This is a genomic window from Nostoc sp. CALU 1950, assembly GCF_051172895.1.
Lineage (GTDB): Bacteria > Cyanobacteriota > Cyanobacteriia > Cyanobacteriales > Nostocaceae > Nostoc > Nostoc edaphicum_A.
The window spans coordinates 1-40,432 of sequence record NZ_JBDNJQ010000069.1; the positions used below are offsets into that span (position 1 = coordinate 1).

The following is a 40,432-nucleotide window of genomic DNA, read 5'->3' on the forward strand; positions in this document are numbered from 1 at the left end:
GAAAATGCGCGATGTCCAGATCCCCGACTTCTCGAAGAAGTCGGGGATCTAATTTGTCACGAATGATTTAGGATTGCTATATGCAGATTTAGTTGTCTTGATTCTGACTTCTGAATTCTGAATTCTTTTTCAACAGATATTTGTACAAACAAAGTTAATTACATCTGCAAGTCCAGACTGAGTTTTTAAATTAGTAAAAATAAAAGGTTTATCACCGCGCATTTTTTTAGCATCTCGTTCCATCACACTTAAATCTGCACCAACATAAGGTGCTAGGTCAATTTTGTTAATCACCAACAAGTCAGACTTGGTAATACCGGGGCCACCTTTGCGGGGAATTTTATCACCAGCCGCAACATCAATGACATAAATTGTTAAATCCACCAATTCTGGACTAAAAGTAGCAGCCAAATTATCACCGCCACTTTCCAAAAAGACCAAATCCAAATCGAGAAAACGTTCTTCTAACTGTTCAATTGCTGCCAAATTCATCGAAGCATCTTCGCGGATAGCAGTATGAGGACAACCACCAGTCTCTACACCCAAAATGCGATCGCTAGCCAACGCCTGAGAACGCACTAAAAACTGAGCATCCTCCTGAGTATAAATATCATTCGTCACCACCGCAATTTGATACTGCTCACTCAATCCCTTACACAAAGCATCCACCAAAGCCGTCTTCCCCGAACCCACCGGGCCAGCAACTCCCACTCTAAATGTATTCATTCTTATTTGTCCTTTGTCATTTGTCATTTGTCCTTTGTCATTTGTCATTTGTTATTTGTCATTTGTCATTTGTCATTTGTTATTTGTCATTTGTCATTTGTTATTTGTCATTTGTTATTTGTTATTTGTTATTTGTTATTTGTCACTTTCGCTTGGTAGATGGTTATTAGTTATTAGTTTTTGACTAATGACCAATGACTAATGACCAATGACCAATGACTAACTCCTAAACAACCTTGTATACTGCGTTTCATGCTGCATACTTGCCAGCGATAAACCCCAACTACAACAGGCAAGTTGATCATCCTCCAACGTTAGAATTTCCAACGCCGCAGCACTGAGTAATGGTTGCAAATCTAGCAATAACTGCTGTCCTGCTGTTTGTCCAAGGGGAATAAGTTTCACGCCAGCAGTAATCAAATTACTTGCCCAACTGTGCAGATATCCAAGTAATGCAGCTTTGATATTAATTTGCCAATGGGCAATGGCAATACCAAAAGCGATCGCATAATTGCAAGGATTACCCACAGCATTGGCAATAGGTACAATCTGAGGTTCTAGTTTACCAAGTAATTGGATGAGCGATCGCCCCATCTGCCAACTAGAGGCGCGTAATTCTTCTGTTTCCCTAGCGGCGGATAACCAGAGATTCCAACGGCATAGCGACTCTACATCATTCATTTTTGCGGATTGCTGCGATCGTACCATCACCGCCGCCTCTAACCGAATTGCCCCGCAGAGCAACTCCGCTTTTAACCAAAGTTTGAGATGTAAGGCGTTGGCGATAATACCATTTTCTACGAGCGTTTCCAAGCCTTCAGAATAACTATATGCTCCCACAGGCAACGCGGGGCTAGCCAGTTGTAAAATACTCAAAAATTGACTATCAGTGAGCATGATGGTGTTGTCCATAAGCTCCTAATTCTGGCTGAAATGGTAGAATTTCCTCTTTAACTTCTAACCCCAATTGTTCCAACATTGTGCGTAAAACCGAGTCTGAAGACAAGCGTAAATAAGTTGGAGTAATTTCTACAGGTACATGACGATTTCCTAGATGGTATGCCGCCCGTAAAAATAAAAGTGGTGTTTGGGCAAAGGCAGTCAACACTAGTTCTGGTTTAGCAGTAATTCTGATTAAACTCCTATGGGTTTCTTCTTGCAGAATATCGCCATCGTGTAAAACAGTTCCTCTGGGTAAATGTAAAAATATAACTTTACCATCTTCAGTTTCAAAGCGATGACGACTGCGGGTCCGTTCTTCTGCTGTCAGCGCCAGAGTAAAAGTAACTGCGGCATCGTGATTAGGTGGTTTAAGTTGATTAAATGTCAGCATACAAAGTTTTGCTTGATCTTTCGCTTTTCATTATGGTTCTAATTTAAATACCATAACTGCCTTGCCCAAAGGAAAGATAAAATTAAGCAAAGAAGGCAGTAAGTCAAACGGGAACAATCATGAACCAAGCCATTGAGGGAGTACGCTGGACAATTCACGATTTAGAGGTTCTACCCGAAAATGAGTGGACACATTATGAAATTATTAATGGAGAACTCTTTGTGACTCGCACTCCTCACCGCCGTCATCAACAAGTTTGTGTTAAAATCGCTCGACAACTCGATGTTTGGTCAGATTCGAGTGGTTTAGGAGAAACAATTGTCGCTCCAGGTGTGATTTTTTCGCAAGCAGATAGCGTTATACCGGATATAGTTTGGGTAAGTCGAGAACGACTAGCGCAAATTGAAGATGAAGCAGGACATTTGACAGGCGCACCGGAGTTAGTAGTAGAGGTTTTATCCCCTGGTAAACAAAACGAACTTCGAGACAAGGAAGCAAAACTGAAACTTTATTCAATTCAAGGCGTGCGTGAGTATTGGATTGTCGATCGCTTTACGAAACAAGTCGAAGTTTATCGCCGAGAAAAAGCACAGTTAGTTTTAGTTGCTACTTTGTTAGGCGATGATGAAATCACATCGCCACTTTTACCAGGATTTTGTTGTTCTATCGGTTTATTTTTTCCTGAATAATCGCAAAATCGAGAATATTTCTGTAAACTTAACCATTAAAAATTAGGAAACCACAGCAAGAATAAAGCCAATATTGCGGGTATTGATTGGATTAAAAATGCTGTTGGACGTTTCAAGGTAATGCTACCAAAAATACCTGCGATCGCTACACAAATTAAAAAGAAAATCACAATCGATGAAGGCTCAACTTGTGGAACCTTTTGTGAGATAAATAATCCCCAGATTAAGCCAGCAGCAAGAAATCCGTTGTATAAGCCTTGATTTTGAGCAAGAATTTCAGAAATTTGCTCTGGAGTGAAATCTCCGACTATTCTTTCCTGAACAAATTTTGTCTTCCAGAAAAACATCTGCACAACTAGAAAAAGGATATGTATGAATGCAATAATGCCTATGAGTACCTTGACAAATACTTCCACGGTTACTGGTCTCCTAGAATTTAATTATTAACAGACTATACTAGTAAATCAAACCTCGTTATCTTGAAAATATAATTTAGGACTTACGCAAAAATAATTGAAAAGCCTATTATTCCGTAGCGGTAATTCATGAATTACCGCTACTTACGACGTATTTTGCATAAGTCCTATAATTATTGAATTTCAACTTTTGCAGATTCAATATTCAGATGACTATACTGAGATGAGAGATTTTTTAATTCTTCCATATTTTCTACATATTGAGCATCTATCAGTAAATTACTAGCTTGGGCTTGTAGTAGGCGATAACTCCCAGCTTTTTGTTTGACTGGAAAGGCATTACCAATGGCTTGAATAGTTATGATTACTGCCCCTAAAACACTAGTGGCAACTTTTTTATTTTGCTCATCTATTTGGTTTAAAGAAGCCAAAATAGTAATCATTAAAGTGAGAATGATAGTGGTAATTGTTAAACTTGCATCCCAACTTCCATTGATTCGTCTGAGTCTGCTAGTATGGTGAGTTAGTTTCTCAATGTCATCCTGTAATTTTTTTCTTTGATCTTGAAAATCTTGCACTTCAGCCTTCTCCTATATATGAAAACACTTTGGTTAGTTCGATGATTTGAGATTCTATTGAGAATAGAGTTTTATGAATTACAAAGACAATATTTACCCCATATCATCTAAAATATGGGATAAAAATAATTAAAACATTACAAGGATTCTTGCAATTATGCCAGTAACATTGGAGTTCCTTTCCAATAGTATTCAGATTCGCCACAACTCCAGTGATTTCTCCTTGGGAACGTGTGGGGGCATCAGAACCAGCAAGTTCGTTAAGCAGTTGAAAATAAACACTTTGATAAGGGATAACTCTGAACAGATTTGAGCAACTTTTATTTTGCCTTAATTAAATTGATACCCCGAACTAGATCGCTCTGTCAGTAAGAAAAAGTGTGCTAGTTTATGTAAAAAATTGTAAACTTTGCCATAATCTTCCCAGCAAGACCAGACAAGTTAAATACTTAAACGATACGTGGATCTTGTTGAGCGATGACAGGGGAAGAGGCACTCAAATTAGTCGATGCTGTTTTACGCTCTACGATCTTGGAGCAAGGACTAAATGATATTCAGTCTGTAGTCTTTCTCGAAAGTTGGATTGGACACACTTATGCGGAGATTGCGGTTAAACTAGGTTATGATTGTGACTATGTTAAACAGGTAGGTTCGCAATTGTGGCGATCGCTCTCCCAAGTAATTGGCGAAGAAGTCTCTAAAAAAAATATCCAAACTATTCTGCATCGCTATCAGCAATCCCAAACCAGTACACAAGATTGGGGAGAAGCCGTTGATGTCTCCCGATTTTACGGTCGCCAAGCTGAACTGCAAACTTTATCAACATGGATTGGCAAGGAGCATTGTCGTTTTGTCGGGATTTTTGGACTCGGTGGAATTGGCAAAACTACTCTCTCGGTGAAACTTGCCGAGCAAATTCAGTCCCAGTTTGAATATGTAATTTGGCGTAGTTTACAGCAAGCATTGCCACTAAATACCTTACTGGGCGAGATTTTGCCGATTTTAATGGGTTCAGAGGCAACAATCGATAGTTCAATTAATCTTTTGATGAAACAGTTGCAGCAAAAGCGTTGTTTGTTAGTTCTTGATAATGTCGAGTCAATTTTACAAAGTGGAAACCGGGGGGGAGAGTACCAACAAGGGTTTGAAGCATACGAACAGCTATTTGAGCGGATCTGCGATGAACTCCACCAAAGTTGTCTGATTGTCACTGGACGAGAAAAACCAGGTAAAATTGCAATCCGATCAGGAGAAAACTTACCAGTGCGATCGCTCTGTTTGTCGGGACTATCAGTAATAGAAGGTGAGCAAATACTGATCGCTAAAGGGTTAGATAAAGCACCTCAACATCAAAACTTGGTCAATTACTTTGGTGGTAATCCACTCGCTCTCAAAATTGCTGCAACCGCTATTCAAGATATATTTTGTGGTGATACACAAGCATTCTTGGCACAAGGTAATACTCTTTTTAGCGATTTATGGGACTTACTCAAGCAACAGTTTGAGCGTTTACCGCCTCTGCAACAGCAGATTATGTACTGGCTAGCGATTAACCGAGAAGGGGTAACGCCAGCGAAGTTACAAACTGAAATATTGCCGCAAGTATCTTGGCGAGAACTCTTGGAAGCCTTGGAATCACTCAAGGGACGCTCTCTCGTGGAAACAAGAACCACAGGGTTAACGCAACAACCCGTAATTATGGAATATGTTACAGAACAATTTATCCAAACTATTGAGTGGGAACTTACTACAGGCGAACTCAATTTATTCAGAACTCATGCCTTAATTAAAGCCCAAACTCAAGACTACGTGCGCGAAGCACAAATTCAATTTCTTTTGCACCCCTTAGTGGAGCGACTTTTAACCCACTTCCACACACAAGCCCAACTTGAGGCGCACCTTTGCCAAATTTTAGCTAAATTGCGATACCAAGCAGCAGTGCAAACAGGCTATGCAGGGGGCAATCTACTGAATCTATTTTCTCACTTGCAAACCGATCTGAGTGGCTTTGACTTTTCTTATCTGGCTATTCGCCAAGCTTACTTAGCCAATGCTACATTGCACAACACTAATTTTACTGGCGTTAATATTAGCGAAACCGTCTTCGCCGAAACTTTTGGTGGTGTACTCAGTGCTGCTTTTAGTCCAGATGGAGAGTATTTAGCTACCGGTGATACCAAAGGTGAAATTCAAATTTGGGATAGTGGCACTGGCAAACAACTAATTCGTTGTCGGGGACACCAACATTGGACATGGGCTGTAACTTTTAGTCCAGACGGGCGGTATCTGGCTAGCGCTGCTGATGATTATTTAGTGAAGTTATGGGATGTGGAAACTGGGCAATGTCTGCACACATACAAAGGACATACATATTCAGTTAATGCCGTTGCTTTTAGTCCTGATGGTAATATCCTTGCAAGTTGCGGTCAAGATTTAACTATTCGTTTGTGGCAGATTGGATCAGAAAAGCTTAAGCGAGAAGTTCAGACTTTAGTTGGTCATGAAGGTCGAGTGTGGGCGATCGCTTTTCACCCTGATGGTCAAATTCTTGCCAGTTGTGGAGAAGATTGTACAATTCGCCTGTGGGATATAACTACTGGTACGAACCTTGGTGTTTGGCAAGCACATGATCGCTGGGTGCGATCGCTGGCATTTAGCCCAGATGGTCAGTTACTCGCAAGCAGCAGCTATGATAATACGATCAAACTTTGGGATGTAAAAACCCAAGAATGTCTTCAAACCTTACGCGGACATCGACAGACAGTAACAGCGATCGCATTTAGTCGAAAGGGTCAACAGTTGGCTAGCAGCAGTTTTGACCGCACTGTAAAATTATGGGATGTCGTCACCGGAAATTGTCTGAAAACCTTTCTCGGTCATACCAGCCGAGTTTGGACGGTTGCTTATCATCCCAATGAGCAACAATTGGTCAGTGGTGGCGATGACCACGCCACCAAACTATGGAATATTCAAATAGGACGCTGCACAAAAACATTCAAAGGACATACCAATAGTGTATTATCCCTGGCTCTAACTCCAGATGGCGACTATCTAGCAAGTGGACACGAAGACCAAACAATTAAGTTATGGAATATCAAAAACGGTATCCTAATGCAAACATTACGGGAACATACCAACCGCGTATGGTCGGTGGCGTTTCAACCTAATAGCCAGCATCCTTTACTCGTCAGTGGTAGTGCAGACCATAGCATCAAATTATGGGACTGGAAGTTAGGAACCTGTCTACAAACCTTACACGGCCATACTAGCTGGGTTTGGACAGTTGTTTATAGTCCAGATGGCAAACAGTTAGCCAGTAGCAGCTATGACCAAACCGTGAAACTTTGGGATATTAGCACAGGTGAATGCTTGAAAACTTTCAAAGGACATACTAGTTCAGTTGTTTCAGTCGTCTTTAGTCCAGATGGTCAACTGCTGGCAAGTAGTGAGTTTGACGGGATGATTAAGCTGTGGGACGTTAAAACTGGAGAATGCTGGCAAACTTTAAAAGGACACACCAACAGCGTGTGGTCAGTTACCTTTAGCCCTAACGGAAAGTGGTTACTAAGTACGAGTTTTGACCAAACCCTCAAACTGTGGTTAGTTTCCACAGGAGAATGTCTTCAAACTTTTACAGGACATGAAGGCCCCGTTATGGTGGCGCGATTTAGTCCAGATGCTCAGTTTATTGTTAGTGGTAGTTTAGATCGCAATCTGAAACTCTGGGATATTTCTACAGGAGAATGCTATCAAACTTTGGTGGGTCACTCAGAGCTTATTTATAGTTTGGTGGTAGCTTCTGTCCCAATTGGAGATGCAACTTCTGCCAGACTGACTGCTTTCAGTGGTAGCTTAGACGAAACTCTCAAAGTCTGGGATTTGCAAACTGGTAAATGTGAGCAAACTTGGAGAGCGCCTCGCCCCTACGAAGGTATGAAGCTTGAACAAATTCAAGGGTTAACAGAAGCTCAATTGGCAACTTTGCAGGCTTTAGGTGCTGCTGCTTAGTAGTTTGTCAAGCCAACTTCAATACGATTCAAAGAGCAAATACTCAACTTACAGCCAAGGCAATTCCATTGCCTGCGGCACACTGCGTGAACGCGGCTACACAAACATAGACGCTTTGCGGCTACTCTTACGAGAACGCTTTCAGCGTTAGCCACCCACAGCGTAGTCCGCGGAGGTGGACTAAGGAAAAATTGAGGGTTTGAAACCCAGGAAGGTGGGTAAAGCCTCGTGTAGCTGCGGTTTCTAACCGCCCTTTTATAAATTTAAAGGGACGACTCCAACAGGTGAAATCGTCCCTTTAAACTTATAAAAGTGAGATATTCTATCTGCTTACCCTGGAAGGTTCAACCCACTCATCCCAAGAGCTATCGTAGCCATCATAAGTAATTTTATAAAGTTCGTTACTAACTTCTAAAACCTGCCCTTGATACCATTTCCCCTTCCACAAAATTCTCACTGCATCTCCAGCTTCAAATGATGCGCGGAAGCGTCCAGTGCCAACCCATTCATTCCAGGAGCTATCGTAACCTTCGTATGTAATATAGCAATTATCATTATTAACCTTAAGTACCGTTGCCGGATACCATGCTTCCTTCCAAAGAACCTCAGCCTTTTGCCCTACAGAACAAGGTGAAGCAGCAAAAGCGCTAGGAATTAATGTTCCTACCCAAGTTGCCATGAATATAGCGCCAAACAATACTTTGTTTTTCATGATTATTTCTATCCTCAAATAGTAAAACTGAATTTTGATGATGATTTATGAAAATCTACTTCAAAATTTGCAACTAACTGTTACTATTTTCGTGGGATTTATTTAGCGATCGCCTCAGCAAAAATTATGAATTTTCACCGCCATTTGTGAAGATATTGCATCTAAAATTAATAGTATCTATCGATTTTATTTACTTGAAATTCTTAGAGCCTTTGAATCACTTCTACAATTTCAAGGGACTGCACGCTTACAAAGACAAGTTCCACCCCCATCGGGAAGCGCGTTATTTGGTTTACCCAAGTTTAGCTGCCTTACCCGATGTAGTTGTAGCATTGATTCGCGCAGATTCAGGCGATCGCCTCTTTGATTATCTCAAACCCGGAGTGTGAACTAAATAATTAATAGAGCAGGCTTTTCGGCCTACCTCACAAGACTTAACTCCTAGTTTCAATATCGTATAGATTGCAGAGGGTAAGGAGTTTTTGTTTGAAGCGATCGCGCACATTTTCAGGTAATATCACAACACAATCTGGCGCATACTGCATCACTTCGCGGCTAAACCAAAATGTACTAGATACTCGCCTAACAACTCGCCGGACTCGCGGTTTATCTGGTAGCCACTCATTGATATTGTCTTCTGGTTTAGCTTGATAGGCAAAAGCCAAGCCAGCAAATAAATGCATTTCTACTTCTATCTCAGCCAAACTTCGCCAATCACCAGAAATTGGCATGACAGCAGCTTCAGTAATCCTGTCTAATCGCAAACTCCAGTTGTGAACCAGTTCTGGGATATCAAAGTTTCCTTCTGTCTCTTCGCACCAGCAATCAAGATATACCCGCTTTTCGTGGGGTGTAACTTTGGCATGGCGAACGGTAAAATTAAACACACGCTCTGCTGCATCCTGATAGGAAAGCTGAAAAGGCTGTTCGCGCAAGATGTAACGGTCTATTTCTAAGCGCCAAGGTGGGGGCAAATTCTCTAGGAAACGTTCGATTTCGCCTCGCAACGGTAATGATAGTTCGCTGCGTTCCAGAAGTAAGTTTGCAATGATTTGGGCTTGTTCAATTTGCCCGATGTCTGTCAACGCATTGATACATCTATGTAATGCCCTGATGCGTGGTTCTTTCCAATCGTTATTGTTACCGATGAGTAACTTACGTTGAGCGATCGCTTTAATTAACTTAGAAATGTTAGGCTCTTCTCCCCACATCATACCGAATTCACGAGCGATCGCTTCTAGCTCGGCTTTATCATGTTCTGATATCGACAGTGTAATAGATTGACCTTTTCGACTCATTAAAATTGTCCGTATACTTTGTACATATTTTCTCTTGTCAACTTCTATTTTGCGTGCCAATATAGTTTTTAACAACCAGTTACGGACACTATTTAAGTGTATATCCGAATATAGAATTAGGAGAAGAGGATTCATTGAGAAGAATTACGACAAATTTGGAGAAGTATCAATGACTAAGAACGATTTACTATCTCGAATTTCCATTGATCCCAATATTTGTTTCGGTAAACCTTGTATTAAAGGTCATCGTATTTGGGTTAGTTTAATTCTCGACCTTCTTGCAAGTGGAGAAAAAATAGAGACAATTTTAGAAGAATATCCTGGTTTAGAACGACAAGATATCCTAGCCTGTATTGCATACGCTGCGGAGATGACAAGAGATAGCTATGTAGAAATTCCTTTAGGGTTGCAAAAGGAATCAAAAAAGTGAATATTAAACTTGATGAAAATCTTGGTAGTTTGCGAGTAGCTACATTATTGCGTCTTGCAGGACATGATGTTGCCACTGTCCGAGAACAAGGTTTAATTTCAACTCATGATGAGGAATTAATTGATATTTGCCGTAGCGAGAATAGATGTTTAGTAACGATAGATAGAGGATTTGGAAATCGTCTTAAATATAATCCTTCTCACTATACAGGAATTATAGTCATTCGTTTACCATCCCGTCCTAGTTTTGAAGATTATCGTACAGTTACAGAAACTCTAATTGCTGGGCTTGAAGCAGCAGATGTGACTGGTAAATTATGGATAATTCGACAAGGAAGTATTCAAGAATATCAGGATATTGAGGTGGAAGGAAAAGACAAATGACGGAAGCATACAAAATTACTCTCAAGCCTGTTTACTCGCAAACCGTCCCGACACCTGACGGAGTGAAATTACCTAAAGATTGGTTGCTTTCTTGGCATCAAGCCGCAACTTTAGAAGCGTTGCGCGATCCAAATATTGATGTCGTGTTCAACACTGCGATGACTGGCGATGGTAAAAGTCTAGCGGCTTACCTAGAAGTGCTTCAGGGTGAATTTTCTGCGATCGGACTTTACCCAACCAATGAACTCGCCCGCGATCAAGAAACGCAGATTAGAGGATATGTTGAGAAATTCCAGCCAGAGAATCAGCCGCGTGTAGTGCGACTGAGTGGGGCTGATTTAGAGATTTATGCCGAAAATGAAGGATTGAAAAAAGGGGCTGCACTACTAACTCTTGCTGGACAATCCGAAATATTTTTAACAAATCCTGATATTCTCCACTACCTTCATCAAGGAGCTAATCTAACTGAGAATGATAGCCCTGATAAACTATGGAATAGAATTAATAAAGATTTTGACTTGTTTATTTTTGATGAATTTCACGTTTTCGCAGCTCCACAAATTGCTAGCGTGATTAACACTATGTTGTTAATTCGCTGTACAAATCGCCGCAAAAAATTTCTGTTTCTCTCAGCTACACCAGATATAAACTTAATTGTACGGTTAGAAAAAGCAGGATTTCGTTGTAAAGAAATTGATCCTTTAAAAGAAATTAAATATCAATTTCCCGATACACCAGAAGAAGGTCAGCAACTGCAAACACAGGGCTGGCGACAAGTAGCACGGACAATTGCGCTGAATTTTATTCCTTTGGAACCATCGTTTAAAGCTTCGGAAACCTGGCTAAAAGAAAATAGTGAGTTAATTTTGGCTCAGTTTCAGCAGTATCCAGGAAGTAAAGGCGCAATCATTCTTAACTCAATTGCAGCAGTCAAACGCCTTACTCAATTTTTTCGGGAAATATTACAGCCTTACGGATTGAAAGTTGGAGAGAATACAGGGCTATCAGGAAAAGGAGAAAAAGAGCGAAGTCTTGCTGCTGACTTGGTTATTGGTACTAGCACAATTGATGTAGGGGTTGATTTCAAAATCAATTTTCTAATTTTTGAATCATCCGATGCAGGTAACTTTATCCAGCGTTTAGGACGCTTAGGAAGGCATGACGAATATGAGAAAGATGGACAGATAGTTAAGTTTGAGAATTTTACAGCTTTTTCTCTAGTTCCTAACTTTTTGGTAGAGCGATTGTTTAAGGGTGATACTCCACCATTAGAAGTGAATAGTATTTACGATCGCCCCTTTTTTCACAATACAATTACTGAGAATTATCGACAAATCAACGATTTTCGTGGTTATTATCGTCGTTGGGGGGCTGTGCAATCATTTTGGCTGTTTTATCAGTTGAGCGATCGCACAATTAAACAACAGTATGCACAAAGCCGAGACAAGTTTCAAGAAGCCTGTGAACAATTATTTGAAACTAGTCTAAAGTCACAAGCTGGACGTATTCAAGGATGGGCGAAAGATTGGCAAGCACTTTCTGGTAAATCAGGAAATCCTATTGCTGAGGATGCTGCTAGTTTTCGAGGTTCAAGTCCTTTGCAATGTGGTTTATACGACTTAACAGAAGAAAACGAGGCAGATAGGTTTAAAACCTACGATTTACCGGGTATTTTGGGCAATTTAGAAATTGAAATGTGGACGGAAGCGGCATTTATACGGACCCTCAAAGAAACCGTAGAACGCACCGGACAATCCATTGCCAAAGGCAGATTTGCTCATTGTCTAGCATTTATGAAGTTGCGTTCTTACCGAGAGGAACGGCTGAACTGGAAATTTACCTATTCTGGAAACTTGCAGCCAATTGCTGACGCTTGGAAAGTTCAGGTTTTGACTGGTGTGGAAATTTGGCAACCTGACAACTATTGGGTTGGGGAAATTAACAAACGCCTAAAAAAGGAAGGTTTGGTTTGTTACGTGATTCGCCGTCCTCTTGCTGAAGTGCGGATGCGGCTAAGACTACCGATGAATTTTCAGATTTATGGCATCAGCGATCAGTATAGCTTTCATGATGCTACTGCGCCCTATGCGATCGCTTTTGGCCACTCTGCGCTGCTGCTGGATACGCTTGCTTACACGTTTAAAAGCAAAGGAGATGAGATATGGATTGCTTGAGGTTCAATCCCTGATAGGGATTACTTACGGGCTACATAACAGGCTATCTGCGAGGACTGATTGTGTATTTCAATCCCTGATAGGGATTTTTTTACCTCGTTTGCACAAATTAGCACAAATTTAAAAAATAGTAAATTTAAAAGTTCTCTAGTCACACAATCATAACTCGCTGATTAGACTGTTACTTGTATAAACACGATGACAGTATATTCAATGGTCTAAGGAATATAAAAGAGATATACTCAGAGCAACAAGCTTAAAAGGAAAAGCTCAAATGCTCGACCCGAATACCGACTCCCACTTATTGAGCTGGGTAATGAATGCTGACATCAACCAGATTCAGCAGATCCATCAAGCCCTTACACTTCGTCTATCTGGCAAAGTATGTGAGCATGACCGCCGTATCAGTGCTTTAGAAAACAGGATTGACAAGCTAGAAACAACTTCATCCTTAAACGAAGCTCAACTTCAGGAGTGTCAGGATTCAGTGAGCCTTTTAAAGACAGAAATGAGATACACAGTTTCTCGAAATGAAGACTTGCAAAACCTTGTAGATTTCCATTGTCCACCGGAATAAGGTGTTTTGTTTTTTACAATTCAAAGACCCGCAGAAAGTCTACTGTCAACAGATAGCTAACCTATGAACGAACAAAAACTTTTGGAAAGAATCACAGTCAACCCTCAAATATTTGGTGGTAAACCAATTATTCGAGGTCGCCGCCTAGCTGTTGAACATATTTTAGGGATGCTTGCAGCAGGGGATACTATCGAAACCTTGCTAGAAGCTTATCCCTGGTTAGAACGAGAAGATGTGCAAGCCTGTTTAGTTTATGCACCTCGGCTAGTTGGTCATGAATAACTTGAATGTTTTCCGCTATGAGTAACCCAATTTCAGACAATTACAGACATTTGCTAATGGAAATACAACAGCGTATTCGTTCAGCCCAGTATGAAGCACTAAAAGCAGTTAATCGGGAAATGATTAACCTCTACTGGGACATTGGACAGATAATTGTTACTCAACAGCAGGGCGCTAGCTGGGGAAAATCCGTAGTAGAACAGTTAGCAAAAGACTTACAAGCAGAGTTTCCAGGAATTAGCGGATTTTCTGCTGCTAACCTCTGGCGGATGAGGCTTTTTTATGAATCCTATGTCAACAATGAAAAACTCGCACCAATGGTGCGAGAAATTGGATGGAGTCACAATCTGGTCATTGTAGAGAAGTGCAAAGATGACCTAGAACGGGAATTTTATATCAGAATGACTCGTAAATTTGGCTGGACAAAGAATGTTTTGATTCACCAAATTGAAAATCAAACCTATGAAAAGACTCTGTTGAATCAGACTAACTTTGATAAAACTGTTCCAGCAGAGATCCGTAATCAATTAAAACTAGCTGTAAAAGATGAATATACTTTTGATTTTTTAGAACTAGCAGATGAACACAGTGAACGACAGCTAGAACAGGCGATTTTAACAAGAGTTGAACCATTCTTGCAAGAAATGGGTGGGATATTTGCTTTTATCGGTAGTCAATATCGGCTAGAAATTGATGAAGAAGAATATTTTATAGATATTTTATTATATCATCGCCGCTTAAAGTGTTTGGTAGCGATAGAACTGAAAATTGGTAACTTTTTACCTGAATATGTAGGCAAGATGCAGTTTTATTTAGCTGTTTTAGATGACACGGTAAAGCTACCTGATGAAAATCCTTCTATTGGAATTATTCTTTGCAAGTCTAAGCAAAGAACGATTGTTGAATATGCGTTGAGGGAATCTAATAAACCAATTGGTGTAGGAACTTATCAAGTGGTTTCAACATTGCCTCAAGAATTAAAAAATCAGCTTCCGGCTCCAGAGCAAGTTGCCAAGTTGCTAGAAGGCGTGGAGTAAAAAAATGGAGTTTGAAAATGTCTAATGATGATTGGTTATCAGGTGATTTTGGTTTTGATGGTGATTCTTCAGACCGTACCATTGAAACCGAAGGTGAGTTACTAACACTCAAGCTATTACGAGAAGCAATTCAATCTCAAAATCCAGATGATAAAGTAATGGCAGACTTTGGTGAGTATGTTTTACCAAATCTATTGCGGATAGCCATTGGTGTAACTGCGAAAGGCGGTAAGTTTTTTGATGAAATTGACCAACAGCGAGAAGCTGAAGGAAAAACTAAAGTCAGACGAGATAACGCAGCTGACCAATCACTGAATACTCACTTACTCAATGGATTATTCCCAGCTAATTTAATTGAGAAACGTTTAGAAAAACTAAATACCACAGTGCAGCGAGTGGTGAAAGAGCGAGAACGTAGATTAGTAATTGCTGGATTTATTTTACATGATTTTGAAAAGTTTCCTGATGTACCTGAAAACTGCCGCAAGTTGCCGTTAGCAGAACATCGTGAAATTATTGATAAAAAAGTTCATCAGTTAGGACTAGATAACTTTATAAATCCAGAAAAACCTGAAGCTTATCGAGAATATCTAGATGATCTGTTGTGCATGGCTTACAATGCTCAACGTCGCTGGGATACTAACTGGAATTTTTCTGAATTTGGCTTGAATCCTCTTCTCAAAGACCGTACCCTTCGCAGTTTATCTGATTTAACTTGTTTAGCTGATTCTCTCGCCTCAATTGTTAAACATCCCCAGGACGCAGAACATCCTAGACTCAAAGAAATCATCCACAGCCTCAGTGATGGACAATTGAAATTTACCTATCACAGCATTGCTGAGAATCGTGGTGTTTTAACTAATGTGGTGAATAATGCTTTAATTCAGGCTCATACAAGTCTAAATACTTATGAGCATACCTATTATGAACCTTTGTTATATCTGCCAACAGGCGTGATTTATTTGGCTTCGCGCAATGCTCCAGCTATCTCGCCGGAAGATTTACCAGACCGTGTAGTTAACAGTATTAAATCGCTTTGTGCAGGTCAATTACGCCTCAGACAAACAGGATTTGGTAGAGATGGCAAAGGCATGAAATATGCCGAATATTACAACTTATTTTTTGACGATATAGGCTTGATGAAAGTAGCCTTAGATGCTACATTACGCATCTTAAACCCTAATAAAGCCTCTGTCGCTAAAAGCCGCAGCGAAAATCTGAACAAGTTTCAGCAACAAAATGTTTTATCTGCTGATTATGATTTCAAATTTGAAGACGATATCCGCATTGACCAAATAGCAGAATTTGGTGATTTAGTTAGCCGGAAGATTTGGGAAGAGACAGTTAATCGCGTTGATTCTGCTCGTAAGAAAGATAAAAAGCTGCCAGCAGTTCCCGATTTTGATTTAACTCACAAAGTTGCAGAATTTTGGAATTTAGCAGAATGTTTACCCCAAATTAGAGAAATTCAACGCATTAATGAAAGTCTCAAAGAAAACAAATTAAAGGGGAATACTGGAGGAGTACCTTATGAATGGTATTATCTGGCGGCTAAATATTTAGAACATCATCCAGGGATTGAAGATGTACGCGAAGCTTGCCAGCAAGTCATTGACTATTTGACAACCTTAATTTCTCCAATAATTTCTCAGTATGAATTGCCTGATGGTTGGGATGATTTAAGGCTTTGGGTAAAACGAGTTGTGATGTTACCAGGCACTAATCAAGAGCCATCTGTTAAAACTCAAGTTGAAACGTTTTTAAATGAGTTAGATAATTATAATGCTGCGAAAAAATCAGGGCGAGGGAAACAATTAATCTGCTCAATATCTCATTCTGCTTACACGGTTACTGAGCAAATGGAATCAGCAGTTTTATTTACGCCTCAAGTTTATACAAACAAGCAAATGTTAGGAGGTTCTAACGCTAAACGCAATATCTCCAGTATTGCAGGTGTGGAGATGATGCTGAGGCAAATCTTGATGAATCAAACTCAAGCTGTAGGTAAGCGATTTGAAGATGGGAAATATCGCTATCTCTACTTTTATCCTACTTATTACTTTACTCCAGAGACTAACAAGTTTTTGCAGAAAGCATACAATGGTATTGCTCAAACTCGCTTTGATACCAGCGTTCGCAATCATTTTATCAGTAAGGATTTACAGGCGGATTTGGGGCGCGATCGCTACCAAAGCGTAGATAGTTTCTTAATTGATGAAAACCTCCAACGTGACAAGGATCGCACCTTTAAGCTTTCCTATCCTGAAGACCAGCCTTTAACATTTTACTTCATGGCGCTCCCGCCTGGAAGAGACAGCACCGATACAGAATCTTGGGTAATGCCAACTTGGTTAGCGTTTGCTTTCCCGATGATTTTAGATCTTAAAACTGTGGTTTCTGAGTCACCAATTCCACCTTTTAATGATGGGGCTGAGTTTGAGGAAAGCGTTTTCCTTGATAGTGCGCCTCATGCTTTTCGTGCTTTAGTAAGGCGCGATCGCTTCCGTCTTGACTACATCCTCGAAGGCTGGAATGAAAACGGTATTCAATACCCAGCACCTTTAAATGTGCTTACCGCCGCTTACGCCATTCATTTAGATGTGAATGCAAGGCAAGGTAAGTCTGGTTACGATGCCAACTGGGGGAGATTTACAGAACTGGCTAAAGATTTTGAAACCAGTCCGTTGTACGTCTTTTCTTATCTCAATCGCTGGGTGCGTAACCAGGGATCGGAAACAGCACGAATCGAGAAAATTAGGCTTTATGCCTATCATTTTTATCCTTGTTTTGACCCTTATGTGAAATATGACACTAATATGGAGCAATTAATTGTGGGAGAAGCATCAAGTCTGAATCATCCTAAGAAATTAACAGATTTATACCGCAGATTTTACCGAGCTAATAAGCGTTATAATCCTAAGTCTAATGCTGTGTTGAAACCAGTTGATATTGCGGCTGAAACTATACTCAAAGCTGAGTCAAGTGTGTTTCAGGGAGAAACATTAGTTGTGGCTGTTGCAGCAGAAGTTTTTAAACTCATGGATCGCGTTCATTCTTCTACTGCTGAAGGACGTTGGATCATGAGCAAACGAGAAGAAGAACGGCAAGCTGTTCTAGATTTTGCCAAGTATTTTGTAGTGGAGGTATTTGATAACGCATTTGCAGGCGATCGCGCTCGTTTGGCAGGCCGTCAACTCAACTTAATTAGGGATACTTGCGAATTTCTTTATCGTCTTGAAGATGATAAAGAAAATGCAGGGAGAAATGAAAATATTCCTGTAATAGATGATGTTAATGAACCGGAATAAATTTTTCTTCTAGAAGTAAACAAGTAGTAAACAATTTTTTGGAGATAAATCATGGCAATTTTAAAAACTGTTGAATCCAAATTCTTTCAAACAGAGATTCCTTACAAACCAATGGGGAAATATGTTCATTTCTTGACTATTCGTATTACTGAATCTTATCCTCTATTTCAAACAGATGCAGAACTGAATAAAGCACGGGTAAGAGCAGGAGTTAAAGACAAAACCACAATTAGCCGTTTGTCAATGTTCAAGCGCAAACAGTCTACTCCAGAGCGTTTAGTTGGTCGGGAATTGCTGCGTAATTATGGATTAATGACTGCTGAAGAATGCGAATACAACGTGAATTTTGCAATGGATAATCCTGATTGCATCATTTACGGATTTGCTATTGGTGACTCTGGCTCTGAAAAATCAAAAGTTGTGGTAGACACGGCATTTTCAATTACAGCTTTTGATGAATCACACGAAACATTCACCCTCAACGCTCCTTATGAAAATGGTACGATGGCTTCTAAGGGTGAAAATGGTTCTAAACCTGGTGAAGTTACCAGTCGAATTAATCAGCAAGACCATATTAAACCGCAAGTCTTCTTTCCTAGTATTGTCACCTTGAAAGATCCCACTGAAGCTAGCTTCCTTTACGTTTTTAATAATATTTTACGAACTCGTCACTATGGAGCGCAAACAACCCGTACAGGTCGCGTCAGAAATGAGTTAATTGGTGTTGTATTTGCGGATGGAGAAATCACAAGTAACCTGCGTTGGACTCAAGCAATCTATGACCAAATGAAATCTAACAATACTTTAAATGCTCCTGATCCACTAGATGAAGATGATGTAATCACTGCTGCAAAAAATGCTATTGAGGCGTTAATGGCTGATGAGTTTATTGTTCACACAGATTTCATTGGTGATGCTTTTGTATCCCTAATTAATGAAGTCAAAATTTTAACAGGAAGTGAGAAAGGTATTCAGGCAATTTTGCAGAAGGCTGATGCAGAAGCTAAGGATTATGCCAAGAAGCATATTAGTAAGAAGAAAACGGCTGCTAAAGCGGGGAAAGAGTAATGGTGTTTATTTCGCGTTGTCAAATAGAACTACATGACAGCCTTTATTACGCAACTCGTGAAATCGGGCGATTGTATGAAACAGAGCCAATAATTCACAATTATGCTCTCTGTTATGCACTGGGTTTAGTTGATAGCAAAATCTACTCTACTACCGTTGCTGAAGAACATTCTTATCGCTATTTTTGCCCCGAACAAGTGCCAAAATATGAGGAGCATTTAACGCCACTCAATCAACAGCAAATTTACGTAACTCCGGCGCGATCGCTCAATCATTCTTCTATCCTCAATACCTGGAAGTATGCTAACAACAACTACCACGTTGAAATGGAGAAAACACAGAAAAATATCCCTAGTTTTGGCAGAGCAAAAGAAATAGCACCAGAAAGTCTATTTGAGTTTTTTGTCATATCTCAAAAAGAACTCAAAGTACCAAAGTGGATTCGCTTGGGTAAATGGATGAGTAAGGCTGAAGTGACGGTTGAAAAATTACCGAAACATAAAATTTCTGAAGGTATATTCACTTGTACACATCCATTAAATCCGTTAGATGTCATGTTCACGAATCAAGTGATTAGCTATGATGTTGTGAATATGCCTCCAGTCAGTCTAATTCAGAATGTCCAAATGCGAGGTCAATACTATCAATTTGACGGCATTCAAAACTTAAAAATTCCAGTTCAGATACAATATCGTTTTCGGAGTTAATTACTTCCCAAAACCTTTACCACGGTTTTTATTTTTTCGAGGCTCTATCGTCATTAACTCGGCTTTAAAACCTCTGGAATCTTGCAACATTAACTTACGTATTCGCTGGCGTTGGTAAGTCTGCACTTCAGCAGCTAGAGGATGATTAGGATCAATTTTTAGATGAGTAATAGAAGAAACATATTTTTCTTTACTTTCGGGATTATTTGGCTCTTTTAGTCCGCACATAATCCCGCCTTCATCTCCTGAATAGCCAACGAAATCAATCTCAAATTCTCTGTCTGGATCGGCGTTTACTCCTTTTTGCTTTAATGTCTTCAAAAACTCCTTCCCGGCTCGTGCTTTAATGGGTAAGTTCTCTTTCATTTTTTCAGTTAGCGCCTTTGCTGCATTGTAATCATCAATTCTCATTGGTCTTTCTCGCTATGTAGTTTTTCTCACTTAAAAGAATACTACTATCATCACTCGACAGTCTTTAAAATTTTAGATAACACATTCAGCGATCGCTCCTCTATCCCCAGTGAAACACTATCAACAACAAACCAACGCCTTCCCCAGCGATTACCTAAACAACTTGTGGGGAGAAATCCAAGCTTGTCCTTACTTTGCTATCAACAACCTCAACCGCGATTTTGTCGCCACTAAAGGATTTTCTGTAGTATTTCAGCGTTCTGGATTAGCAAAAGTAGAACAGCAGTTTCCCTACTTCAAACCTTACCTCGATTTGGCTCTCCAGCCTAATTGTAATGCTTTTTACCTCAATCCTTTACAACTCAAAGAAGGCTCCCGCGTCGATCCGCATATTGATCGCTCCCTGCGTTCCTACTCCAAAACCATTGAACCGCCTGCGGTTGTCAGTGTGCTTTATGTGCGCGTACCAGCAGATATGGAAGGGGGAGAACTGGTATTGCGATCGCACAAGCGCCAACTTGGGCAAATTAAGCCCCAATTCAATACTTTAGTTTATTTTCAAGGTGATTTAACTCATTCGGTTAACGCTGTCAAAACCCCAGGAAATCGTCTAAGTCTCGTTTGTGAACAGTATAGTTTGAGTGATGCTGAACTCCAGGAAATCCCTGAGTTTACTGTAGAGTCAAGAATCACTCAGTCTACAACCAAAAAGAGAAAGTATGCCTCATAGTTTAGTGTTGAATTTGCTACCTCAATCGCCCATTCCACCGCAGTATCTCACAGGTAGACATCTCCACGCCTTATTTTTAACCCTCGTTAGTTCTGTAGATACCACATTGGGCGATCGCTTGCACGATTCCACCGCAGATAAAGCTTTCACCCTCTCTCCCTTACAAATTAATTCCCCCCTTTTGAAGGGTGGTAAGGGGGGATCTAAATTGCAATACTCACATCAACAACCCATTCCCGCCGGAACTCCTTGTTGGTGGCGTATCTCCTTATTAGATGACACTCTATTTAGCAAACTTACCCAACTCTGGCTAAATCTGAATCCCAATCGCCCTTGGCATCTTGGCCCGGCTGACTTGTATATTACCAGCATTCAGGGTACACCCCAATCTATTCAACCTTGGGCAAATGCCACTACTTACGCTCAATTATACGAAGAAGCTAGCGATCGCAATTCTTCCATAAATCTTACCTTTTCCACGCCTACTGCCTTTCGTCAAGGACAGTATGATACTACCCTTCCTACCAGAGAATCTGTTTTCAATTCCCTACTTTCGCGCTGGAATAAATACAGTGGCATAGAATTATCTCAGATTGCGATCGAGTCAATATTTCCTTCATTTGTCAATATTCACACAGAGATATTAGCTGATTCTCGCAGCAAATTTATTGGCATTATTGGCGAAGTTAACTACAAGATTTTAGGGGCAGTTGAAGCAATACAAATTAAGCAGATTAACGCTTTAGCTGACTTTGCTTTATATACTGGTGTCGGAAGAAAAACAACAATGGGTATGGGAATGACGCGGCGGCTGTATTCTCCCTAATTTCAATAATCATTTAAAAACCACCTAAGTTATGAATCAAACCGAATATATTTCCATTGCGGCATTGAATCAATATGCCTATTGTCCGCATCGCTGTTGGCGGATGTTTTGTGCAGGAGAGTTTACCGATAATCAATACACAATTGAAGGCACAACTTTACACGATCGCGTCCACACCACAAGCGATATACAGCGAGGAGAAACTTGGCAAGTTCGAGCAATTTGGCTGAAGTCGGAGCAATATAAACTCATTGGCAAATCCGATTTAATTGAAGCCGAATCAGGTCAAGTTTATCCAGTGGAATACAAACGAGGACGCAAAGGCGAATGGGATAACGATGAGTTGCAAGTTTGTGCCCAAGCCTTATGTTTAGAAGAGATGACAGGAGAAACTGTTACTACTGGATATATCTATTATGCCCACTCCCATCAACGGCAATTAGTAGAGATTAATGCAGAGTTACGGCAAAGTGCGATCGCAACTATTCAATCTGTCACAAATCTCCTAGAAACAGGAGCAATGCCAAAACCAGTTTACAGCAAACGCTGCCAAGGATGCAGTCTTTATTCGCAATGTTTGCCCAAAGCAACCGATAAAGTCAAAAGTTACCAAGAATTAAATTAAATCATACCCCAAAACCATCATGTAGAGACGCGATTCATCGCGTCTTAAAAGACCAATCATCTACACAAACAATCCTTGTTAGCCCGTATTGAATTATACCTAAAAATCTATTTACCCAAGCCCCAATTATTACTAGGAAGAATCAAAAATGGGAACAGTTTACGTAACACAAGCTGATGCTTTTATCGGCAAAGTTGACGAACGTCTCACCGTCAAAGCCGAACAAAAAACAATATTGGATATCCCTTTAATTAAAATAGAGGGAATTGTAGTACTAGGTCGGGCTACTATTTCTCCCGCCGTCGTTAGTGAACTTTTAGAACGTCACATTTGTTTAACATTTCTCACACAAAACGGACGATATTTAGGGCGTTTAGAACCAGAAGCTACTAAAAATATCTTTGTTCGTAAAGCCCAATGGCAAGCTGTGGGAGAATCACAACCAGCAATTCATTTAGTCAGAGGATTTGTGCGGGGTAAATTGAAAAATTACCGCCACACTTTACTTCGCACTCAACGAGAACATCTTGATACTGACCTGAATAATAACATCACTCGATTGGAAAATGCGATCGCACCAATTGAAAAAACTAGCAGCATTGATTCCCTCAGAGGCTTAGAAGGTGCTGGTAGTGCAGCCTATTTTGGTTGTTTTCAACAGTTAATCAAAACCTCAGAATTCCGCTTTGAAGCCAGAAATCGCCGCCCACCAACCGATCCGGTTAATGCCCTGCTGAGTTTTGGGTATTCATTACTACGTCATGATGTGCAAAGTGCTTTAAATATTGTCGGTTTCGATCCCTATCTAGGATACTTACACGTTGAGCGTTATGGTAGACCTTCCCTAGCCTTGGATTTGATGGAAGAATTTCGTCCTTTAATAGTGGATGCTGTAGTGTTGTCGCTGATTAACAAGCGATCGCTAACCCTAACTGACTTTACCACCGAACCGCTCAGTGGTGCTGTGTCTTTAACCAAAGAAGGACTGCATACATTCCTTCGCGCCTACCAACAAAAGAAACTATCGAGTTTCAAACATCCAGTGATGGGAAACAAATGCACCTATCAAGAATCGTTTGAAATTCAAGCGAGATTATTAAGCAAATACCTAATGAACGAAATCGATAAATATCCCCCCCTAGTTCTCAAATAACTTGTAATTTCTCCCCATTCCCTATTCCCTATTCCCTACTCCCTTCATGTATATTGTTGTCAGCTACGACATTCCAGAAGATAAGCGTCGGACAAAAATCCATTCGGTTTTGAAGTCTTACGGACAATGGATGCAACTGAGTGTGTTTGAGTGCGATATCACTCTCACTCAGTATGCTAAACTGCGATCGCGTTTAGCTAAATTGATTAAACCCGACACTGACAGCGTTCGTTTTTATTTTCTCTGTGGCTGTTGTCAGCGAAAAGTCGAACGTATTGGCGGAGAACAGCCACGGGACGAAACAATTTTCTTTGCTGAGTCCACTTCTAGCTAGATTTCTGTATTTCAAATGCGCGGAGGGGTAGGTGTACAAATTCGACAGTCCCAAAAAAGTGCCTCTATTCCAACTACAGTAAGGCTTTCAACCCATTGTTCTCTTACTCGTCATCCGCGCAATCTCTGAAATGCTTATCAAAACACGATTTCAGCCTTGAAATTTTCCTGACGCTCTTTCCAAACGAATTCTCTAATGCTATGATTGCCCTTGAATCGCGCAACCGCACCTTGAAAACTAAATACAGCTTGGGTTTGAGGCTCCCGCCATTGCAATTCATCAAAATCCCTATTAGGGATTGAAACTTCCCACCTCCTGTTGGAGCATAGACTAAGACTGATTGCAATTCATCAAAATCCCTATTAGGGATTGAAACGCAAGCGCAAGTATCGGCACAGGATACCGGGAATTGCAATTCATCAAAATCCCTATTAGGGATTGAAACAAAATACTTGGAACTGGAAAGATAAAGACCTCGAATATTGCAATTCATCAAAATCCCTATTAGGGATTGAAACAGGGCGATCGCACCTCATTCCTAATTCGCCCTGATTGCAATTCATCAAAATCCCTATTAGGGATTGAAACCATGTCATGCCTATTCAGGAATTGAAAAAGCTTATTGCAATTCATCAAAATCCCTATTAGGGATTGAAACTTAAGTATTGGCTAACGCCTAGAAATGTGTATAACATTGCAATTCATCAAAATCCCTATTAGGGATTGAAACTGCAACCTTGATAGCTGCTGGCAAGATGTCTTTTTCTAATTGCAATTCATCAAAATCCCTATTAGGGATTGAAACAACAATTGGCTTGGTGTTTGCATCTCCTGCAAATTGCAATTCATCAAAATCCCTATTAGGGATTGAAACCTATAAATAACCGACTAATTTCTGAAGGATTCAGATTGCAATTCATCAAAATCCCTATTAGGGATTGAAACGTCTGCGACCATGTGTTGAACCGTGTATGCCAATATTGCAATTCATCAAAATCCCTATTAGGGATTGAAACAGAGGTTCATCCATAAAAGCTTGCAGTAATTCCCATTGCAATTCATCAAAATCCCTATTAGGGATTGAAACGTACCCAATCAGCTCTACTTGGATCTACCTTTTTGATTGCAATTCATCAAAATCCCTATTAGGGATTGAAACGCTACCCCACTGGCAAGGGCCAAGTATTCTGCACTGGAACATTGCAATTCATCAAAATCCCTATTAGGGATTAAAACTAGTGTAGAAAAAGGAGTAAACCTCAAAGTCTCTCTCCTTTTAGGCTACGGTGTACACACATCTTTCTAGAAAAGCAAAATTGTCGTAGATCCCCCTAAATCCCCCTTAAAAAGGGGGACTTTAAGAGCTTTTTGCCCCCCTTTTTAAGGGGGGTTGGGGGGATCAAAAGCCTGTGGTGCAACTCTAGAAGACTTGTGTGTACACCGTAGCTCCTTTTAGGAGAGAGGTTTGGAGAGAGGTCAAAATCAATACAGTTCGGAAAAGTTTTTTAATGACACGCCGCCAATTGTAGAGACGGCGATTTATCGCGTCTCTTGCCTTAACCGAAACGTATTGAGGTCAAAGTGTATTGCATACAAACGAGCGATCGCGGTATATTCCTTTCAAACAAAACAATGCAAAAATGAAAGGGTGGGCTGCTGCCCACCCTAAACCATTATTTACTTAGCAATAGTTTAAACAGGTGCTTCAGTAGCAGACTTACCAACAAGCATTGCGGTATTTTCGTCGCTTTCCAGGATACCGAATTCAATCAACAACTCTTCTAACTCTTCCATCTCAATCGGGGTAGGGACAGTGAGGTTTTTGTTGTCGATAATCTTGGTAGCCAATGTCCGATATTCGTTACTTTGATTGCTGTCAGGAGCGTACTCGTTAACAGTCATCCGACGCAATTCTGCGTGTTGAACAATATTGTCACGAGGTACGTAGTGAATCATTTGGGTGTTCAAACGTTTTGCCAAGGTTTCGATTAAATCGATTTCCCGGTCAACGTTACGGCTGTTACAAATCAGACCACCCAAACGCACACCGCCAGTGTGAGCATATTTGAGAACACCACGAGCAATGTTGTTAGCTGCATACATCGCCATCATTTCACCAGAGGTAACGATGTAGATTTCTTGTGCCTTACCTTCACGGATAGGCATAGCGAAACCACCGCACACAACGTCACCCAAAACGTCGTAACTTACAAAATCAACATCTTTGTAAGCACCGTTTTCTTCTAAGAAGTTGATAGCGGTGATAATACCACGACCAGCGCAACCCACACCAGGTTCAGGACCACCAGACTCCACACAACGTACATCGCGGAAACCGGTTAGCATTACTTCTTCGAGTTCAATATCTTCTACAGCGCCACGTTCAGCAGCTAATTGAAGAACACTTGTTTGAGCTTTACTGTGTAGCATCAAACGAGTAGAGTCAGCTTTAGGGTCGCAACCGACAATCAGAATGCGTTGACCCATTTCAGCCATTGCTGCTAGGGTGTTTTGAGAAGTGGTAGATTTACCAATACCGCCTTTACCATAGAAAGCTATTTGTCTAATCTTTTGCTCAGTCATGGTTGTGTTTCCTACAATGATTTAGTTGATGGGTCGTAAGCTTGATGTGAAATCTTCACCCTTGGCGTCGTAGGGAAGTAGAGCCTGTTGGCGTATATGCATAGCAACTTGTCGCTAGACATCGCATCCTGGCAAAAACAGTTAAAATCAGAACATATTTACCCACGAAGCGATGGCTTAAGGGATAGAGAAATCTCTATTTCCTAATAACAAAGCCTTTAAAACTTTGACTTCAGCATTGTTAGTTGTTGTAACAGAATCCCAAATGGTTGCTCAAGCCTCAAGAGTGGTTGCAGCAGGAATTCAAACGAACGCAGATTTGTTCCCTGAACCACACAACCAACCAAATTGCAATCCACTCTTAAATGGTCGCTACAACTTTTCTGATTTTGCTGATGTCAAGTCGCCAAGAACATCCATAACGCTTCTCGTTTCGTGATTAATGCAGCAGGCAGGATAAATTCCAACCCAAAAGTAGCAGTTACAGGTGCAGTAATATAATGCCTGCACAGGCAACCCCTAACACTCTGGCTTAGACAATATCTTGATGACTTTTAACAGTATGGTTAAATTCCTGAAAATTGTGGAACGACACCATTCTGCTTGGAGTTTTCGTTCCAAAAGTCAGCAACTGCTTCAACTTAATATTGCGGGAATAAACATTTTCAACCGCGAATTAAGTTAGTAAATATTCCGTATTCCTATGGATTTGTCAGGCTGTACTAAGAGTCTTTCTTCCCAGACTCCAAGAGTAATTGCCTTTTGTGGGTAATGCTCTAGCTAGGTTAGCCAACTCTTATTGGCTCATACCCAGATAAATTTCGATTGACTTCAAGTTGTTACAAAGGCTACTATCCTACTCAATCTAGTTTTAGATTTTCGTCAAAAAAAGATGTAGCTAATTGAAGTGGACTTACCAGAGCAAAAAAACTTTCTTGAGCTTGCCTCAAACTTGTCTTGAAGTCTTTTTGTGCTTTTAACTTGTTTGATTCCTATAAAAACCATAACATACATCTCACTAATTTATTTGGCGAATCTCAAAATATTTATCTATTTAATAGAACATTATTCTTGTAACCTTTAATAGTCATAACTTACGCGTTTATAGATTGCTAGATAATGAAATGATTTATCATAGCCAATATGTGCAGTTAGATACTTTTGGGTATTTAATAAAAGTATTTAAAACTAATGTTTTACAACGAAAATAGAATTGAATATTTTTGTGGTCAAAAATTTCGGCGCAAAAATAGATTAAATAACTTACAAATTTTCACGCGGTAATAAGTTAAGTACAATGGCTTAATTAATAGGACTTACGCAAAACTACTCGGCTAGTTGCGCCCTTTGGTCTTGTTTGCGGGTAAGGTAGTCGAGTTCTTTTTGCAACTTTTGGTAGCTGAGAAACCTAGAATAATCAAGTTCTCCCTCAGCCAAAGCCTGCTGCACTACACAACCGAGTTCGTTATGATGCTGACAATTGCGGAAATGATACTCCTGCGCCAAGGTTTTGATGTCTGCAAAAGTTTCTTGCAAACCTTCATCACCTGCCCAAATTTAGATTTCCCGCATTTTTAAAGTATCAATAATTACAAAAAATACGCAAAAATAATTGAAAAGCCTATTATTCCGTAGCGGTAATTCATGAATTACCGCTACTTACGACGTATTTTGCGTAAGTCTTGTATAAGAGTGATTCAGGAATAAAATCGGATTGCTATCTATATATAGTTTTCTCAATGATAGACCTAATGGTAGAAGTAAATTCTATCTTGCAAGAGAGGTGAAACTCTAGCACATAGTTAAAGATTAGATAAGAAGTAAAAAACAAAAAACCATTTAGTGATTAGGTCAGAAACATGTTGACACCATTATTAACCGCCCTAGCTACAGCTTTGAGCCTGTTGATTGTTGATTTAGTTGTTCCAGGCGTTAATATTGCTAATTTTCCCGCAGCTTTGATTGCCGCTTTAGTAATTGGTCTAATTAACGGTTCAGTTAAGCCAGTTCTGTCTGCTCTCTCCCTACCGCTTAATTTCCTATCATTTGGAGCATTTTCGCTCATTGTCAACGGTTTATGTTTTTGGTTAGCAGCAGTCTTAGTTCCTGGGTTCTCAGTTCGTGGACTTATTGGTTTCCTTCTTGGGCCAGTGATTCTATCTTTCGCTAATACCTTTATTAACAACTACTTTGTCGAAAGAAACCTTTTAACTAGTAGTGGTGATGTAAAAAGCCAAAATGAATTACCTTCAAGATAAGTATTCCAGGCAGTAGAGACGCCAGTTAAATTACGTTTCTAACCTACATAAAATCTCCGAAGGTGGATTTCCTAATTCGGTATCTTCAAAAGAATGTAATTAAACAAAATCACAAAGTTGTAAAATCATGAAATTAGTTCGCTTTCTTCTAGGTTTATTAGTGCCTCCTTTAGGCGTTTTCCTGACAGTCGGAGTTGGGCCTACCCTGTTTATTAACATCTTGCTCACAGTTCTAGGTTGGCTTCCCGGTAGTATTCATGCAATTTGGGTTATCGCCAAGCATGAAGAACAAATTAATCGAGAAGGGCGTATTTACTAATACGCAAGATGAATTTTAGGAAATTCTAAGTATGGTGCGTTAAGGCTTTAGCCTTAACGCACCATTTTAATTTCTAGCAGAAATATAGCTGATGAGCTATTCCACATTTAACTTGATTCAGTTGCATAATTAGGGCGTGCAAGACTGAGATTGGTGTCAACTTAATCTGAAACTCATTCTTTTCGACCAGTGTTTGTGTAAATCCTGTATTTGTTGGAAGTCCCTTGGCATCTCTGCGAAAAGAAGCGATCGCAGTTAAACTAAAGCTAATATCATCTCAGTATAATTGCTTATAGTTTGCAGCTATTCCCAGGTAAATAGACCATACCTTACTGATACAGCAATGCTCATTTGTATGCCCCTACAACAAATTACCAGGCAATACCAACAATCTCTCACCTACGGAAAACATTGGTTTATGTTTAAATGAGGGGTTTGACCCTCTATTCATCTATCTGTATCCGCCAGTGGGAAAGGGTTCTAGTTAAGCCATGCTTGTTGGTAATCAACTTGGGCCTTGATTCACAGGATGACGCTGGCTGAACAAGGGATTAAACTATGGATAATGTTCAGCAATTGTTGCTTTTAACACCACTTACATAAGTTTAATCTCATTGTTAAATCTAAAATCTCATCCTGCTATATAAAACCAGTTATGTCAGCGTATCAAGGAAGTTGTGGGGAGACCACTGATGTGATTATTAGTGTTCACAACCAAGAAAACCTCGAATTACAAGCAAATTCTGCTCCTGTGGGTGCTCTTGCCACAAGACAAGGAACTTTTTCTACGTTTCTTGCTCCCCTGACTCAGGATACTTTTAAACAGGTCGTTCAGGATGTTGAGCAAAAATTACAGATTGTCCATCAAACCCTGTCAATGCTGGATTCTCAGGGGTTTGAAACCATTCTGCAAGAAATGTTGCATTCCATTACCTTAAAAACCGGGGAATTACTGGGAGCAGACCGGACAACGATATTTTTATTGGATGAAGAAAAACAAGAACTCTGGTCAATTGTGGCTGAAGGAGAAGGCGGTCGCTCTTTAGAAATTCGCATCCCCGCTAATAAAGGTATTGGTGGTGAAGTCGCTACTTTCAAGCAAGTTATCAATATTCCCTTTGATTTTTATAGTGATCCGCGATCGCATTTTGCCCAAGAACAAGAAAAAAGAACTGGCTACCGCACTTACACTATGCTGGCTTTGCCACTCTTAAATGAACATGGGCAATTAGTTGCAGTAGTACAATTACTGAATAAATTAAAATCTGGTCATAATCATGATGCTCCACTTGCAGAGCGAATTGATACCAAAGGTTTTAGCTGTGCTGACGAACAATTATTTCAAGAATTTGCCCCTTCAATTCGCCTAATTTTAGAGTCCTCGCGCTCTTTTTATGTCGCCACCCAAAAACAAAGAGCAGTGGCGGCGCTAATGAAGGCGATTAAGTCTCTTTCTCAAAGCAGTCTGGACTTAGAAGACACCCTGAAGCGGGTGATGGATGAAGCCAAGGAACTGATGAATGCCGATCGCAGTACACTATGGTTAATAGACCGCGATCGCCATGAATTATGGACGAAAATCACTCAGGATGATGGTTCAACCAAAGAGTTGCGAGTCCCCGTAGGTAAAGGCTTTGCTGGTATAGTAGCGGCTTCTGGCAAGAAACTAAATATTGCCTTTGATTTGTACGATGATCCTGACTCGGATACCGCCAAACAACTCGACCAGCAAAATGGCTATCGCACTTGTAGCTTACTTTGTATGCCAGTGTTTAATGCCGATCAACAACTGATTGGTGTTACCCAACTTGTAAATAAAAAGAAAACTGGTGATTTTCCACCTTATAATCCAACCGCCTGGCCGAAAGCTCCCGAATGTTTCCAAGCTAGCTTTGACCGCAACGATGAAGAGTTCATGGAAGCTTTTAATATTCAAGCAGGAGTAGCGCTGCAAAATGCTCAGTTGTTTGCCACAGTCAAGCAACAAGAACAAATGCAACGGGACATTCTGCGTAGTCTTTCTAATGGAGTGGTTTCCACTGATAAAACTGGGTTAATTATCGCCGCCAATGAAAGCGCCCAACGTTTGCTAGGACTGGGAGTTGATGATCGTTTAGAAGGTAAATTAGTTAATGATGTCATCGGCATCAAAGAAGGTGACTTTAGCAAGTGGTATCAAGATGCTTTACATGCAGTTGACTTAAAAGGCCGCCAACAATATTATCCTGATCGCACACTCTTAACTACTGGTACAGAACAGCACAGTATTAATTTATCGATTAACACAATTGCCGATGCTAGCGACCAAGAGCAAGTCCGTGGGGCGCTGGTGGTGATGGAAGATATCAGTGATGAGAAGCGGCTTAAGAGTACGATGTACCGCTACATGACCCAGGAGTTAGCCGAAGAATTGCTAAAATTGGATGACGCTAAACTAGGAGGCGATCGCAAAGAAGTTTCAATATTATTTTCAGATATTCGTGGCTACACCACTTTGACAGAAAACTTAGAAGCAGAAGAAGTGGTGAGTATGCTCAATGAATATTTTGAATCAATGGTGGAAGCAGTCTTTAAACATAAAGGCACCCTTGACAAATACATCGGCGACGCCATTATGGCTGTCTTTGGTTCTCCTCTACCATTAGAAGAACACGCTTGGATGGCAGTGCAAACATCCTTAGAAATGCGGGTTCGCCTGCACGAATTTAATCAACGTCGCTATGTAGATAATAAGCCCAGAATTAAAATCGGTATTGGCATCAACTCTGATACCGTAATTAGTGGGAATATTGGTTCTAGTAAGCGGATGGAATTTACCGCTATTGGCGATGGTGTTAATCTTGGCTCTCGATTAGAAAGTGTCAGTAAACAGTATGGTTGCGACATTATTATTAGCCATAACACTTTTAAACCATGCGAAGATTATATTTGGGCTAGGGAACTAGATTACATTCGTGTCAAAGGCAGAAATGAGCCAGTAGCTATATATGAATTACTGGGTTTGCGTTCCAATCCAATTGAAAGCGAAAAATTGCAAGTGATTGAGCACTATCATAAAGGGCGCGAGTATTACCTCAAACGCGATTTTAATCGTGCTAGAGCTGAATTTGCCCTAGTTTTGGCAGCTGATAACCAAGACAAAGCTGCTATGTTGCATCTGTTGCGTTGTCAACATTGGTTACAATCACCTCTAACAGAATCAGATTGGGATGAAGGAGTCTGGACGTTCCAAGAGAAATAAACATTCAGGCATCAAGTTAACCTAGAGATTTTTCTCAATTAAATATCTAATACCAATTTGAAAAAAGAATGCGACAAATAGACCATCTGTAGAGACGCGATGAATCGCGTCTTTACCCAAGGATGTGTTGCAATCATTAATTGAATTGTTATAACAAGCAAAGTCCACCTCCGTGGACTAATACAAAATCAAGAGTTTTTAACCCAATACAGTTCAGATAATACCAAAACACTTGTAGAGACGGCGATTTATCGCGTCTCAAAAACCCACGATTTTGTACGAGTAGCGCTTAACCCAAGCGTATTGGTTTTTAACCCACGGAGGTGGGTAAAGCCTCGTATAGCCGCGACTTATAGTCGCCCGGTGAGTAATAAATTAGACTTTTAAAACAACCTCTTAGCGTGACAAAGACTGTTTCTCCAAAAGTGACAAACTTAAAAGTCTACTCACCCGTTGTAAGCATATCCTCGCAAAATACGTAAACCAAGTAGTAATTCCTACTAATTTAAACGTATCTTCTATGGCAACAGGGATATTGGGGAATATATTATCACAAACAATTGATAATCCAAAAAATATAAACGCAGATAATAAAATCAGAAATTCAGTCTTCTTCAGTATTGTTTTAAACTTGAGAAAAAACATCAACATAAGTGCAATATAACCAGCGTAAACTATCTTCTCACTAATATGTAAGTAATCAGGAAATACACTCTCATGAATTAAAAAAAAGTCATCAAAAAGCAACAAAGATGTCAGAAGCCCAGAAAACAAAAAAAACGATGAATATTCTTTAGCTCTAATATCTTTTTTGAGTAGCATATAACTAAAAAGACAGATAATTGCAGAAGAACACCAAAATAATATACCAATATTTGAGAAGAATCCTAGATAAAAAGGTGCGCTCATTATGGAAGATGGATCTCTCGTCAAATAGTCTGTAGTGACATTAGTTTTTAATTTGAGGAATATTAAAATTAAAGAAAATGGAATAATTGTTATCAAAAACGTTAATAATAAAACTTTTATTTGAGCAATATAGCTTGATTTTTGAAAACCTAAATTTGTCATCAGTTTCTACCTTAATTATCTTGGTCACTCTTCACAGATTTTTTTCAGCTTTTCAAGTATTTAGGATTGAGAATTGAATATCTGCTGTGGAAGTATAATTTTTCTGGTCGTGTAAGATTACTCTTGGGTAAATATCAGGTGAGCTACTGATAGGCATAGGTTTATCCATCAGCCCAGATATTTACCAAATATATTTCAGTAACATTTGGGCATAGAAAAGTAATATTTTTAACTTATATGATTGTTTGATTAGGGCATTAAATGTGAAACAGTTGATTTACAAGGGTCTAAAATTAAGCGAAGGTTAACAAAACAAAAGTAATAACTTTGCATTCTTTCATACAGCAAAAAAATATTCAAGTTCTTTTTGTGTTATTTTTTTTAAGTTTTGATGAAGCTTGCCATTTTCCTGGTAGATTTCATTCTTGTTTCCAGCCAGAGGCTAGAAATGATCCTATTTGCTGCTCTGATGCAAATTTAGGAGGTGGAGCATCACTACTGCTTTTTCAGGCTTTTTTGTTTGGTATAAGCCGCAATTAAATAATTGAAGGCTGCCTATGCTGACTAAATATTTTTTAGTCAGCATAGGGAAGTTTTGTTTTGTAACGGCTCTATAATCGCTTAATAGCTATTAAGCTATTTAAAAATGTAACAATAATTTTACAATTAGTGAGTGAACACTTTTATATAAAGTCAACAATTACAAAGAAATATTTCGTTTTTTATATCGATTTGTGTCATATAGGCGATAAAATGCCTACTGGGCAAGCGTTTTCTGATAAAAAACAGATATTGCCTAAAGATCACAAGTTACCTGTGGCTGATGATGCCGCTAGGAACTTCCTTCAGAGAACACGCATCAAAGGAGCCGAAGAAGCATGTTCACACACGTCAAGTCCACCATTAGACACATTGCGCCTGATAACTTACGCGGACGTAGTTTAATCAAGGTGGTCTATGTCGTGCTTGAGTCCCAGTACCAGAGCGCATTGTCGCAAGCGGTTCGCACGATTAACGCGAACAATCCCAACTTGGCGATTGAAATTAGCGGGTACTTGATTGAGGAACTCCGCGACCCCGAAAATTACGAGGAGTTCAAACGAGAAATTGAGAATGCGAATATCTTCATCGCTTCCCTCATTTTCATCGAAGACTTAGCACAGAAAGTAGTAGCAGCAGTAGAACCACACCGCGATCATCTGGACGTTTCCGTTGTCTTTCCCTCGATGCCAGAGGTAATGCGCCTAAGTAAAATGGGCAGCTTTTCTCTAGCACAATTGGGTCAGTCAAAAAGTGCGATCGCACAATTCATGCGGAAACGCAAAGAAAAATCCGGTGCGGGATTCCAAGATGGAATGCTGAAGCTTTTGCGAACCCTCCCGCAAGTGCTGAAGTTTTTACCGATGGACAAGGCACAGGATGCCCGAAATTTCATGCTCAGTTTTCAGTATTGGCTAGGTGGTTCTCCAGAAAACCTGGAAAACTTCTTGCTGATGCTAGCTGATAAATATGTATTTAAAGGTTTAGAAAAACAGAATTTTGCACCTTCTACATACGAACAGCCGGTGGTTTATCCCGATTTAGGGATTTGGCATCCTTTGGCTCCCAGTATGTTTGAAGATGTCAGAGAATACCTCAATTGGTATACAGCTCGTAAGGATATTTCTAGCGATCTAAAAGATCCCCTAGCTCCTTGTGTCGGGTTAGTATTGCAACGCACTCACCTAGTTACAGGGGATGATGCCCATTATGTGGCAATGGTGCAGGAGTTGGAAGCATTAGGCGCACGGGTATTACCTGTGTTTGCTGGTGGTTTGGATTTCTCCAAGCCTGTGGATGCCTACTTCTACGAACCAAATACCAACACACAGTTGGTAGATGCAGTGATATCGCTGACTGGTTTTGCTTTAGTGGGTGGCCCAGCCAGACAAGATCATCCCAAGGCAATTGAATCACTCAAACGCTTAAACCGTCCTTACATGGTGGCGTTACCCTTAGTTTTCCAAACCACAGAAGAGTGGATGGATAGCGATTTAGGGTTACATCCAATTCAAGTAGCTTTGCAAATTGCAATTCCGGAATTGGATGGAGCAATTGAGCCGATTATATTATCGGGTAGAGATGGAACTACCGGGAAAGCGATCGCACTGCGCGATCGCGTTGAAGCTGTAGCCGAACGCGCCTTAAAATGGGCAAATCTGCGCCGCAAGCCGAAGCTGGATAAAAAAGTCGCCATCACCGTTTTTAGTTTCCCGCCAGATAAAGGCAACGTGGGAACCGCTGCTTACTTGGATGTATTCGGCTCAATCTACGAGGTAATGAAAGCCCTCAAAAATAACGGCTACGACTTACCAGAATTGCCAGAATCCGCCGAAGCGCTGCTGCAAGAAGTCATCCATGACGCTCAAGCGCAGTACAACAGCCCAGAACTGAACGTTGCTTACAAAATGTCGGTTCCTGAGTATGAGGCACTTACCCCTTACTCTCACCGCTTAGAGGAAAACTGGGGCCCACCTCCCGGACATCTCAACAGCGACGGGCAAAACTTGCTGATTTATGGTAAGCAATTCGGTAACGTCTTCATCGGTGTGCAACCCACATTTGGTTACGAAGGCGACCCAATGCGGCTGTTATTCTCGCGTTCAGCTAGTCCTCACCACGGTTTTGCTGCCTACTACACATACTTAGAGCAAGTTTGGAAAGCTGATGCTGTACTGCACTTTGGTACACACGGTTCCTTGGAATTCATGCCAGGTAAACAGATGGGGATGTCTGGTGACTGTTATCCAGATAACTTAATTGGCTCAATTCCTAACCTGTATTACTACGCAGCGAATAATCCGAGTGAAGCGACAATTGCCAAACGCCGGAGTTATGCCGAAACAATTTCTTACTTGACACCGCCGGCAGAAAATGCTGGTTTGTATAAAGGTTTGAAGGAACTCAGCGAGTTAATTGCTTCCTACCAAACCTTGAAAGATAGTGGACGCGGTGTTTCCATTGTCAACAGCATCATGGATAAATGCCGGATCGTGAATCTGGATAAGGATATTCACCTGCCAGAAACCGATGCCAGAGACATGAGTGCTGATGAGCGGGATAATATTGTTGGCAACGTCTACCGCAAGTTGATGGAAATCGAGTCTCGCTTGTTGCCTTGTGGTTTGCACGTCATTGGTAAACCCCCAAGTGCAGAAGAAGCGATCGCAACTCTCGTCAATATTGCTAGTCTAGATCGTCAAGAAGAAGGACTTCAAGGCTTACCAGGAATTATCGCTAATAGCATTGGGCGTAACATTGATGATATTTACCAAAATAATGACAGAGGCATTTTAGAAGATGTCCAGTTATTGCAAGATATCACTTTAGCAACTCGTGCAGCAGTTACCGCCCTTGTCCAAGAGCAAATCGACGCGGAAGGACGAGTTTCTCTGGTTTCCCGGTTGAATTTCTTCAACATGGGTAAAAAAGAACCTTGGGTAGAAGCATTGCATAAAGCAGGTTATCCCAAAGTCGATGGCGCAGCCCTCAAACCCCTGTTTGAGTATTTGGAATTCTGTCTGCAACAAGTTTGTGCCGACAATGAACTAGGGGCATTACTCAGAGGCTTGGAAGGCGAGTACATCCTACCCGGCCCTGGTGGCGATCCCATCCGCAACCCGGATGTATTGCCCACAGGTAAGAATATCCATGCACTCGATCCGCAATCCATCCCAACAACAGCAGCAGTCCAATCAGCCAAAATCGTCGTAGATCGGCTTTTAGTACGTAACAAGGCTGAAAATGATGGAAAATGGCCAGAAACCATCGCCTGCGTCCTCTGGGGAACCGATAACATCAAAACTTACGGTGAATCCCTAGCGCAAATTATGTGGATGGTGGGTGTCCGTCCAGTTCCCGATGCCTTGGGACGGGTGAACAAGTTGGAATTGATATCTCTAGAAGAGTTGGGACGACCCAGAATAGATGTAGTAATCAACTGTTCTGGTGTATTCCGCGACTTGTTCATCAACCAAATGAACCTGCTAGACCAAGGCGTGAAGATGGCGGCTGAGGCAGATGAACCCTTAGAAATGAACTTTGTTCGCAAACACGCTTTGCAACAAGCTGAGGAAATGGGGATTAATCTGCGTCAAGCAGCGACGCGCGTTTTCTCCAATGCTTCTGGTTCCTACTCGTCAAATATCAACTTGGCGGTAGAAAACAGCACTTGGGATAGCGAAGCCGAGTTGCAGGAAATGTATCTCAACCGGAAATCATTCTCCTTCAATTCCGATAACCCCGGAATCATGGACGAATCGCGGCAGATTTTTGAAAGTACATTGAAAACTGCTGATGCAACTTTCCAAAATTTGGATTCTTCCGAGATTAGCTTAACGGACGTTTCCCACTACTTTGATTCAGATCCCACTAAGCTGGTGGCAAGTCTGCGGGGTGATGGTAAAAAACCAGCATCTTATATTGCAGATACAACCACAGCTAACGCCCAAGTGCGGACATTATCAGAAACCGTGCGTTTGGATGCACGTACCAAATTATTAAATCCCAAATGGTACGAGGGGATGCTGTCTCACGGTTACGAAGGTGTGCGCGAACTATCCAAGCGGTTGGTGAATACAACAGGTTGGAGTGCGACAGCCGGCGCTGTGGATAACTGGATTTATGAGGATACTAACGAAACCTTCATCAAAGATGAAGAAATGCAGAAACGTTTGCTGAACCTTAATCCCCATTCTTTCCGCAAGATTGTATCAACTTTGTTGGAAGTGAATGGACGCGGTTATTGGGAGACTAGCGAGGAGAATTTAGATCGTCTTCGCGAGTTGTACCAAGAAGTTGAAGACCGAATTGAAGGGATTGAATAATCCCTAATCATAAATGTAGGGACGTTTTATGAACGTCTCTACATAAAAAATCGTTTTGACAAATTGTATAGAATCCGGCTAAATGAAAATCAAATATATAAGTAAAGGATTGCAGAAACCTGCATTCTAGTGGTCTGTCCCATTAATTTTGCAGGGTTTGTAGTAAGCACTTAAGTGCTTAAAAATTCAGGACTAAAGTCCTTACTACAAACCTTGCAGGTTTTGTGCTAAGTAGGTTTTGCAGAAAGCTGTATTCTAGGCTGTTGACTTTGTGCCTTTTTGGAGGGTAAAAGTTTACGCAGTTTTTGTGTCGTCAATGTTGGTTGAAAATAAAGTTGTATGAAATAATTTTGTCTTAAAACCAACAAAGTTAACAGCCTAAGCGGAGTCTACACAACTTGGTAATTTTGTGATACAATTGTACTATAAAGATATGAATGTCTGCTAAGTATGCAACGCGAAGTACAAATTTGCCTCAGTTCGTAGTGAATAGACTCAAACAAACTTTGCGCTCCTCTGCGTTTAAACTTAAACCCTCAGCTAACCGCAAATATACGAAACTTTGTACAAAGTTTCGTAATCAAATTATTGTGTGTTTACTCTTCAATTTTACACAGTTGTAACAGCTTATTTTGTCAGAGCAATAGACTTCAGTAATCGTGGCTTTACAAGATTATTAACCTTTATCTGTAGGGTGGCAATATGACAAAGAATCAAATTTCTCTGGTAGAACTAATCCCAATTTTTGCACAATGTCATAACAATATTATTGTCAATATCAAGCACCTGCAAGAAAATTATCAAAGAACAGGTATCAAGCGTGTTAGAGGTGTTAGGAACGAAAACGGGGAACTGCTCCAACCTTGGTTGCGAACAGAATATATGGATAATGCTGAGTATGTCGGTATGGGCAAGTTTCAGTTTAACCGAAATACTGCTACTATCAATATGCTTGTCAAACGTAAAGTCAAACTTGCAAAATCTGAAGACAAAACTCCCACTCTTGAAGTAGCAGGTTTGCTAGTAAATGACCTCAATGCTTTTAATAATTACACGATTGTAAGTAATGGCAAAATCAACGTAAAGTCATTACAAGTCAAAATCAGCAGCAAAAAAGTCTTTGACTTACTCAAAGAAAAAGGCATTCTAGATGCAGAAAAATTCGACTTTCGGGCTGAATATACCATTCAGTTAGATAACTTGCCACTTGTAGCTGCTAATAGTATTTACAGCAGTGTTGATGGGGTATTCAATGAACTAGCAGAAATTAAAGTACTGACTAGTATTATTTGCGCTCACTTGAGAAAGGAGTCAGATGTATTTATCGAGACGCAGTTAGATGAGTTTCAAAAGCACTATCTGTCCAAGAATATTTACATCAACTTTCCTACGACTAACGAATACATTGATATCAACGAAGCTTTAGCTAATGGTACTCTTGAATCAAAATTGAGCTATAAAATCGATATCGGCAGTCAAGATATTTTGAACCTGAGTAAGTTACCTTCTGCTAACAAGTTTCTCAATAGAATGTATCGTCTTTATGACAAAGAAACTGGAGAAATTATCATTAAGCCTAGTTTTGAAATGGCATTTAATGAGAATCTCGCTGTTAGGCACAGGTTATTGTCATCACGCACCAAAACTACAAAAGTTGACGAGTTGATGAAACCAATTTTTGATGATTTTCTTGGGCTTGAGAAAAATGGCATTGTTGGAGGTATTCTTAATAAAGTTGGTGCTGATAGTTTGGCGCAGTTATTACAGGATAAACAAACTGGTAAACAGATCAGCAAAGAGGAAATGGTTACAGCTTTAACGACGGCAAGTCACAAGCTAGAAGAATATGCAGAAAATATCTACCAAGATAAGATATCTCCCTTGGTATTTTACATTGGTTCTACTGGATTATTGCCAAAACAAATGGAAGCTAAAGCTATGACATCTGACGAAGCTGCTGCTAAATATCCAAATTTGAAATTTTCTAAAGATGAGCAAGAAGGTACTTTCTTTGCAGTTGGCGATAGCATTATCAGCATCTATACCAAGACTGAATATTACAGCAAACTTATTTCTGTTGGTGTAGACAATTAGATTGGATATACTAATCTAATTTGATTTGTGAGAATGCAAATATTATAATCCCGACTTATCAAATAAGTCGGGATTCAATACGGTTAGGTTAAGGTTTTTGATGAAAATTATAGATTGCAAAGATCCGAAAAATCATCAGGAAGACGCGATGAATCGCCGTCTCTACAATAATCAGTCTTTTGTAGAGACGGCGATT

The 40,432-nt window shown here is 40.3% G+C and carries 32 protein-coding genes, 1 pseudogene and 1 CRISPR repeat array; of the genes and pseudogenes, 22 read left to right on the forward strand and 11 right to left on the reverse strand.

Annotated elements, in window-relative coordinates; translation table 11 throughout:
- Positions 1 to 129 precede the first annotated feature (129 nt).
- The 3 genes from ureG to ureE form a co-directional block, all read right to left on the reverse strand.
- A complete protein-coding gene (gene ureG / locus ABF638_RS19280; protein ID WP_435024617.1) occupies positions 130 to 726 on the reverse strand; it encodes an urease accessory protein UreG in 597 nt (198 codons plus the stop codon).
- Between the two features lie 219 nt (positions 727 to 945).
- Positions 946 to 1,638, reverse strand: coding sequence for an urease accessory protein UreF (locus tag ABF638_RS19285; RefSeq protein WP_435024618.1), 693 nt, complete (start codon positions 1,636 to 1,638; stop codon positions 946 to 948).
- Positions 1,613 to 2,059, reverse strand: coding sequence for an urease accessory protein UreE (gene ureE / locus ABF638_RS19290; protein WP_435024619.1), 447 nt, complete (start codon positions 2,057 to 2,059; stop codon positions 1,613 to 1,615). Before ureE ends, ABF638_RS19285 begins: the two co-directional genes overlap by 26 nt.
- A 119-nt stretch (positions 2,060 to 2,178) precedes the next feature.
- Between ureE and ABF638_RS19295 the strand changes: the two genes are divergently transcribed.
- Entirely contained in the window at positions 2,179 to 2,748 is a 570-nt protein-coding gene (locus ABF638_RS19295) for a Uma2 family endonuclease (protein WP_435024620.1), read from the forward strand.
- Between the two features lie 35 nt (positions 2,749 to 2,783).
- Here the strand turns inward: ABF638_RS19295 and ABF638_RS19300 are convergent, their stop codons facing one another.
- Positions 2,784 to 3,164 (reverse strand): DUF1304 domain-containing protein, encoded by a 381-nt coding sequence (locus tag ABF638_RS19300; protein ID WP_435024621.1) that lies wholly within the window; start codon positions 3,162 to 3,164, stop codon positions 2,784 to 2,786.
- Positions 3,165 to 3,337: 173 nt separating this feature from the next.
- Positions 3,338 to 3,742 (reverse strand): hypothetical protein, encoded by a 405-nt coding sequence (locus ABF638_RS19305; protein ID WP_435024622.1) that lies wholly within the window; start codon positions 3,740 to 3,742, stop codon positions 3,338 to 3,340.
- Positions 3,743 to 4,219: 477 nt separating this feature from the next.
- On the opposite strand from ABF638_RS19305, the gene ABF638_RS19310 reads away from it, so the two are divergent.
- A complete protein-coding gene (locus tag ABF638_RS19310; protein WP_435024623.1) occupies positions 4,220 to 7,750 on the forward strand; it encodes an eIF2A-related protein in 3,531 nt (1,176 codons plus the stop codon).
- Positions 7,751 to 8,072: 322 nt separating this feature from the next.
- On the opposite strand, the gene ABF638_RS19315 is transcribed toward ABF638_RS19310, so the two are convergent.
- Positions 8,073 to 8,462 carry an agenet domain-containing protein gene (locus ABF638_RS19315; protein WP_069067881.1) on the reverse strand — a complete coding sequence of 130 codons (390 nt, stop codon included), beginning with the start codon at positions 8,460 to 8,462 and terminating at the stop codon, positions 8,073 to 8,075.
- 194 nt (positions 8,463 to 8,656) lie between these two features.
- Between ABF638_RS19315 and ABF638_RS19320 the strand changes: the two are divergent.
- Positions 8,657 to 8,851 (forward strand): annotated as a pseudogene (locus tag ABF638_RS19320) (phosphatidylglycerol lysyltransferase domain-containing protein); the annotation flags it as partial.
- A gap of 45 nt (positions 8,852 to 8,896) precedes the next feature.
- Here the strand turns inward: ABF638_RS19320 and ABF638_RS19325 are convergent.
- Positions 8,897 to 9,760, reverse strand: coding sequence for a WYL domain-containing protein (locus ABF638_RS19325; protein ID WP_435024624.1), 864 nt, complete (start codon positions 9,758 to 9,760; stop codon positions 8,897 to 8,899).
- Between the two features lie 169 nt (positions 9,761 to 9,929).
- Here ABF638_RS19325 and ABF638_RS19330 point away from each other — a divergent pair, with 169 nt between their 5' ends.
- The 9 genes from ABF638_RS19330 (at position 9,930) to cas5d (ending at position 19,726) form a co-directional block, all read left to right on the forward strand.
- The gene (locus tag ABF638_RS19330) at positions 9,930 to 10,190 is read left to right on the forward strand and encodes a DUF433 domain-containing protein (protein ID WP_435024625.1); all 261 of its coding nucleotides are present in this window, start codon (positions 9,930 to 9,932) and stop codon (positions 10,188 to 10,190) included.
- Complete coding sequence (locus ABF638_RS19335; RefSeq protein WP_435024626.1) at positions 10,187 to 10,573, forward strand: DUF5615 family PIN-like protein; 387 nt, start codon at positions 10,187 to 10,189, stop codon at positions 10,571 to 10,573. Before ABF638_RS19330 ends, ABF638_RS19335 begins: the two co-directional genes overlap by 4 nt.
- A complete protein-coding gene (cas3, locus tag ABF638_RS19340; protein WP_435024627.1) occupies positions 10,570 to 12,747 on the forward strand; it encodes a type I-D CRISPR-associated helicase Cas3' in 2,178 nt (725 codons plus the stop codon). Before ABF638_RS19335 ends, cas3 begins: the two co-directional genes overlap by 4 nt.
- A 274-nt stretch (positions 12,748 to 13,021) precedes the next feature.
- Entirely contained in the window at positions 13,022 to 13,324 is a 303-nt protein-coding gene (locus ABF638_RS19345; RefSeq protein WP_194198662.1) for a hypothetical protein, read from the forward strand.
- A gap of 63 nt (positions 13,325 to 13,387) precedes the next feature.
- The gene (locus ABF638_RS19350) at positions 13,388 to 13,606 is read left to right on the forward strand and encodes a DUF433 domain-containing protein (protein ID WP_435024628.1); all 219 of its coding nucleotides are present in this window, start codon (positions 13,388 to 13,390) and stop codon (positions 13,604 to 13,606) included.
- Between the two features lie 17 nt (positions 13,607 to 13,623).
- Positions 13,624 to 14,643 carry a PDDEXK nuclease domain-containing protein gene (locus tag ABF638_RS19355; protein WP_435024629.1) on the forward strand — a complete coding sequence of 340 codons (1,020 nt, stop codon included), beginning with the start codon at positions 13,624 to 13,626 and terminating at the stop codon, positions 14,641 to 14,643.
- A gap of 17 nt (positions 14,644 to 14,660) precedes the next feature.
- A complete protein-coding gene (cas10d, locus tag ABF638_RS19360) occupies positions 14,661 to 17,951 on the forward strand; it encodes a type I-D CRISPR-associated protein Cas10d/Csc3 (RefSeq protein WP_435024630.1) in 3,291 nt (1,096 codons plus the stop codon).
- 51 nt (positions 17,952 to 18,002) lie between these two features.
- Positions 18,003 to 19,019, forward strand: a complete 1,017-nt coding sequence (gene cas7d / locus ABF638_RS19365; protein WP_435024631.1) for a type I-D CRISPR-associated protein Cas7/Csc2 — start codon at positions 18,003 to 18,005, stop codon at positions 19,017 to 19,019.
- Positions 19,019 to 19,726 carry a type I-D CRISPR-associated protein Cas5/Csc1 gene (cas5d, locus tag ABF638_RS19370; protein ID WP_435024632.1) on the forward strand — a complete coding sequence of 236 codons (708 nt, stop codon included), beginning with the start codon at positions 19,019 to 19,021 and terminating at the stop codon, positions 19,724 to 19,726. The genes cas7d and cas5d overlap by 1 nt, the downstream gene beginning before the upstream one ends.
- Here the strand turns inward: cas5d and ABF638_RS19375 are convergent, their stop codons facing one another.
- Positions 19,727 to 20,137, reverse strand: coding sequence for a hypothetical protein (locus tag ABF638_RS19375; protein WP_435024633.1), 411 nt, complete (start codon positions 20,135 to 20,137; stop codon positions 19,727 to 19,729). It abuts the gene before it with no gap.
- 109 nt (positions 20,138 to 20,246) lie between these two features.
- Here ABF638_RS19375 and ABF638_RS19380 point away from each other — a divergent pair, with 109 nt between their 5' ends.
- The 5 genes from ABF638_RS19380 to cas2 all read left to right on the forward strand — a co-directional run bounded on the left by ABF638_RS19380 (position 20,247) and on the right by cas2 (position 23,805).
- The gene (locus tag ABF638_RS19380; protein ID WP_193947514.1) at positions 20,247 to 20,867 is read left to right on the forward strand and encodes a 2OG-Fe(II) oxygenase; all 621 of its coding nucleotides are present in this window, start codon (positions 20,247 to 20,249) and stop codon (positions 20,865 to 20,867) included.
- Positions 20,857 to 21,693, forward strand: coding sequence for a CRISPR-associated endoribonuclease Cas6 (gene cas6, locus ABF638_RS19385; protein ID WP_435024634.1), 837 nt, complete (start codon positions 20,857 to 20,859; stop codon positions 21,691 to 21,693). The genes ABF638_RS19380 and cas6 overlap by 11 nt, the downstream gene beginning before the upstream one ends.
- A gap of 31 nt (positions 21,694 to 21,724) precedes the next feature.
- Positions 21,725 to 22,318, forward strand: coding sequence for a CRISPR-associated protein Cas4 (gene cas4, locus ABF638_RS19390; RefSeq protein WP_435024635.1), 594 nt, complete (start codon positions 21,725 to 21,727; stop codon positions 22,316 to 22,318).
- 148 nt (positions 22,319 to 22,466) lie between these two features.
- Positions 22,467 to 23,471 carry a type I-D CRISPR-associated endonuclease Cas1d gene (gene cas1d, locus ABF638_RS19395; RefSeq protein WP_435024636.1) on the forward strand — a complete coding sequence of 335 codons (1,005 nt, stop codon included), beginning with the start codon at positions 22,467 to 22,469 and terminating at the stop codon, positions 23,469 to 23,471.
- Between the two features lie 46 nt (positions 23,472 to 23,517).
- Positions 23,518 to 23,805 carry a CRISPR-associated endonuclease Cas2 gene (cas2, locus tag ABF638_RS19400; protein WP_435024637.1) on the forward strand — a complete coding sequence of 96 codons (288 nt, stop codon included), beginning with the start codon at positions 23,518 to 23,520 and terminating at the stop codon, positions 23,803 to 23,805.
- Between the two features lie 268 nt (positions 23,806 to 24,073).
- A CRISPR array of direct repeats spans positions 24,074 to 25,041; the repeat unit is 37 nt; unit sequence ATTGCAATTCATCAAAATCCCTATTAGGGATTGAAAC.
- A gap of 456 nt (positions 25,042 to 25,497) precedes the next feature.
- Here cas2 and nifH read toward each other — a convergent pair.
- Together nifH and ABF638_RS19410 are read right to left on the reverse strand one after the other, a co-directional pair.
- Entirely contained in the window at positions 25,498 to 26,388 is an 891-nt protein-coding gene (gene nifH / locus ABF638_RS19405; RefSeq protein ID WP_069074423.1) for a nitrogenase iron protein, read from the reverse strand.
- Positions 26,389 to 27,714: 1,326 nt separating this feature from the next.
- Positions 27,715 to 27,924, reverse strand: a complete 210-nt coding sequence (locus ABF638_RS19410) for a hypothetical protein (RefSeq protein WP_435024638.1) — start codon at positions 27,922 to 27,924, stop codon at positions 27,715 to 27,717.
- A 323-nt stretch (positions 27,925 to 28,247) separates the two neighbouring features.
- Between ABF638_RS19410 and ABF638_RS19415 the strand changes: the two genes are divergently transcribed.
- The 3 genes from ABF638_RS19415 (at position 28,248) to ABF638_RS19425 (ending at position 32,206) form a co-directional block, all read left to right on the forward strand.
- Positions 28,248 to 28,646, forward strand: coding sequence for a phage holin family protein (locus tag ABF638_RS19415; protein ID WP_435024639.1), 399 nt, complete (start codon positions 28,248 to 28,250; stop codon positions 28,644 to 28,646).
- 127 nt (positions 28,647 to 28,773) lie between these two features.
- Positions 28,774 to 28,965 carry a YqaE/Pmp3 family membrane protein gene (locus ABF638_RS19420; RefSeq protein ID WP_435024640.1) on the forward strand — a complete coding sequence of 64 codons (192 nt, stop codon included), beginning with the start codon at positions 28,774 to 28,776 and terminating at the stop codon, positions 28,963 to 28,965.
- Positions 28,966 to 29,620: 655 nt separating this feature from the next.
- Complete coding sequence (locus tag ABF638_RS19425; RefSeq protein WP_435024641.1) at positions 29,621 to 32,206, forward strand: GAF domain-containing protein; 2,586 nt, start codon at positions 29,621 to 29,623, stop codon at positions 32,204 to 32,206.
- Between the two features lie 396 nt (positions 32,207 to 32,602).
- Here ABF638_RS19425 and ABF638_RS19430 read toward each other — a convergent pair whose 3' ends face one another.
- Positions 32,603 to 33,277 (reverse strand): hypothetical protein, encoded by a 675-nt coding sequence (locus tag ABF638_RS19430; RefSeq protein WP_435024642.1) that lies wholly within the window; start codon positions 33,275 to 33,277, stop codon positions 32,603 to 32,605.
- Between the two features lie 878 nt (positions 33,278 to 34,155).
- Between ABF638_RS19430 and ABF638_RS19435 the strand changes: the two genes are divergently transcribed.
- Positions 34,156 to 38,142, forward strand: coding sequence for a magnesium chelatase subunit H (locus ABF638_RS19435; protein WP_435024643.1), 3,987 nt, complete (start codon positions 34,156 to 34,158; stop codon positions 38,140 to 38,142).
- A 702-nt stretch (positions 38,143 to 38,844) separates the two neighbouring features.
- Positions 38,845 to 40,236, forward strand: a complete 1,392-nt coding sequence (locus ABF638_RS19440; protein WP_435024644.1) for a hypothetical protein — start codon at positions 38,845 to 38,847, stop codon at positions 40,234 to 40,236.
- Positions 40,237 to 40,432: the final 196 nt, after the last annotated feature.

Bases quoted from the DNA above. Each gene is read 5' to 3' on its own strand.
- ureG (WP_435024617.1), bottom strand. From the start codon at position 726: ATGAATACATTTAGAGTGGGAGTTGCTGGCCCGGTGGGTTCGGGGAAG.
- ABF638_RS19285 (WP_435024618.1), bottom strand. From the start codon at position 1,638: ATGGACAACACCATCATGCTCACTGATAGTCAATTTTTGAGTATTTTA.
- ureE (WP_435024619.1), bottom strand. From the start codon at position 2,059: ATGCTGACATTTAATCAACTTAAACCACCTAATCACGATGCCGCAGTT.
- ABF638_RS19295 (WP_435024620.1), top strand. From the start codon at position 2,179: ATGAACCAAGCCATTGAGGGAGTACGCTGGACAATTCACGATTTAGAG.
- ABF638_RS19310 (WP_435024623.1), top strand. From the start codon at position 4,220: ATGACAGGGGAAGAGGCACTCAAATTAGTCGATGCTGTTTTACGCTCT.
- ABF638_RS19315 (WP_069067881.1), bottom strand. From the start codon at position 8,462: ATGAAAAACAAAGTATTGTTTGGCGCTATATTCATGGCAACTTGGGTA.
- ABF638_RS19325 (WP_435024624.1), bottom strand. From the start codon at position 9,760: ATGAGTCGAAAAGGTCAATCTATTACACTGTCGATATCAGAACATGAT.
- ABF638_RS19330 (WP_435024625.1), top strand. From the start codon at position 9,930: ATGACTAAGAACGATTTACTATCTCGAATTTCCATTGATCCCAATATT.
- cas3 (WP_435024627.1), top strand. From the start codon at position 10,570: ATGACGGAAGCATACAAAATTACTCTCAAGCCTGTTTACTCGCAAACC.
- ABF638_RS19345 (WP_194198662.1), top strand. From the start codon at position 13,022: ATGCTCGACCCGAATACCGACTCCCACTTATTGAGCTGGGTAATGAAT.
- ABF638_RS19350 (WP_435024628.1), top strand. From the start codon at position 13,388: ATGAACGAACAAAAACTTTTGGAAAGAATCACAGTCAACCCTCAAATA.
- ABF638_RS19355 (WP_435024629.1), top strand. From the start codon at position 13,624: ATGAGTAACCCAATTTCAGACAATTACAGACATTTGCTAATGGAAATA.
- cas10d (WP_435024630.1), top strand. From the start codon at position 14,661: ATGTCTAATGATGATTGGTTATCAGGTGATTTTGGTTTTGATGGTGAT.
- cas7d (WP_435024631.1), top strand. From the start codon at position 18,003: ATGGCAATTTTAAAAACTGTTGAATCCAAATTCTTTCAAACAGAGATT.
- cas5d (WP_435024632.1), top strand. From the start codon at position 19,019: ATGGTGTTTATTTCGCGTTGTCAAATAGAACTACATGACAGCCTTTAT.
- ABF638_RS19375 (WP_435024633.1), bottom strand. From the start codon at position 20,137: ATGAGAATTGATGATTACAATGCAGCAAAGGCGCTAACTGAAAAAATG.
- cas6 (WP_435024634.1), top strand. From the start codon at position 20,857: ATGCCTCATAGTTTAGTGTTGAATTTGCTACCTCAATCGCCCATTCCA.
- cas4 (WP_435024635.1), top strand. From the start codon at position 21,725: ATGAATCAAACCGAATATATTTCCATTGCGGCATTGAATCAATATGCC.
- cas1d (WP_435024636.1), top strand. From the start codon at position 22,467: ATGGGAACAGTTTACGTAACACAAGCTGATGCTTTTATCGGCAAAGTT.
- cas2 (WP_435024637.1), top strand. From the start codon at position 23,518: ATGTATATTGTTGTCAGCTACGACATTCCAGAAGATAAGCGTCGGACA.
- nifH (WP_069074423.1), bottom strand. From the start codon at position 26,388: ATGACTGAGCAAAAGATTAGACAAATAGCTTTCTATGGTAAAGGCGGT.
- ABF638_RS19415 (WP_435024639.1), top strand. From the start codon at position 28,248: ATGTTGACACCATTATTAACCGCCCTAGCTACAGCTTTGAGCCTGTTG.
- ABF638_RS19420 (WP_435024640.1), top strand. From the start codon at position 28,774: ATGAAATTAGTTCGCTTTCTTCTAGGTTTATTAGTGCCTCCTTTAGGC.
- ABF638_RS19425 (WP_435024641.1), top strand. From the start codon at position 29,621: ATGTCAGCGTATCAAGGAAGTTGTGGGGAGACCACTGATGTGATTATT.
- ABF638_RS19430 (WP_435024642.1), bottom strand. From the start codon at position 33,277: ATGACAAATTTAGGTTTTCAAAAATCAAGCTATATTGCTCAAATAAAA.
- ABF638_RS19435 (WP_435024643.1), top strand. From the start codon at position 34,156: ATGTTCACACACGTCAAGTCCACCATTAGACACATTGCGCCTGATAAC.
- ABF638_RS19440 (WP_435024644.1), top strand. From the start codon at position 38,845: ATGACAAAGAATCAAATTTCTCTGGTAGAACTAATCCCAATTTTTGCA.